We start from the raw sequence: 41,571 nt of genomic DNA on the forward strand, positions 1-41,571 counted from the left end.
CCCCAGACCCCCCACCCCGGCGGGCGCGGCCATCGCCGTCAACCCAGCCTCCTACAACGCCGCCAAAACAACCGGGGCGACCTGGACGGTCGGCTTCAACGGCACCTACACCGGCGGCGTCAACACCCCTCCCACCGTCTCGTGCGCCGGCAACGGCACCGGAGCCCCGCAGCAGACCCTGGTGGTCTCCCCCACCAGCGTGAGCGCGCCCGAGGGCGGGACCGCCGGCTACACGGTCCGCCTGCAGTCCCAGCCGTCCGGCACCGTGACGGTCCCCAGCACCGCGGGCACTGGGGACGGCGACATCACCGCGAGTGGCGGCGCCGGCCTGATCTTCACCACATCCAACTGGAGCACCCCGCAGACCGTGACGCTCCGTGCGGCAGAGGACGCCGACAACGCCAACGGTACCCGGCCGATTAGCGTCTCCTCCTCCGACCTGACCTCCGTCACCGTGAACGCCACCGAGGCCGTCAACGACGGCGGCACCGGTGACGCGGCACCCGCCCTGCGCGTCTCCGGGAACCGACCGGTCACCTCCAGCGGTACCGCCTACCGACTGCTGCGCGTCAACCGGGCCAGCGGCGAGTTCCCCTGCGTGCAGGGCAAGGGCATGTGGGACAGCGGCCCTGTGGATCAGGCCTCGGCCGATGCGATGAAGGCCTGGAACATCCACGCAGTCCGGATCCCGCTGAACGAGGAATGCTGGGTCGGTGTCAACGGCTCGCCCAGCGGCGCCACGTACCAGCGGAACGTCAAGGACTACGTGAACCTGCTGGTCGCCAACGGCATCACGCCGATCGTAGAGATGCACTGGAGCCACGGCCAGTACACCGCTGCTCCAGAGCCATGGTGGCGGCTATGGACACTCCGTCCACGACCGCCCGGTAGAACGTCAGGTCGCCAACGCGTTCGCTCTGCAGGCCGAGGGCGAGCCGCGCTGCCTGGGTTTTCGAGCGGAAGGATGGTGATCACGCGGCCAACTTCAACGGTCACGACGCCACCTACGTCGCGCTACCGAAGAGCTGGACTGCACCCTGGTCACCACGGACGAGAAGATCTACAAGGTGGCCCGCAAGTACATCGACGTCGATCTCTGCTGATCTCTCGACCGATCGTGAATCTCCGCCGTGAAGCTCATGCCCTCGGCCTCACCACTTTTGGTCCGGCTGCCTCGGACCCGCCTGCCGGGCGTGATCGAGCACGTCGAACGTCGTCCTGGACTCCCAGGGGCTGCTGGGCCTCGCCACTAACGCGTCTACGATAAGCGGTTATGCCCTCCACCCCGCTGGAATCCCGAGTCGCGAAGGCGGCCGAGGCCGCGCTGGACGAACAGGGGTTCGTGGACCCCATCGACGTGCTCGTCGGGATGGGCTGGCTCACCCGCGCAGGGATCGAGAACTGGCGGCGCGCCCGCGTGCCGTACCTGGAGAAGATCGTCGACGCCAACCTCGGCACGTTGTCCAGCGCCTTGCTCATCCTGCGCCGCTGGGCTCAGGCCCGTGAGCTGAGACCGAGCGAGAGCGAGACCGTCTACCTTTCACGCACCCGCGATCGCCGTCCGCTGCGCTTCTCCAAGACCGGAGATCGAGGTTTGGAGCGCGCTTACCGGACCCATTGGGTGCCGGCACGCCGGTGATGCTGTTCATCGCCCTTCTCGACCTGCTCGAACGGCAGTGGGCCGCGCAGCTGCGCCAGGTGTCGCTGGTGTCGGAAGCCGACGTTCCCGAGGAGATGTCGACGGCGGCGGCCGAAGCGCTCGGGCACGTCTACGGCCATGAGGAGGTCGCCGTCCGCTGGCCCGCCTGCGTGGCGATCTCGCTCACCCGCATGGCGGCGGCCGGCGAGGCGTTCTGGCCTCGCTGGAGAGTGGCCACAAAGCGCCGGGGCAACGCGGCTGGCTGGGGTAAGGCGTTCCTGGCCGCGCTGGACGTCTTCGGGCTGCCGCGTGAGCCCACCGCCACCCAGTCGATCATGTTGCATGCCGGACGACCGGTGCCGGAGCCGCCCCGGCGCCTCCTTGACCCGTTCGGCGGGGGTATCTCCGGGCCGGCGGGAGAGGACCTGCTCGTTTTCGCCGAGGACGGCCGAGAGCTGACCGGGGACCTGCCACCCGGTCCGGTCTGGGTCGCTCATCGCCGCGACGGCGCGCTGACCTCTGATGGCCCGCTGCGTACGATCGCCGAAGGCCTGCTGCCCTTTGGCTGGGAGCAATGGCGGCTGGCGCTGGTCTCGCTGGAAGGTGGAAGCTGGCTGGCTGCGGCCTCATCCGGGGCCGACGGCCGCAGGAGGCCGGTGCGGGGCAAGGCCGGGCCACGGCTGCTCCCGGGGGAGGCCATCGGCGGCGTCAGCACACCGGACGGCGCCGCCGTACTGGCTGGGCCGCCTGCCCTGTGGCTGCCGCGGGGAGACTGGCGGGTCACGGTGGAACGGGCGGGCGGTACGGCACACCGAGCCGACGCCGCCGACCCGTGGGCTCTACTGCCCAGGCCCTTGCTCGGGACCTTCACCGTGACGGTCTCGGGTGCGGATGGCCGGCCCAAACGGCACACTGTCACCATCGTCGAGGGGCTGCGGGTCCGCTACGACCCGCCGATCCGGCTGTTCGAGGGAGACGGCCTGGCTCCGGCGGACGTGTCCTTCCACACCGGTCCAGGGTTGACAGCGACGCCGCAGGCGCTCACCTTCACCGCCGCGCAGACAACGCGCCCGCTCACCTGCGTGGCGTCCGGGCGCCCGCTGGCACTCGCCGTGCGCCCACCGCACATGCGGGTGCGCGTGGATCAGCAGTGGCACACGGCGCCGCCCCGCCTGACGCCGGAGCATCGGTGGCTGCGGCTGGACGTGCCCGGCCTGACGAACCCGCCCATCGAGGTGATCGCGGGCCGCGGCGCCGTACAGGAGTTGACCGCGCACGCCCGCGGCGACTATCCGCTCGTGCGCCTGCGGGACACCGTGCTGGCGCACGGTGAGATCACTCTGCGGGTACGGAACACTACTGTGGCCACAATGTCTCCTCCGCAACGACCGGCACCAGATCCGTGGCTCTGCAACGATTAACCCATGGATCCCCTCGCCACCAGCGCGCTCATCGCCGGCACCTACCGGCGCTACCTGCGCTCGCTGCTGCCCGTGCGCGAGCCTGCGATCGCCGAGGCGCTCGCGGAGCAGATCGAGGCCAGTCCGCTGCTGACCAAGGGGCCCCTGCTTGAGGCCACCCCGCCCTACCGGACGGGCGCGACCTTGCGCGAGCTGATCGGCCAGCGGGTGCTCGATCCCGCCTTCGCCACGCTCGGCAGCAGGGCGCTCCCGCTGGACCGGCCGCTCTATCTGCATCAGGAGCAGGCGCTGCGCAAAGCGGCGACGGGCCGGAACCTGGTGGTGGCGACCGGCACCGGCTCAGGCAAGACGGAGAGCTTCCTGCTGCCGATCCTGTCCGCGCTGACCGCCGAGGGCGACCCGCCGCCCGGGGTACGGGCGCTGATGCTCTACCCGATGAACGCGCTCGCCAACGACCAGCTCAAACGGCTGCGGGACCTGCTCGCCGCCGCGCCGCAGATCACCTTCGGCCGCTACACGGGCGACACCCCAGAGCGGGCTCAGCAGGGTGCCGCTCTGTTCGAGGAGCTCAACCCCGGCCGGCCCCGGCTGCCCAACGAGTTGCTCAGCCGCGAGGAGATGCGGGCCGCTCCCCCGCATCTGCTACTCACCAACTACGCGATGCTGGAGTACCTGCTGCTCCGCCCCGACGACCTGGAGCTTTTCGAGCACGCCGAGCGGTGGCGGTTCGTGGTGCTGGACGAGGCTCATGTGTACGACGGCGCCAGGGCCGAGGAACTCGGGATGCTGCTGCGCCGGTTGCGTGACCGGGTGGCGCCCGGGCGCAGGCTGCAGGCCATCGCGACCAGCGCCACGGTCGGTGACGAGGGCGCGGCCGTCCTGGACTTCGCCGCGCGACTGTTCGACGCGCCGTTCGACGATGCCGACCTGGTGACCGCTACCCGGGTGGAGATGCCGTCCGGGCCGTTCTGGGGGCCGCTCACCGCGGCCGACTACCGCAAGCTGGCCGTGAGCGAGGATCCGGCGGCCGAGCTGGTCCGCCGCTCCGGGATGTCGCACGCGGGTACGGCTCTCGCCCACGAGCACGCGATGGCCACCCTTCGCGGCAGCCTCGCGGCTGGACCGAAGCCCATCGCCGAACTGGCCCGGCTGATCTTCGAAGGGCAGGAGGAGCCGGACGAGGCGCTGGCCGCGCTGGTGGCGGTGGGCGCGCGGATCGCCGACGGCGCGGGCAGCCCGGTGCTGTCGGCGCGCTATCACCTGTTCGCCCGCGCCACCGAGGGCGCCTTCACCTGCCTGACCGGCCCGCACGTCGCGCTCGGCCGTCATGAGAGCTGTCCCACCTGCTCCAGTGCCGTCTTCGAGTTCGGCGCGTGCAAGCGCTGCGGCGCGGTCCACCTGATGGGCGCGGTCGAGCCGGCCGACCGGCGGTTCACCCCCAGGGTAAGCGGGATGGAGTCCAGGGTCTGGCTGCTGCTCGGCGACACACCCGAACTGGCCGACGAGGACGACGAGACCCTGGAGGAGGGGCCGGAGACCGAGGCGCAGGACGCCTTCCTGTGCGGCAGGTGCGGCGCCCTCCACGCGACCGCGCTGAGCCCTTGCTGCGTCGGCTGCGCGCTGCGTCCGGTACGCCGGCTGAAGACCAAGGCCAGCTCGCCCAGCGGTTGCCTGGCCTGCGGGGCGCGCGGCGCCGGGATGATCCGCCTGTTCGAGAGCGGTAACGAGGCCGCGGCCGCGGTCCTGGCCACCACGCTCTACCAGGCGCTGCCGCCCATGCCGGAGCAGGAGGACCGGCCGGGCGGCGGGCGCAAGCTGCTGACCTTCAGCGACAGCCGCCAGGCCGCCGCCTACTTCGCTCCCTACCTGGAGTCGAGTTATGCCCAGATCCAGCAGCGCAAGCTGATCCTGGACGGACTGGGCCGCGCCGTACGCCGCGACGACGATGCCACCGTCGACGACCTGGTGGACGAGGTGGTCGGGGCGGCCGGGGACGCGGGCGTGTTCGAGCGCCGCGCCTCGCGCCAGCAGCGGCGGCGCACGGTGGCGTTGTGGGTGATGCGCGAACTGGTGGCCATGGACGAACGCCAGTCGCTGGAGGGGCTCGGGCTGCTGCGGGTCGAGCTCGGCAGGGAGCCGGGCTGGCGGCTGCCCGCACCCCTGCTGGAGCTGGGGCTGAGCCCGCAGGAATGCTGGTCGCTGCTGGGCGAGCTGGCCCGCTCGCTGCGCCAGCAGGGCGCGCTGACCATGCCGGAGGAGGTCGATCCGCGCGACGAGCTGTTCGATCCCCGCCGTGGTCCCATCTACGTGCGCGGCGACGGCGCCGAGGCCAGGCTCAAGGTGCTCAGCTGGCTGCCGACGCGAGGTGTCAACCGCCGGCTCGACTACCTGCGCAGGGTGCTGACCGCGCTCGGGTCCGGGGCGGACGCGCGCGAGATCCTCGACGGCTGCTGGAGGCTGCTCACCTCGCTGCGCGACGGCTGGCTGAGCTCGGCGGCTCTACCCAGGCTCGGCCAGGTCTTCCAGCTCGATCACACTTGGCTGAAGCTGTCGGCGGCCGGGGCGATCCACCGGTGCGGCCTGTGCCGCAGGATCAGCACCGTCTCCGTGCGCGGGGTCTGTCCAACGCTCGGCTGCGCGGGCACTCTGACGCCGGCGGAACCCGACCTCGGCGATCATCATCGGGTGCTGTACCGGTCCATGGCGCCGGTGCCGCTGGTGGCCAGGGAGCACACCGCCCAGTGGACCGGGCTGGAGGCCGCCGACATCCAGCAGCGGTTCCTGCGCGGCGAAGTCAACGTGCTGTCCTGCTCGACCACCTTCGAGCTGGGCGTCGACGTGGGCGAGCTGCAGGCGGTCATGCTGCGCAACATGCCGCCGGCCACCGCCAACTACATCCAGCGGGCCGGGCGGGCAGGGCGGCGCACTGACTCGGCCGCGCTGGTGCTGACCTACGCCCAGCGGCGCTCGCACGATCTGTCCCGCTACCAGGAGCCGGAGGCGATGATCGCCGGGCGGGTGCGCGCGCCGTACGTGCCGCTCGGCAACGACCGCATCGACCGGCGGCACGCGCACTCCGTGGCGCTGGCCGCCTTCTTCAAGCACGCCAAGGAGACCTCGGGCGTGGTGTGGAAGACGGCGGGCAACTTCTTCCTGTCCGGCGCGAGCGCGCAGGTCAAGGACTTTCTCACGCCGGTGCCCGACGGGGTGCTCCGCTCGCTGCGCCGAGTGCTGCCCGCGCCGGTGCAGGTGCAGATCGGCGTCGACTCGGGCGCGTGGGTGCACGACCTCGCAGACCTGCTCGAGCAGGTACGGCTGGAGCTCGCGGCAGACATCGAGGCCTTCGAGGAACGCAGGAAGGAAGCCTTCGACAAACGCCGCAGCGATCTGGCCGCCCGCTACGAGCGAACGGTCAACACGCTGACCCGCCGATCCCTGATCGGTTACCTCGCCAACAGGAACGTGCTGCCCAAATACGGCTTCCCCGTCGACAGCGTCGAGCTGCGTACCGCGCACTGCGACAGCCAGGTGGGCGCCAGGCTGGAGCTGAGCAGGGACCTGTCCACCGCGATCTACGAGTACGCCCCAGGTTCCCAGGTGGTGGCGGGCGGCGTGCTCTGGCGCTCCGCAGGTGTCTACCGGCTGCCGGGGCGGGAGCTGATCAGCCGCACCTACGTGGTCTGCCGTACCTGCCAGCACTACCGCGAGGGCGACGAGACGCTGGAGGCGGCCTGCCCGGCGTGCGGCAGCGCGGGCGAGGGCGCGCCGCGCCAGTACTACGTGCCCGAGTTCGGCTTCGTCGCCGATCATCGGACCGCGAAACCGGGGACGGCGCCGCCTAGGAGCGCCTGGCACGGCTCCACTCACATCGTCTCGCTCGGCGAGGAACTGGCCGAGAGCCGGTGGACCTCTACCAGCGGGGCGTCGGTGTGGTGCAGGTCGGGGTCGCGCGGACGGCTGGTCATGCTGTCGGAAGGACCGGCCGGAAGCGGCTTCCTGATCTGCGACTGGTGCGGCTGGGGCACGCCGAACCGGGGCAAGACGGCCAAGTCGCACGTCAATCCGCTGCGGCAGGGCGAGTGCACGGGACCGCTGCGCTGGCGGTCCCTGGCTCACAGCTTCGAGACCGACCTGGCCGAGCTGCGCTTCGACGCGCTGAGCTCAATGCCGCCGAGTCCGCGACCAGGCTCGATGTCGCCGAGTCCGCGACCAGGGCTGATCTCCGCCGCTCACTGGCGTTCCTCCCTGTACGCCCTACTCGAAGGGGCGGCCGACGGGATGGAGATCAGCAGGAACGACCTCGACGGTGCGGTCAACCCCGGCGCCGACGGGCGGACCGGGCTGGTCCTCTTCGACACGGTGCCCGGCGGGGCAGGCGCGGCGCTGCGCGTGGCCGGTGCGCTCGACGTGGTCGTCGAGGCGGCGCTGCGGCGGGTCGCCTCCTGCGACTGCGGCGCCGAGACCTCCTGCTACGGCTGCCTGCGTACGCGTCGCAACGAACGCCACCACGACGAGCTGAGCCGCGGCGCGGCCCTGCACGTGCTGGGCGGACTGCGCGACCTGCGGGGGCAGTCCCCCGCATCCTCCGAAGGCCGATGACGCTGTGCGGAGTTGTCGGTCGTGTACGCCATGCTGGATGAGATTTGAGACCTCCTGAGAGCCGGATGGGACCAGTGAACCTCGAAGACGCACCTGGCGCGTTCGGGATCGACGCGTTCACACTCGACGACCGGATGCGGCTGTTCCACTTCGCCGCGGCGGAGAAGCGCCTGGAATACCTGTGGGTGCTGCGTGCTTTCGACCGCGGGCGGGCCAACTACCAGGTGCTGCTGCACGCCTCCGGCGTACGCGATCTGCTTGACGAGCTCGGCGCCCCACAGGTGGGCGATGTGCAGTCGCTGCTCGACTCGCTGAACGACTGGCAGCTGCTTGACCGCAGCTATGACGGCACCAGGGCGGCCAACCTGGCCGAATACCGCAACAGGCACTACATCTACCAGTTCACCCAGGCGGGCTATCGCGCTTATCGCGCGGTGGAGGAGGTGCTCGGGGCCAGGCTGGAGGACGCCCAGCTGTCCAGGCTGATCTTCCCCGACATCCTGGCCGACCTGGAGGCGCTTGCCGAGGCCAACAAAAGTGGTGACGGCGACGAGGTCTACCGCAAGCTCAGCCGCTTGGACCAGGTCCTCGGCGACATGGCGCAGCGGGCCGCCCGCTTCTACCTGATGCTGGGCGACCTGGCCCGCACCAACGACACCAGGCCAGAGGTGTTCCTGTCGCACAAGGACTCGTTGCTCACCCATATGCGCGAGTTCACCGCCGAGCTGGCCAGGTTCACACCCCGGCTGGCGCGAGCCGTACACGAGGTGGCGGATACCGGAGTGGACCGGCTGATCGCGCACGCGGCCGCGGCCGACGACCGGCTCTTCCGCGCGCCCGGCGAGCGGGAGGACGACTGGCGGCAGCGCTGGGCGGGCCTGACCCACTGGTTCGGCGACGGCGCGCACAGCGAGGCCGAGCGGCTGCAGAGTGCGACCGTCACCGCGATCGCCAACGTGCTCGCGCTGCTGCGCCGGGTGACCGAGGCGCGCAGGGGCGGCGTGAGCAGGGAGAGTCAGCTGCGGCACCTGGCGCAGTGGTTCACCTCGTGTCCCGACGACGATGCGGCGCACGGCCTGTTCCAGGCCGTCTTCGGCCTGGGCGGCCCGCGGCACCTGTCGGTCACGCACGAGGATCCCGAGCTGATCCCGGCGCGGCGGTCCTGGTGGGACGCGGAGCCTGTGCGCCTGGCCAGAGGGCTGGTCGAGGCGGGCAGGGAGCCACGTATGTCCGGGGCCACCGCCAGGATCGAGCGCAACGACGCCCAACGGCAGTGGCTGCGCGCCGAGCAGCTCAAGCTGGCCAGGCAGCGGCGCGACGCGGCGGCCACCCTGGCCGGAGACGGCCTCTACGGGCGGGTGCTCGACGAGCCTGAGACCGTCACCCTGCTGAGCCTGCTCGATCATGCACTCAGCGCCCGGGTGGCGACCAGCCGCCGGGTCACCGCGGGCGGCTCCGCTCATGGCGTACGGCTGACGCTGCACCCCTGCGAGGGCTCCACCACCGTGCGAACCGTACGCGGGCGCCTGCACCTGAACGGCATGCGACTGGAGGTGTCGAGGTGAGTGTTGCCGAGCAGGTTAGCCCGCTTGAGCTGGCCGACTACCAGCGGGCGGTCCGGCTGCTGCTGGCCCATCCGCTGGTCACCGAGGTCCATCCGAACAGGGCGGCGCTGCCGCTGGTCCGCCGGTGGGCCGTCCAGCTGCGCACCGATCTGCACGAGTTGCTCGGCTACCGCCTGGTGACCACGGCCAACACCGCGCGGCTGCTGCGAGTGCAGGACGACCTCGATCTCACCCGTCCGGCCGTGACCAGGACCGACCGGCCCTTCGACCGGCGCAGATACGCCTACCTGGTGCTCACGCTGGCGGCTCTGGGCCGATCAGGCACCCAGATCGCGCTCAGCGAGCTGGCCGAGGCCGTCGCCGCCGACGCGACCAGGATCGACGGCCTGGGCCTCGACACCGAGCGCAAACCCGACAGAGACGCCTTCGTCGACGCGGTGACCTGGCTGACCGAGCGCGGCGCGCTGGCGCTGGCCGACGGCTCCGCCGCCGACTGGGCCAGCAGTCCGGACCGGGCCGAGGCGCTCTACGACATCGACCGCGAGGTCGTCTTCGCGATCTACCGGCCGAGCCGGGTGCTGCAGCATCTGGGCTCGGTGACCGGGCTGCTGGAGACCGATCGCGGCCTCGCGCAGGGCGTGCACCGTATCCGCGAGGCCGCCGCGCGGAGGGCCAGGCGGCTGGTGCTCGAGCGCCCCGTCGTCTACTACGCCGACGTGAGCGAGTCGCTGCGCGGCCAGTTGCGCCACCCCGGCCTGGCCGAGGACCTCGAGCGGCTGACCGGGCAGGCGGTGGAGCGTCGCGCAGAGGGTTTGGCCTTGATCGACGCCTCGGGCCGCCTGTCCGACATCCGCTTCCCCAGCGGCGGCACCCCTTCCCAGGCCGCGCTGCTGCTGTCCACGCGCATCGCCGCGCAGGTCGAGAAGAGAAAACTTCCGACGATGCCCGCGCCGACCGCGGCCGAGCGCACCGAGGCCAGTGCCGCGAGGATCGACGCGGGTCTGCCACTCCGAGGCGTGGTGGCCGAGCTCACCGTGGAGGAGCCTGGCACCGAGACCGAGACCGAGACCGAGACCGAGACCGCCGAGAGCGCGCTCTACCCGTTCCTCACCGACGCGTGGCTGAAGGGCGCGATGAAGGAGCTCATGAGCACCTATGGCTCCGCCTTCGCCCTCGTCTGGCGGGGCGACCCCGACCGGCTGCTGCGTGAGGCTCTACGCCTGCTGTCGGCGCTCGGGCTCGTCGCCCGCGTCGAGGGCGGCGTGCTCGCGCTCCCCTTGCTGGCCCGTTACCGGGCCACGACCGCCGAAATCAAGCCCGCACCTGCCAAGCGACCCGCCAAGGAAACATCGTGACGCGCTACGTGCCCACCCGGGCCGGGATCATCAACCTGTGGGACTACCGGGATGAGGAGTTCACCTTCGCGAACGGCTGGCTGATCCTGCGCGGCCCCAACGGCTCTGGCAAGACCAAGGCGCTGGAGGTGCTCTTCCCGTTCGTGCTCGACGGGCGGATCGACCCCAAACGGCTCAACCCGTTCGCCTCCGAGGACCGGACGATGAAGTCCAACCTGCTCTTCCGCGGACAGGACACCGCGCTCGGCTACGTCTGGCTCGAGCTGCGCCACCGCGACACCGGCCAGGCCGTCACCGTGGGCATCGGCCTGCACGCCCAGCGCCACCGCGACGCCCCGGTGCGCTGGCACTTCGTCGCCGAGGGCCGCGTCGGCGAGGACTTCTCGCTGCTCACGCCCGACGACCGGCCGATGACCAGGAAGCAGCTCGTAGAGGAGCTGGGCGAGCACGCGCTCACCGCCTCACCGACCGACTACCGGCACGCGATCGATCAGCGGCTGTTCGGCCTGGGCAGGGAGCGTTACGAGCAACTGATCACGCTGATCTTGACGCTGCGCCGCCCGCAGCTGGCCAAGAACCTCGACCCGGGCAAGCTGTCCGACACCCTCACCGACGGGTTGCGTCCCATCGACGACGAACTGATCGCCGAGGCGTCCCGCTCGTTCGACGACATGGAGAGCGTGGCGCGGACCCTGGAGGGGTTGATCGCCGCCGACGAGGCGACGCAGGCGTTCCTGTCCAGCTACACCACCTACCTGCGCACGCACTCGCGCTGGGCGGCCGACGCGCTGACCCGCCGCCGCGACGACGTCGCAACTCATCGGGGAGCGCTCGAGGCCGCCACGCGCACCCTGACCACAGCCGAACGGGAGCAGGTGGAGGCCGAGGCGGCCATGGTGGCGGCCGAGGAGGCGCTGGCCGGCCTGCGCGCCCGGCTGGAGCAGCTCAAGAGCAGCGCCGCCTACCAGGCCGTCGAGCAGCTCGCCGACCTCGAGCGGCTGGTCAGGACATGCGCCGAGACGGCCGCCACCGCCGTCACCCAATGGGAACGCCGGGCCGCCACCACGCGGAAGGCCCGAGTCCAGCTGTCCTCGGCCCAGCGCGAGCTGACCGAGCTGGCAGCGGCGGTCTCCCGTACCTCAGCCGACTTGGCGGCCGAGGCAGCCGCCGCCGGGATCGCCTGGCGTCCTGGCGACGCTGAGCGTGGCGGCTTCGCCGATCGGGTGGGCGGCCGGGTCGCCGCCAGGGCGGGCGATCTGCGGGCAGTCCGCGAGGCGCTCGCCACGGTGCAGAAGGCCGAGCAGGCACGCGACCTGTCCAAGGTGGCGCTCGATCAGGCCATGACCGCGCTCGCCAGGGCGGAGGCCGCCGAGGCCGAGGCGGCGCAGGCGGTGGCCGAAGCACGCGATCACGCCAGGGAGCAGCTCGCTTCCTGGGCCGGACACCACCGCTTCGACGTCGCACCCCTGGAGGCGGCGCTTGAGCAAGTGGGTGAGCCGGATGCGCCCGCCCTCGACACGGTGTTCGCGGGGCTGACGGCGGCTGCCGCACAGGATCTGCGCGACACCCTCGCGCGGCTGCGCGCGGAGCAGTCCGCTGCGGAGGCCGAGCGTGCACGGGTCGGTGCCGAGCGGGCGCGGATCGCGGCGGAGCACGATGACGCGCCGCCGCCCTTCGCAGCTCGTACGGCTCCGCGCGAGGCAAGGGCAGGTGCACCGCTGTGGCGGCTGGTCAGGTTCGCCGATCAGGTGTCACCCGAGCAGTCGGCGGCGGTCGAGGCGGCGCTGGAGGCGGCCAACCTGCTCGACGCGTGGGTGACGCCGACGCCCGTGAGCGTGGCGGCCGGGGATTCTGAGGGCTACCTGGAGCCTGGCGTCCCGGTCACGCCCAGCCTTGCCGAGTTGCTGGCTCCCGAGGAGGGCACGCCGGTCTCCCCTGAGCGGATCACCGCGATCCTGCGTTCCGTCTCGCTCGGCGGGCAGAGTCCGACGATCACTCCCGACGGGCGGTTCGCGCAGGGTATCCAGGTCGGCGCCCATCACAAGGAGCACGCCGAATATGTCGGAGCCACCGCTCGGGCGCGCCGCCGTGCCGTACGTCTTGCACAATGTGACGCCAAGCTGGCTGAGCTGGGCGACACCATCACCGGTCTTGACCGGCAGCGGGCAGGCGCCGAGTCGGCGCTGGACGCCATCGACGCGGCGCGCGCCGCGCTGCCCAGGACCGGGCCGATCGCGGCCGCCCTGCACAAACACCAGGGAGCAGCCGGTCGACTGCGAGCCACCAGGGAGAACGCCGACGAGGCGCAGAGCGGCTACGACGCGGCCGTGGCCGCGTGCGGCGCGACCGAGAGGGCCCTGCGCCGGGCCGGAGCCGAGCACGCGCTCGACCCCGAGCAGGTCGAGGAGGTGGCGCAGGCCCTGCGGCGCTTCGAAAGCACGGCGGCCGCGCTGTCCGGTCGGTGGCGCGAGGAGGCGCGGCAGCGCGAGGCCGTCGAGGATGCCACCGAGCGGCTGGAATCGGCGGCCGACGACGAGGCCGCCGCTGAGCAGAGCGCGGTGACGGCGCGGCTGCGGCACACCGAGGAGGCCGCCAAGCTGGAAGTCCTCCAGCAGACCATGGGCGCGGAGGCGAGCCAGGTGCTGGCCGAGATCGAGGCGGCGGAAGGCGGCATCGTCGCCGCGTCCAGGGCGGTCGAGTCGGCCAGGAACGCCGAGCGGACGGCGCTCACCGAGACCGCCACGGCCCGCGCCCGGCTGGCGGCCACACAGGAGTCCTTGCAGGTCGCGGTGGGTGAAGAACGCCAGACGGCCAGAGGGCTCGCGCCCTTCGCCCAGCGTGAGCTGCTCGATGTGCTCAAGTGCCCGCCAGGCCTGACCTGGCCCGCGCAGGAGGCCGACTGGCTCGGCGAGCAGCTGCCCGGAGCGGTGCGCGCCGTACACGAGGCGATCCTCTCCGTGACCCGCGACCTGACACCGACCGAGATCTCGCTCAAGCAGTCGACCACTCGCCTGGCCAAGGCTCTGGACGACCTGCAGGCGCAGCTCACCGCCGCCGGACAGGACTACCGCCCGGAGTGGGACGGCGCCGACGGGGTGATCGTGGTCAGAGTCGCCGACGAGGACGGCCTGCTGCCGGTGGGCGCCTTCGCCGCGAAGATGACTGAGGCCCGCCGCGACCAGCAACAGCTGCTCAGCGAGTCCGAGCAGCGCATCCTGGAGGACGCGCTGCTCACCCGTCTGGCTCAGCAGATTCACGACCGCACGGTCGATGCCCGAGACCTGATCAGGCTGATGAACACCGAGATGCGCTCGCGCAAGATGTCCTCCGGCACCACGGTCGGGGTGAGCTGGCAGCTCGCCGACAACCTGGAGGAGGAGCAGCGGGCGGTCTGCGGGCTGCTCGACGCCGACGCGGCCAGGCTCGGTCCCGATGAGCTGAGCCGGATGCGCGCCCATTTCGCCACCCAGATCAAGAACGCCAGGGCGCGCGAGCGCGAGCTGCCCTACCGCGAGCTGCTCACCAAGGTTCTCGACTACCGCCGCTGGCGGCACTTCACCTTCCAGCTCGTACGGCCCGGCGGCGCCGAAGAGCGGCTCACCCGCGCCAAGCACAGCCGTCTGTCCGGAGGCGAGCAGTCGGTCTCGCTGCACCTGCCCCTGTTCGCCGCCGCCCACGCCATGCTCAACTCGGCCAGACCTGACGCTCCCCGGCTGCTCGCGCTGGACGAGGCGTTCGCCGGGGTCGACGACACCGGGCGCAGCGAACTGATGGGCCTGGCCGCCCAGTTCGATCTCGACCTGTTCATGACGGGCTACGACTTGTGGGCCACGCACGCGGCCGTGCCCGCCGCGGCCCACTACGACCTGGCCCACTCGCCCGTCGAACATACGGTCAGCGCCCTGCTGCTGGTGTGGGACGGAGCAGAGCTGCTGGCCGACGACACAGGTGAGCTGACCGTGGCGCTCGGCTCCCCCGGGGTGCGGCGGGTGCCCATTGGCTGATCTCCCCGGCCGCCTCCTGGCCGCCGCTCGCCGTCGCCTGGAGCGTACCGGAGGAGCGCTGGAGGGCTCGATCGGGCTGAACGCGCCCACGGACGATGAGCGGCGCGCCATCATCGGCATCACTGGGATCTATCGCCCGGAAGGCGTCAAACGGCTCACCGTGTCGCTGGCCGACCTCGATGCCACGATCCCCGGCGGGCTGCTCCAGGCGCTGGGCGGCCAGGTCAGGGACAGAGCGGCGGAACGCGCTGCCGAGGAGGCAGCGAGGGAGGAGCTGCTGGCCGCGCCCTCCAAACACGCGGGAACCCTCTGGTTCGCCGACTGGCTGGCCGCGATGAGCGCCGACGGCACCCTCACCCGCCTGATCCGGCGCGGCGACGGCCACCTGATCTCCCAAGCGTGCGCCGTGCTCGATCTGCTGCCTGCGTCCTTCGTCCCGCTGCCGGTGCTGGCCGAGGCCGCTACGGGAGACACCAAGGCGCTCGGCCGTAGCAGCCCGCTGGCCACGCTGGTGCTGCGCGCGCTCGCCTTGCGCACGTCCGGGGAGCCGGAGCGCAGGAGCTCGCGCGAGCTGTGGGAGTCGGCCGGGGTGATCGTCGACGACCTGGCCAGCCAAGTGCTCGTGCTCAATGTCAGGACCCGCGGCGGCAGCGTGGTGTCGCGCTGGCTCGATGACGCCGCCGCGCACGGCATCCCGTTTCGGCTTACGCTCCAGCAGCAGGTCGAGTACGAGATTGTGCCGGACGTCGAGGAGATCTTCGTCTGCGAGAACCCCGCGGTCCTTCGCGCCGCCGCTGCCGAGCTCGGCACGGCGTCGGCCGCCCTGGTCTGCACCGAGGGGATCCCCTCGGCGGCCTGCCACAGGCTGCTCACCGGGTGCACCCGGCTGCGCTGGCGCGCCGACTTCGACTGGACCGGGCTGCGCATCCTCGCCTCTGCCCGACTGCGGCACGGCGCGATCCCCTGGCGAATGGGGGCGGCCGACTACTCCGCCGGGCTGGAGCTGGGCGAATCCACCCCACTCACCGGCAGCCCCTCGGCCAGCCTATGGGACCAGGCCCTCGCCGACGCGATGGCCGCCGCCGGCCGCGCTGTCATGGAGGAACGCCTCATCCCCGCACTCCTCGCCGACCTGACACGAACGAGGTGAACGGCTATACATTGCGGCCCCGTCATCCCAGGGTGACGGCGGTGCGACGGACCCGCAGCGCGAACTCCTGGCCGACGCCAGGCGTACACCCGAGGTCCTCAAACAACTTCGCGATGGAAGGGGCGGGGGCGGCGTACAGGGGAGCGCGCCGAGCCAGACACCAGTGTGCCTGGTCGCTGTCGCCGTGCTGGGCGGTGACCTCCACGACGCGCAGATCGTAGCGGGCGGCGTGAACGACCGTCGCACGAGCCTGTGAGCCCTCGCCGGTCGGTTCGCTATGGTGGCGCGGATCGAGCACGACGTGGCTGGGGATGGTGAAACCTTCGCCGCGAACCCCGTACTGCTCCGGGTCGTCCGGCTCGACGATCAGTACCCTACCGGCAGCTCGGTGTCCATGCCGAGCCGCCAGGCGCGATGGCGGGCGCTCGGTTGCAACGGAGGCGCCTTCCTGGAGTTCGAAGGTGATCGCTGCCGAACAGCTGAACCGGAAATGCCACCTACCACAATCGTGATCACATATATCGAGCAACCACGAACGATCCCAACAAGACCACAGATCAGACTGAAGATCAGAGGAGCGAGCGATCATGAAATCTCGAATCAAGATCACTGTGCAGTGCTAAGGTATCGTCACCCGATACTCGGTAACCCCGGCCCGCGCTGGGGTTTTTTCATGCCCACGACCAGTGTCCCTTCCGGATGAAGTTAGCGGCCGGAACAGGTTCTGACCTGTGGCACGACACCCTGGCTCGGACGGTTTCGGAGCGGACTTGTTCAGGTCGCTCTGTCGGTGAGAGGAACTCAAACGTCCGGCTAGTAGATGTCAGTGCCCTTGGACATAGGGGAAGACCTGGCTGAAGTCACGGGCAGCGAGCCGGTCCCGGCGGATGCCGAAGATCAGCATGGCTCCGTCTCCGAAGATCATCCCGTTGTCCTCGTCAAGCTGGAGAAGATTGACCCACTGGGAGGCCTCCGCCGCGAAGCCGGGATCATCCGGCCTCAGCCCGGCCGCGGACGCGGCCGCGGTTTCGACCAGCGACTGCAGGGCGTCAGAGTAGCCGCCGACCTGATGCTGCGGCCCAGGCCTCTTACGCCGTTGGTCGTATAGCTCAAGCTCCCAGGCGAAGGTCTCGCCACCGTCCCCGATGTCGGGATCCTCGTCGTCGAGGTCCTCGTCGTCGGGATACACCATGCGGTCCCACACCAGTTCCCTGGCCGCATCCAGACTCCCGAAGGCGTCCAGCACAGCAGGGTGGCCAAGATCTGGCCAGCTCGGCTCGGTGACTGCGGCGAGCGGCACCTCGGGGAACACCCGCGCCTCCCCGCGGACGGGCACCTCGCGCTCGGGGACGCGTACGGCCCCGGGAGGCAGCGGGATCACCTGCGCGGCCGTGCAGTCCCAGGTGGCGAAGAACAACAGCGTGCCCCCGGTGGACAGGTCGATGTCCGACTCGTAGGCCGCGAGTGCCACGCAGTCCAGTTCGGCGAGGAACTGCATCGCGGGACCACGGTCGCCGGCGCGCGGCCACGGCATCCCTTCAGGTAGCCGGGGCAGGCCGCCCAGTCGGCCGACCGTGGTCGCGCCCTTCTCGGCGATCGACAGCCGGATGGCCGGATGGGCCAGGGCGAGGAACGGCTCGGCGAGCTCCTCGGGTAACAGCTCCCGGACGTACTCCGCGAAATCCAGCATCCAGTCCTGCACGCCGCTCATACTGCCCGGACCTGATCTGGAACGGAACCAGTGGGCGAGCAGCGACACAGTCTGCCGCCCACGGCGACGTACCGGACCTTGAACTTTCCGTGTGTTGAGCGACAGGATTTCGACAGCGCCCGGCGACAGACTATGGCAGTAGCAGCGTGACAGCTTTTCGGTGTGCCTCCCGCCGTGGGCTGCGCGGCGATCGTCCGCGCCTACCTCGCGAGTCTGGCCGCCAGGCGCAGCACCGGCCCGCTGTTCGTCCGCATCGTCATGAGGAAATAGCCCCAGCGCCACGCTCGTCTTGCAAGGAGAGTCTCCAAGGTCAGCGGACTTCGCGCAGGAACCGCTCGGTCACGTGCCGGGTGATCTGGCTGCCGAAGCCGCCCCAGCTCAGGTCGAACTGGTGATCGGCGTACGGGATCTCCACCAACCTGTGCTCGACCCCGGCGGCGGCCAGACGGCCGGCGAAGGCGCGGGTGTCGGCGGCGGGCTGCAGGAAGTCGCGCCCGCCCTGGACGAGCAGGGTCGGCGGCAGCCCCCGGCGGAGGTAGGTAAGCGGGGAGACGCGCTCGGCCTCCTCTGGCGACAGCAGCGGGCCCTCCTCGGTGAGCTGCCGCCGCAACGGTTCGGCCAGCCGGAACGAGGGTGTCATGGGCTTGGTCATGTCGGCCGGGGGGTACCAGGCGACGACGGCGGCGATGTCCGGCTCCGGGGCGGGGCAGGTGGGGGGCAGTTCGGCGGCGGTGGTGTAGGCGGCCAGCAGAGCCAGGTAACCGCCCGCCGACTGGCCCATCATGACGATACGGTCCGGGTCGGCGCCGTAGCGTCCGGCGTTGCGGGCGACCCAGCCCAGCGCGCACTTCACGTCCCCTGGCGTCCTCCGCCAGTCGTGGGAGCGGAAGAAGCGGTAGGAGATGTCGAACACGACGTAGCCGGAGTCGGCCAGCCAGGCGTCCCAGCGCGGGAAGAGGCTCTGCCCGGCCTGCTGCGTGCCGCCGTGGATGTTGATCACCGCGGGTGCGGGAGCGCTGGCCGGTCGTGGGGGCCGCCAGACGTCGAGCATGAGGTCAGTGCCGCCGATCCGGGCGTACCGGACGGTGGCGTCGGGTCCGCGTGCGGCGGTGCTGGACAGCCCGTCGAAGTACGGCGACAGGCTCAGCGGGACGTCCAGTTCCCGCGTGGTCGCCCAGGCCGATACCGGCGGCAGCAGGCCCGCGACGAGCAGCATCGCGTTGACGAGCGCCACTACCCCCGCGCTCCACGCCGCGCCCCACTTCCTCGCCAGGACGGCCGCCCCCGCTCCCAGCACCGCGAGGGCCGCCAGGACCAGGCTGAACTCCGTGACCAGCATGCCGAGCGCCCACAGCTCCAGGTTCGGCATCGGCAGCAGCGCCAGCGCCGCGAGGACGAGTGCGATCACAGCGAAGAGCCAGGCCCCGATCAGCGCGATCCTGCGGCGTCCTGTGTGCCGGTGCGCTGCCATGGACGTCCCTTTCCGAATACGGTCGTATTTAATACGACTGTACCCGCATACCTCCGCATGCGGGAGACTGGAGGAATGCCGAAGTCGGTCGATCACCAGGCACGGCGCTGCCACATCGCCGCCGCGCTGCTGCGCGTCACCGCGCGGAAGGGAATGGAGGCGGTGAGCGTCCGTACGGTCGCGGCCGAGGCGGGCTGTTCGGTGGGCGCGGTGCAGCGTTACTTCCGTACCAAGGACGAGATGCTGCACTTCGCTCTGCGCAGTGTCGTCGAGTCGGCCAGGCGGCGCCTGGACGGGATCCGCCTAGGCGGCCCGGACGGGATGACGTTCGCCGGCGCGCTGCGCGCCGCGATCCTGCAGTCGCTGCCCCTGGACACGGCCAGGCTGGGTGAGGCCCGCGTCTGGGCCGCCTTCTACGCGAAAGCCGCCGTGCAGCCGGACTTCGCCGAGGTGATTGCGGAACTGCACCGGGAGGCGCTCGGCAACCTGGACCGCGCCCTGCGGTATGCGCGTTCCACCGGCGAGCTCGGCCCGGGCCAGGATCCGCAAGCGCTCGCCCGCCTCATCCTGGTGATCATCGACGGCCTGATGTGGGCCATCCTGATGGATCCCGGGCTGGATATCGCAGCCGCCGCCTCGGACGCGGATGCCGTACCGCAGCTCGCGGCGCTGGACGCGGCGCTCGGCCTGATCACACGCTGATCGGTGGCTACGGAGAGTGGGCGATTCTCCTGACATCGGTGTCGCGCCGACTGTCATCCGTTGTCGTTCGCCACTGACATTCCGTGTCGCTCACCACCCCGGGCCACCCCCCTCCAAGGGCTCCACCGGCCTGTGCTCGCCCGATGCGCCGGGCGTTCACGCCGGCGGCCGACGCGTTTCTTGGGGCCGTTGTCAGGTCCGCTGCATGGTTTCGGAGGAACCCAGCGTGACCTGCGGCTCGACAAGTTAGTTCGGACAGGGGGCTCATCGTCGTCCGGACTAACTTGTCGGTTTCGCCGCCGATCGGGCGGCCAGCGCCACCTGGGACGAGATCGGCTCAGTTCTGGATGTCAGCCCTGACACCGCGGTTGACGGCGGGCCGGCTACGCGGCTCAGTCGAGAATGAGCGGGCTGCCGAGAGCCACCTCGGGCTGAGAGCCGGTCCAGGGACAAGCTTCCCTGCCGGGTGGGACGATGGCACGGGGACGATCAGGCAGGGAGGACACCTGCGAGGCGATCTTGAACCATCTGCCAGCGTTCCGCTGGAATGCGGCGAGCATTCATCGCCGTGTGCAGGAGATCATGATCGAATCCGTGGGCGCCCATGTGATCGATAAGAGATTCATAGCGATCAGGTCGATCCCGGAGGATCTCCGTAGCCAACCGGAGTTCCAGGCGAACCGTTGATCTCGTACCTGGCGAAGTACTGCATAGCCTCCTGGATCCAGGATGCCGGGTAAAGGCAGGGATACGCTTCGAGGGCCGCGGCAAACGTGTCCACGTCCTCTCGTCCGGCCACTAAGAGGTCGATGTCCCCGACCGGGAGATGGACACCCTGCAGGAGAGCAGCGCTGGTGCCACCCACCCGATAATCGAAGTCGGCGTCAGCGGAGAGGCGCTCGAGCTGCCTGGTACCGGCGCAGGCGCGGGCCCTCCCCAAGCGCTCCTGGTTCGGCCGCCTCACTGGGACACGCTGCGTGACGCGGCAAGCCACGTCACGCAGCGTCATCCGGATGCGGTGACAACACTTGGGTAAGGTCGCGTCAACTTTTGACCGTGAAACTGTAGGTAGCAGCGGATATGCGCACCCCCGCCGCACTCAGCATGCTCACGGTGAGCTGCTGCGTACCCGCCTGGTTGGGCGTGATGGTCACTGCTGAGAACCCGTCCGGGCCGACGGGGACGTCCACGGCTTGTTCCATCAGCTGGTAGTGGAACGTGACCGCGTCCGTAACGCCGTTCGTCCCGAACACGAACTCTCCGGGCACGCCGACGCCACCACCTCCTGTGTCGCCGGGCGGATAGGTGGTGGAGGAGATGATGGGTGGAGCCGCGCTGCGCACCCGGAAGGAGTAGGTGGCGCTCGGACCTGGGTTACCCGCCCGGTCAACCGACCGGACCGTCAACTTCTGCGTGAGCAGATTGACGGGAGTGAAGGTTATCGTCGCCGCTCCATCGCTCCCGGCGGGGATGGTTCCCCAGGACGATATGGGGGTGATCATGTATTCGAAGGCAGTCACGTCCGTGACGCCATTCGAGGTGACTGTGAAGGTCCCCGGTAGTCCGACGCGGCCACCCACCTGGTTCTCGGGGAAGTCGGTCGAACTGATGACGGGAGGCTTGCCCGGCGGTGTTGTATCGAGTGTGAACTCCGGCTGCCAGGCGCTCCATTCGCCCAGATCCCATCGGTGCTGGTAACCGTCGGGGGTCAGGACGCGGTACCGGTTTTCCGCGCGGACCCGCCAGGTGTAGGAGCCGCCATCGGCCAATTGGCCGGCGGGGACGGTGACGCAGTGCTGATAGCCGGCGCGCTGCTCGCCGGAGGTAGCCTCGTCGATCTTGTTGCCGCCCGTGTCCGCCCACTCGAACCGGGCCCGCAGAACGTCCCCGCCATCAGTGTCGGGGTCCGTCAAGGTCGCAAGCAACGATGGGGTCGTCGTCCTGAGGTACGGCCCAGCAGGAAGGGGATGGTGACAGTCCTGGTTGGAGATGAGGAATTCGGAAGGTACATCCGGCCTGGTGTTGTACTTGAGCACCAGTCCGGGGCCGGTACTGCCCCGGAAGGGCGATGTACGGAACAGGTGACGGCCGGGAACGGTCTCGTCCGCTGATTTCAGGCCGAAAGTGATGAACTTGTCACCTCGGGCAGCCGCCTCCGTAACCGCCTCGATGGCATCCCATTCCAAGTACGTGCGCGGGCATGGCAGGACGGGAACGGTGTAGAGCTTTCGCAACCACCTGGGTTGGTGCTTCCATGTCGTCTCCGGCGAGATGGACTCGGTCTCCCACAGTTCGATGCCCGGCTCGCAGTCCGATCCTTCCCGGACCTGCAGGGCGAGATAGGCGGTGAGGATGCGCGTGTCCGCATACTTGGAGATGTCTATCTGGAAGAAGGAGCGGGTGATGTCCGGCGGCGGAGCTGTACGGCCGACGGGTGCATCGTCGTCTCCGTCCCAGGTCGGCTGGTACTCTACCCAGTGCGCTTGATTTTGATGCTTTGAAGTGACAGAGGCCCACGATGTGGGACTCACCGCCACCGAGCTCGTGGCCAACGCTGGCGTCCCAGCGGAGAAAAGCAGCACGGTTATGGTCACAGCCAGACTGCCGAGTAATCGGCTCATTATGGTTCCCCTGTTGTGTCGCTCAGGACTCGGATTTCTCATCCGTAAGACTGGCAAATGCGGCGCAAAAGTTCCCATTCGCCACCGTGTTCCCAGATTTGTTGATCCAATCAGTTCGTGGGCTTCTGGACCGCTGGAGACTGTCGCCGGTATCCATTCAGGCCTCCTGCTGAGCTGGGCGTCTGGTTTGAGGTAGACCCGCCGGTTTCCGCTGAATACGTGGATCTTGATGTGGTGCGTCGTACTTGATCTGGTGACCCGCGATCCCGCGAGCTGGAGCCGTGAGGAACTGCTGACCGCTCTGGCCGAGCGGGACGCCGTGATTGCCGCGTTGATGGCCGAGATTGAGCAGTTGAAGCGGCGGGTGGGGATGGATTCCTCGAACTCCTCGCTGCCGCCAGGCTCAGATGGGCTGGCGGCACGGGACAAACGCGCCAAGAAGCCGAAGAAGCGCTCGCCCCGGCCACGCGGTGGACAGTGCGCCTGCCGATAATGTCATCCGTCCAGGCCATGGGCTTGCAGGGCTTAGCGCGGTGTGACGCGATTTCCGGCCACCAGGAGAGGGACCAAGTGCGGCACGATGATCGGCCGTGCTTCTTCGCCTGGCCTATCTCACCGTCACGAACACCTTCGCCGCGCTGCGGTTGCTGCCCATGGGCGATCGGGACAAGGACGTGGAAATTCTCGCCCTGCGCCACCAGATCACCGTCCTTGAACGGCAACTCGGCGCCGACACCAGAGTCAGATTCGCCCCCGAGGACCGGGCCTTTCTCGCCGCGCTCCTGACCTCGCTGCCCCGCGAGGTCCTACGCCGGCTACGGCTTCTCGTCCGCCCGGACACCGTCCTGCGCTGGCACCGCGATCTGATGCAACGGCGCCATGCCCGTACCTGTCGGCCGAAGCGGCCTGGCCGCCCGCCCACGGTCCGCTCCATCCGCGCTCTCATCCTGCGTCTGGTCCGGGAGAACCCCGGCTGGGGATACCGGCGGGTGCACGGCGAGCTCACCACGCTGGGCATCAAGGTCGCGCCCTCCACCGTCTGGAGACCCTCAAGCGGGAAGGGCTCGATCCGGCGCCCGAACGGGCATCCAGCACGCGGGCCGACTTCCTGCGCTCCCAAGCCGACGCCCTGCTGGCCTGCGATTTCGTCGAGACCGTCACCGTGAACGGGCAAAGTCAGTACATCCTGGCCGTCATCGAGCACGCCGGTAGGTGCATTCGCGTGCTGGGCACCACCGCTCACCCGACCGCCGACGGGGTCGTCCAGGCGATCAGAAATCTCGTGATGGACCTGAACGATGCGAACTGCCGGGCACGCTTTCTGATCCGAGACCGGGATGGGAAGTTCCCCGCCCTCATGGACGAGGTCCTCGCCGAGGCTGGCATCCAGACCGTACTCACCGGCATCCGGATGCCGCGCATGAACTCCATCATGGAGCGATGGGTGCAGTCCTGCCGCCACGAACTCCTGGACCGCTCCCTGCTCTGGAACGAACGAGACCTACGGCACGCCCTACGCGAGTACGAACACTTCTATAACTAGCACCGAGCACACCAAGCCCTGGACCAAGCCGCCCCGCTACGCACCGTCCCCGATCCGATCACAAATCCTGAGCGAATGACCGACCTGAACATACGCCGACGAGACCGGCTCGGCGGCGTCCTCCACGAGTACTCACACGCCGCTTGACCTGCACGGATGGAGTTTTCGGCAGGCGCACTGTCGGTTCCCTGGAACTCCGGACAGGCCGAGGGGCAGTACACGCGAGTGAAGCTGGTCAAGCGGCAGGGCTATGGGAGAGCCAACTTCGATCTCCTGCGAAAGCGAATCCTGCTCCGAGCATGATCCTCAACCCATCCCGAGATCAGCGACAGAGCCCGTTCAGTCGTACTTACCTCTGCACGCCGAGGGGTACGCCGACAGCACTCCGTGATCTACGATGGCTGACCATGGTCGACTCGCGCCCGCTTCGCCCCGGCGAACCTGAGCAGGTCGGACCGTATCGGCTCCTCGCTTGTCTGGGGGAGGGCGGCCAGGGCGCGGTATACCGAGCCTGCAACGCGGCGGGCGATGAAGTCGCGATCAAGTTGCTTCACGCCCGCCTGGACGGCGACGAGCGTGCCTCGGCCCGCTTCCTGCGCGAGGCCAAGGCGGCGCGTCAGGTTGCCCAGTTCTGCACCGCGCGGGTGCTGGACGCCGGGATCCACGAGGGCATTTCCTACATCGTCACTGAGCTCGTCGACGGCGAGTCGCTGGACAAGGTGGTCAGACGCGAGGGGCCGCGCGACTTCGGCGCGCTGGAACGGCTGGCCGTGAGCACCGCCACCGCGCTGGCCGCCATTCACCGCGCAGGCATCGTGCACCGGGACTTCAAACCGCAGAACGTGCTGCTCGGGCCCGACGGCGTCCGCGTGATCGACTTCGGCATCGCCAAGATGGTGGGCTCGTCTGCCTCGACCACTCAGGGCCTGATCGGCACTCCCGCCTACATGTCGCCGGAACAGATCTCCGGTGGGGAGGTCGGTCCAGCCTCTGACATGTTCTGCTGGGCTGCCACCCTGCTGTTCGCCGCGACGGGTCGGAACGTGTTCAACGGTGAGAACGTGGCCGCGGCGATGCATCGCGTTCTGCACCACGAACCGGAGCTACCGCCGTTGCCCGAGCCGCTGCGCGAGCTCGTGACCAGGGCTCTGGCCAAGGACCCGCGCCGGCGCCCCGCCGCTCATGAGGTCATCCTGCGGATCGTCGGGCACGACCCCTTAGCTGGATCCGGGCGGCCCTCCGGGGAAGGCTCGCACGCTGGTAACCATCCGCTCGCCGAGGCCGGCCGACAGACAACGAATCCGCTCTTGGAACGGACGCGACCCAGGGCCAGGCTCCCGATTGTGGCCGGAACGCTGGCGATCACGCTCGCGGCGACCGCCGCGCTGCTGTGGCTGCTTCCCGGCAGCGGCGACCGACTCACCACCATCGACCTCGGGAACGGCCACGACGTCGTCGCGGTGGCATTGGCGGGGGAGCGCGCGCTGGTGGCCGAGGAGTCCGCGGTGACCTTCTGGGACCTCGCGGCGGACAAGCACCTGTCGCTTGCCCACCTTCCTTCCCAGACCGCAGACATCACCTCGATGGCGGCGTCCCGAGAGCTCGCCCTAACTGGGCACGCCGACGGCACGGTGAGCCTGTGGAACGTGGCCGGCGACGATTACGCCGACAACCTCGATGGGCACGTCAAACGCGTCAACGCCGTGGCACTCGCGCAACTGGAGGGCAAGACCGTGGGTCTCACCGGCGGCGCCGATCGGACCATCCGCGTCTGGGACCTGAACTCCAGGAGCCACATCCGGACCATCGACGCCGGACTGGGCGAGATCGCCGCGCTGGCCGCCATCGAGGTTGACGGCACGCCGGTGGCCGTCTCACTCGATGGGCCTGATGACACGCTGCGGCTGTGGGACCTGCGCAGCGGAAAGCAGCTCGGCGCGCCGCTGGCCGAGGAGACAGGAAACGGCATCGCGGTCGGGAACCTGGACGGAACGCCCATCGTGGTCTCCAGCGATCTGCGCGTATGGGATCTGCGGACCCGGCGGTTGATCAGGGAGATTGAGGCTCCGGGCGACACATTGGCCAATGCGGTGGGTGTCGGCACAGTGGATGGGGCTCCGGTAATCGTCTCCACCGTGCAGGGGGCGGACCTGGACTACGAGGCGATTCAGATGTGGAACCTTCGCACTGGGGCGCCTGTGGGGTCCTTGATCGAGATTGATTATGTGCCGGATTCGCTTGCGGTGGGGGCTGTGAAGGGCGCGCCTGTGGTCATGGTGGGCCAGTCAACGGACGCGGGCGTCTGGCGCCTTCGCCTGAACTGACTGGTTGTCTCACAAGGGGATCCGGTGTGCCGGGGTCTCCACCGCCTCCCGCGCCGCTGACGCCGCGGACGGCGCGCGAAATCGTCCTGTAGGGCGCCATAACTCGCGTGCCTGGTTTGAGCTGGGGTTTCTCCGACCCAGCTATGCGGCTCGGCGGTACTCGTTGATTACTCCTCCGAGTCTCGTGTGGCGTTCGATCCGGCCTTCCATCGGCACCACGACATGCTCATCGTGATCGGGTGGTCGCTGTCCACGGCCCTGATGCGGCCGATGAGCGTTGTAGTGATCGCGGTACTCGTTCAGAACCGAACGCAGGTGGCGTTCGCCGTAGATCAGCATTCGGTCGGTGCACTCGCCGCGTACCGTCCGGATCCAGCGCTCGGCATAGCAGTTCGCCCTCGGTGTCCGCGGCGGAGTCTTCAGCACCGTGATACCCACGGCGGCGAACACCTCATCGAAGACGGCAGTGAACTTGGCGTCCCGATCACGGATAAGAAAGCGAAACGACCCTGCCCGCTCGCCAAGGTCGATCAGGAGATTACGGGCCTGCTGAGCGGTCCATGCGCCGGTCGGGTGGCTGGTCACGCCCAAGACGTGCACGTGTCGCGTGCGGACCTCCATCACGAACAACACGTACAGGCGCTTCAGAAAGATCGTGCCAACATTGAAGAAGTCGCAGGCCAGGAGACCTTCGGCCTGCGACCGCAAGAAGATCCGCCAGGACGTGTCGAGATGTCGGGACGCCGGACAAAAGCGGCTCCAGCGCAGGATGCGCCGCACGGTCGCCTCGCTGACCTGGAAGCCGAGTCGCACCACCTCGCCGTGCACCCGTCGATGACCCCACCCGGGATTCTCGCTCGCCAATCGAATAACCAGGTCACAAATCTCCTGGCTCGTTCCTGGACGCCCGGACCGACGCGGGTAGGTCCAGGCCCGGCGCAACAGACGACGATGCCATGCCATCAACGTTGCCGGGGTGACCAGCCGATGGGCGCGCAGCACCGCCGGCAACCACCGGGCCAGCAGGAACAAACCCCGTCAAGCCACAGGTCAGAGCTATCGTGACTGCGTTTTGACGCGGTACACGTGCGGCTGACGCTGGAAAGCGGTCCCGCGTTCGATGTCGCCGTCCTCGACCAGGCGCTGACCGCCGATCACACGGAACTGTGGACCGGCGTCACAGTCGGCAGGGGGAGCCGTTCGACTCGATGCACCTCTGGATCGCGTGCGGCTACCTCTACGTCCGGTACCGCCCTCAGGAGGTTGAGGTGTCGTCGTACCCGTTTACGAGCTGCTGCGTTTTGAGCAGATGCAGGCCTTGGCCCACGAACTGCACTAGGCCGGGGCAGATGGGCGCCTACACGTGACCCGCTACATCCAGCAGGTCCTGGAGCTCACGCCCTTCTCTTTTGAGCGCGGCCAGCGCTGACGTGACCGCGAGTTATCCTGGCAACTGCAGCGGTGCCTGTTCGAGCCGGACCGCTACAGCGTCGAACTACTAGCCAGTCGTGTACGGGTGTGTCTAGAGAACGGGCCAGAGTTATCGATTTATAGGCCCGCGAAGAGCTTGAGTTGAGGAAGGGCTAATTCTCTACGAGCAGGGTCGGTTACGCCGAGTCCTTCTGCAGGAGCCAAGCAGAGCACTCCGATCTTTCCTACGTGTGCGTTCTGCTGAACCCGCTTGATCGCGAGGGGCGCGTTGTCCAACGGGAGGGTCGCGGACAGGGTCGGATGGATGACGCTGCGAGCGATAAGCCTGTTGGCAAGCCAGGCCTCGCGGTAGTTGGCGAAGTGCGTTCCGACGATGCGTTTAAGGTTCGTCCAGAGGTAGCGATTGTCGAAGGAGTGCTCATAGCCCGTGGTCGAGGCACAGGTCACGATTGTGCCGCCGCGGCGGGTGACGTAGACGCTGGCCCCGAAGGTTTCCCGTCCTGGATGCTCGAAGACGATGTCGGGGTCCTCGCCTCCTGTCAGCTCACGTATACAGGCACCCAGTCGTCGCCATTCTCTGGGATTGGGCCTCGCGTCTTCGTTCCAAAATGCGAATCCTTCCGCGGCCCTGTCGATGATGTGTTCCACCCCCATGTGGTGGCAGATCTCCGCCTTGGCTGTGGATGAGACCACACACACGGGAACGGCGCCGCCGTTGAGCACCAGTTGCGTCGCGTAGGAGCCTAGACCGCCGCAGGCGCCCCAGATCAGAACTATGTCTCCCTGCTTCATGTCTGCACCGTTGCGGGAAACTAGTTGGCGATAGGCGGTGGAGTGCACGAGTCCGGAGCAGGCCGCTTCTTCCCAGGTGAGGTGCTCAGGTTTGGGCATCAGTTGATTGGACCTGACGAGGGCGAGCTCGGCCAGCCCGCCGAAGTTCGTCTCGTATCCCCAAATGCGTTGTTCCGGGTCGAGCATCGCATCGTCATGTCCGTCCGGGCTCTCCAATTCAACCGAGAGACAGTGGCTCACCACCCGGTCGCCGGGCTTCCAGCGATGCACCCCTGCTCCTACGCGCAGCACGATCCCGGCCAGGTCGGAACCGAGCACGTGGTAGGGCCGGTCGTGGCGACTCGCTGCTCCGCCGCGGCGAGCGTATCGATCGAGGAACACGAACGTGGGTAGCGGGTGGAAGATCGCGGACCAGACGGTGTTGTAGTTGATGGAGCTGGCCATTACCGCGATGAGCGCCTCTCCGGGCGCGAGGGGTGGCACCGGAACCTCGTCGAGGTGAAGCGAGACCTGTGGGTCTCGCTGTCCAGATTCGATTCCTTGGAAGATCTCGGTCTCGTCCCGGTGGACCGTGAGCGCACGATAGGAATTGGGGAGGGGTACAGAACGCCATTCCACGGCCGTATCAGCGTCGGCAAGCGCCGCGTCGAGGATCTCGCGCATGTGGTGCTCCTCCAGTTGAAGTGGTTTTCGTCGGCCGCGTATGGCGGGCAGAAACGCAGCCGCCGATCGACGGGTCCAACTCGCTCAAAGCTTCCGGATGTCCCTTGAAGTCTTGGATGGAGAGTCGATGGGTGTTGAGTCTCCACAGATGGCCTGCTCGCCGCCTTCCGCGAGTGTTGTGTGGTGCTGATTGTGCGAGCGTGCCTGACTAGGTTTGGGATATTGATGCTGGTGGGCAAGGACAGAGCTGGCATGTTCAACAGGCATGACTGTGCCTATGCATTGGCGCAGCAAGCCGGTCAGAATGTCGCGGGCACCGCATTCGATGAAGCCTGTGATGCCGTCGGCGTAGAGGCGCCGCAAAGTGCTGAGAAAGCGTACTGGTTCCACCAGTGTGCGGCTGAGCAGGTGGGCGACGTTGTCGGTCGCCTGCAGGCTCCGCGCCAGGATGTCACTGTAGAAAGGGACTCGAGGCGGAGCGAAGTGCACTCCGCGCAGAGTCTGATAGAGGGCGTGTGCCGCATCCGCGAAGCCAGGGCTGTGAAACGGATGCGGCACTGGTAGATCTGTCGTCCATACGCCACAGGCGCGTGCGGCATCTGCGACGGTTGCACGTACCGGGTGTGGTCCGGACACCACGGTTTGTTCGGGGGCGTTCTCTGCAGCAAGGACGACTCGTGGATCGGCACACGCAGCGAGGAGATGTGCAGTACGCGGGGCATTCATTCCCATTGCGGTCATGCCGCCGGGGGGCGCGAACCGTGCGACCGCTTCCATCCGTGCGCATACCACGTGAGTAGCACTTTCCAGCATGAGCGCGCCGGCCGCTGTCAGGGCGGCGACGTCGCCGAAGCTGTGACTCAGTACGGCGTCCGGGGGGCGTTCGTACTTGCTGATGAGCATTGCGTGGACGGCCATGGAATCGGCGAAGACGGCTAACTGGATTAGATTGGGCGTTTCATTGAGCAGATCCTCGAGCGTGGCGCTGCGAGGGTCCACAACGAGCGGAGTGACGGGGTCGTAGCCGTATAATCCGGCCACGGTGTCGATGCGCTGCAGCACGTCGGCGACTTGTGGTGCGGCGGCGGCTTGGGCGGCGCATCCGGGCTGATGGGAGCCTTGTCCGGGGAATAGAAATGCGATCTCTGCCATGGCTCCGCCGACGATCATGTGATCAACGCACGGCTGAGATCGGTGTTCATAAGCCGGCAGGTCTTCAGTACTTCTTCGGGCCACGGCTCCGGAGTCATTGTCTCGCCGTCCGGGCGCATGTTGGCCCACTGCTGTTCGCCGCGGGCGACGAGCTCCTCTGCGCCGGTACGGCTGATGCGGTAATAGACAAATTCTCCTTTCATGAGGTGAAGTCGGAGCCACGGAATGGATAGGCGTATAGAGATGAGGTCGTTCGGGTAAATTTCTGTAAGGTACTCGCAGGAGGCAGTGCAGGTTGGCATAACCAGTTCGCCTCGGAGTCTGTTCATATAATCGGGGCAGTAGGCGTAGCCGAAGCGTTCGCGGCAGTGGCCCTGCCACTCGAGGAGGCGTAGGTAATAGACGAAGCCGGCGGCGCTGGTTTCGCCGAAGGTGACGTAGTGGTCGATCGCAAACCAGCGCCGTGCGGTTGGGTTGTCATCGGGGATCAGGCCGGCGGCTCGGCGAGCAGGACTCATGGCTTGCTTCCATGATGGTCGTCGTCGGGCAGGGGAATCGCGACGACGGAACCGAAGGGGTGATCGACGAGGCCGGTGATGCGGGTGATCACCTGACCATTCGATGTGGTAGCCGTGTAGATAGAGCGGCCGAACTCCCCGTGGAGTTGGATGCCCTCGGGGTATGCACGGGCCAGGTCGGCATCGCTGCCGTGGAAAAAGAAGTCGATGCTGTCGATGCCACTCACGGCCCCGATTTCCGCTTGGTCGGCTTCGGGCGCGGGAAAGCAGGTGGAGCGGCCCAGGGCGTCCAGCAGGAGGATCGGAACCGGTGAGCGTCCAAGTGATTCGCCGGGGGCGATGCAAGCCTGGAAGCGGCTTGTTCCATAGCCGTGACCTGCCCTGTTATCCGTGCAGCAGCGGAAGACGCCGGTGAGGTGAATGGGAGATCCGCTCTGACAACAGGGGTCGGCAATGCGTCGTGTGCCGAGCGATGCGATGGGCATCTGGTGTGGAGGGGGCAGGGGCGGGCCCGTGATCACATCGAGTGATGCGTGTTCCCGATTGGCGCGCAGGACACGGCCGGACTGGGTGGTGACATCGGACAGGACGCTAACGCGTACACGGCTGATCTTCCCACGTTCGATGAGGTCGGCGACGACGCGATACTTGGTCGGTCCAGACTGGCGCGGGTCGACCCAGACGAATTCCTTGAAGCGAATGTCGCGGAGACCGGTGACGGTGGTGTGAGGGAGAAGCCGCTGAGCGGCCTCGACGGCCATTGCCACTATGCATGCTCCGGGGAGCACGGGCCTGCCCAGGACAAGGTGTTCCAGCAGGTAGCGGTCAGCCTCGGGATCCGGGCCCCATTGCCAGCGGGCATGGTCTTGGCGTTGTTCGACGGGCTCGCCCAGCAGTCCTGAGCGCAAGGGCTGATTGGGGTTTGGGGAGAACATGCCCGGGTTGCGGTGCTGTGCCAGCGTTCGGTCGTCGCTGGTTGTGTACACAGGGGATGGTTCGGTGGGGTGGGGACGGGCGATTTCGGAGAGGAACAGTGCTGCGCCTTCGTCGTTGTCCACGCCGTGCTTTACGCCGGTGTCAGCAAGGCGATCGCGGTCTTGGGGGGCGGTGACGGATCCTGCTTCTTCCCATAGGCCCCATCCGATGGTGGTTGTGTCAACGCCGAGCAATCGGGCGTCATACCGCGCCGCGGCGGCGAGGAATTCGCTTCCTGCGGCGTAGTCGGTTTCGCCTGCCAGGCCGAACAGGACGATGGAGGAGCCGAAGTTGCACCACCGGCGGGGCGGCACGGACGCGAAAGCTGCTTTGAGGTTGCGGTATCCGTTGACCTTGGTGCCGAGTACCGCGCGGAAGGCTTTGAGCGTTTTGTGATCGTAGTGGGCTGAGTGCTGGTGGAAGGCTGCGTGGAGGAGCAGGTCGATGTGCGGGTGGGTCGAGGTGATCTCGGCAGCGACGCGGTTCAGCGTCTCGGTGTCGGTGACATCGCAGGTTCGGTAGTGCACGTGGTCGTCGCCGCACAAGGCGCGTAGTCGCTCCAAGTTTGCGTTCACCTCGCGGGCTCGCCAGTGCGCTTCGAATCGTTGGTTCAGATCGGCGACCGTAGCCGTGGGGTTATGTCGGCGGCCGGCTGTGATGAATTTGGCGCGCAGCGCTCCATTGTCTTCTTCGGCCGCGTGCAGGATGTCCAGGGGTGCGGCCGCTGGGTCAGTGCGGCCCAGCAGCCAGAGGTGAGCGTGCTCCTGGCGGGCCAGCGCCTTGAGTGCGACGGCCGTGATCCCTCGGGCGCCTCCAACGGCGACGACAACCATGGGGTCGTTCATGGTGCGGGCCGGCTGGGCGCTTCTCTTGTGGGGCTCAGGCAAGGGGACGTACTGCTCGATGTGCCGCAAACCATTGCGGTAGTAGACGATCTGGCAGTTTCTGAGTGCAGTTGCTTCGCGAGCCAGCTCTGCTAGGCCATGGGCGGGGGCGGCGTCAGTGACAACCGCGAAGACTTTCTCGGGTGGGATTTCCCAGCTCAGGCTGCGGAGGAATCCGTTGAACTGGGCAGTTTCCGGATGGACTTGGAAGTCGGTGAGGGGGTCGAACAGGAGAGCTGCCACGTCTCCGTGGGAAAGGCGGGCGCCGAAGCGCTTGAGGGTGAGCAGGGTGAGTTCCAGCAACCGGGTGAGCGTTGGTGTCTCTTGTGGCCAGCGGCCGACGTGTTCCCGTACTGAGCCAATCACGCGAACGCGTGGTTGTAGCTGGTCGAGGGGGGCCAGGACGGGCGCAAGCGACACCTCGTCGGGAATTTCAGGGACGATGGTGGCGTGCTGGGGTGCGGTGTCCGGATCCGTGCTGAACATGATGGCGTCGGCCGCGTGTACTGCAGAGGCGAGTTCCCGGGCCAGCGTCGCCGAGGAGACGAGCACCACCCCGCGGTGAGGTATGTGGTGCTGGGATTCTTGTCCGCGGCCAGGGGCGGGGTCTGCTCGCCGCAGGGTCAGCGCCCAACGGCTGGTTTCCTTCCTGCTCGGTTCGGAAGCGGGTGGCCCGGGGTCGGGGGGAGCGAGGGTGATGCGTATTCCGGGGTCCGGACAGGCCAGTTCATGGTGCCCGCCGCGGTGCACCGCGCGCAGGACGTCCACCGCGCCTTGGGCGCCTAAGTAGTCTCCAGCTTCGGAGTCAAGGTCTCCGAGTGTGTGGCAGTTTGGGCTGTCGGGGCACGTCGACGTTGTAATGCGGGCCAGGACAGGCCACCCCTCCGTGCGGGCCAGGGACTCGCGGGTCAGGGCAAGCAGAAAAGCGCCCTCCGCCAGCCGAGTGTGGTCGTGCCCGGTGAAGTCGGTGACATCAGGCGAGCTGCCCTCATTCATGCACACCACGAGGGCCAGATCGAGTACGCCGCGGGTGAGATAGCGGCAGGCCATGTGGAGTGCCGCGTAGGAGGATCCAGGACCTGCGTCGATGCCCATGCTCGCACCGTGGAGGTCCCAGCGGTTGGTGACCCGGTAGGCGGCCAGGGTCGGCACGCTTCCCGCCAGCATCTCATCAGTGATGCTCTGCCGGGCTCGAATCTCGCCAAGCACGGCGTGCAGGGCGGCGCGGTCCTTCCCCTCCAGGGGAAGGGCATGCTCCAAGTCGGGTGCGCAGGCGCGGATAGTGGCGTCAAGCCAAGTGCGGGTGGGGCCGGTCTGTGCCGTTATGACGCCGGTACGCTCGCGCAAGTTCTCCCATAGTTCGCCGTGTTCAGTGACGAAGCGGTAGGCGACGTCCAAGGCCATTCGGTGGGTACGATCAATGACCCGGGTCACGACGCCCGGCAGTCTGGTGGCGGCGATCGGCGATTCGGGGTAACGGCTTCCGAAGCTCCGGGCCGGGTGCTTCTCACCGGTGGCGAACCAGTGCCGTATCTGCTCTGTGCCGGCCGCGTCGGGCAGATGGGCGCTCCAAGCGACGAGAACGGGCGAGTCCGCGGTCTCGGCGGCCGTGCCGGTGTGCCGGTTGGCGCTCTGGCTTGCGGTCGGGCGATCCTGGACGAGTAAGTGGGCATTGGCCCCTCCGACGCCCAAGCTGCCGACATCGGCGATGCGCGGTCGCTCGGCGCCATCGGGCCAGGGTACGGGTGTAGTGGGGACCCGGACCGGTGATCCGTTCAGCGCGGGGTGCGGATGGGTGAACCGTTGTTGCGCGGGTATCTGCTTGTGGCGCAGTGCGAGGAGGGCGTGTATGACTGACAGACCGCCTGCCGACCAAGCGGCGTGCCCCAGCAGCGACTTGTTGGAAGTGCAGACCACTCCGGTCGCCGGGGCGACCTCGGAAAGAACCTCGATTTCGACCTGATCCCCGGCCAGGGTTCCCGTGCCATGTGCGACCATCCAGTCGATGTCGTCTCCGCTCACCCCTCCTGCTTCCCAGGCGCGTTGCAGTGCCCGACGTTGTCCCGTCGGGTTCGGTGCGGCCATGCTTTTGCCGCGCCCATCGGTGGCTAGGCCAGAGCCGGTCAAATAGCCCAGGACGGGATCGCCATCTACGCGGACCCGGTCCATCCGTTTGAGAGCCAGCATGGTGGCGCCCTCGCCGAAGAGGGTGCCATCCGCCGCAGCGTCAAAGGCGCGCAGGTCACCAGATTTCGACATGCCGTCGAACTTGGCCGCAGAGATCGCCATAAGCCGGCCCATGCCGCTCACCGCGCCGCAGAATGCGATGTCGCAGTCTCCGGTGAGCAGTGCGTGGATACCGAGGTCAATGCTGTACAAGGAGGAGGCGCAGGCGGCGCTCACTGTCAGCCAGTCCGTGCTCTCGGGGAGCAGTCCCGCAATCGCACGCCGTACCAGCATGTCGGGCAGCATCATCCGCGGGGTGGGTGCGGCGTAGGGATAGCGCTTACGCAGGATGTTCCGGAGCCGATGCTCGGCCATGGCACAGACGGTGGTGTCTGTGGCGAGGCGTGCTGCCATCTGGCGTGGAAGGGTAGCGGCGAGGACGGTGTCCTCGACTGCGGAAGAAGCGCCGAGCCAGGTGGCCACGTAGCAGCCGGTTCGGGCGTTGGCCGAGACTGTGGTGGTGTCCAGAGCCTGGAGCAGGGTATGGCGCAGCCACAGCGGTTCGCTGTCGCTCTGGTGCCACCAGCCGCGTTCGATCTCGGCGATCAGCAGGGGGTGAGGGCGGAAGGTAGTGATGTAGCCGCCATTCACGCCGAAGGTTCGGTCCTCTTCGTTTGGGTCGGGCGAGTATAGGGGGGTGGCGTCGAAACGGCAGGGTGGCCGGTGCTGAGGTTCGGGGTTGTTGAGCACCGTCCATAGTTCTTCCGCATTGTTGGCTCCGGGTGCCACTACGCCGCATCCCACGACTGCCACAGGTTCTTGCGCTATGAGTCCCGTGACGGACATAGCATGTCCTTCCTTTCACCCCTGTGTGCCTATCTGTTCGATAAGATCGGCGACTTGTCGGATGGTGCGATAGGTGACGATGCGAATCTCGGAGGTCGGTGTCGGGAGCCGGTAAGCATCCAGGAGTTTCACGAATGCTTGCGTCTGCTTGAGCGAAGAGACGCCCAGATCGCCTTCCAGGTCCACGTCGTCCTCGAAAACCTCCAGAGGGTAATCCAGCATGTCCGCATAGACCTGCTTGATCTGTGCGACGATTTCGTCGCGCGACGGCAGTCCGGCGGACGGCGTTCGCTCCCCTACGGGCGGCACGGTCGCTTCCTGAGACTGCTGGAGTGTGGCGGGCGCGGTCGGAACGGCATCGATTGGTGCGGCGATAGTGTCCGGCATTGTTGATCTCGGCGCAGGCGCGGCCGTTGAGGCAGGAGCGGAGGATGAGACGGCGTGGTCGGCCCCCGTGGAGCCAGGGCGATGGCCCGGTGGAGGATGCGGAGTCCAGGGGCTCGAGATGTCGTCATTCGTGCTGTCCGCAGCTAACGCCCGGAGTGTCTGCTTCAAGGTATGTGCCTGCACCCGTCCGGTAAGTGTGGGTATAGCCCGGGCGGATGCGGGAAGGATCTGGGGCACTAGATCGCTCAGGGTCGATTTGGCGCCGCACTCAATGAAGGTTTCGACCTCTTCGTCGTACAACGTGGTTAGCGCGTTGCGGAAGCCGACCGGCAGGACTAGCAGGCCGGCGAGGAGTTCCCTGATGGCAGCCACATCCGTGATATAGCGGCCGAGCTGTGGCGAGTACACTCTGCGCACGGGCGTCTGTACGGGGATGTGGGCCGTAGCCTGGGCGAAGCGTTGCGCCGCACCGGTGAGTATCGGGTTGTGGAAGGCGCCAGGTGCGGCGAGCCGTGTGGCCTGCACGTCCAACGCCTCGGCGAGGCGTTCCAGCCGCGTGATCGCGTGATCCCGCCCAGAGACCACGACTTGGCGCGGTCCGTTGTCGACTGCCACTGCGAGGGAGCCGTCACCGACTGCCTGGCACATGTGCTCCACCCGGCGCACTGGAGCCTTGACCGCGACCATGGCCCCCTCAGGGAGCGCCATCTCGTCGACCGCGCGGATGCGCTCGCACAAGAGCCGTGCGCCGTCCGCGGGAGTGATGGAGCCGGCGACGACAAGTGCGGTGACTTCGCCGCTGCTGTGGCCGAGAAGTACATCCGAGGGCACCCCTGCTTCCATGAACGCTTCGGCGACAACCAGCGAAGTGGAGTAGAAAGCCAGCCAGAAGCTCTCCGGTCCGCTTTCATCTGTCGCCTCGTCTTGAAGGAGCAGAGGGGCGACCGGATTCCAGCCATATTCCGCGGCGATCGTGTCGATCTGCTTGAGCGTGGTATGCAACTCGGAACCGCTGCTGACAAGGGGTGCGAGCGAACCCGATAGGTAGGCACCGGGATTGGGGAACATCCATGCGTACTTAGGCATGAGTCTTCCACCTCCGAATAGGGGTCATGGCTGCGAAGGCCATAGGTAACTAGGTGTGTCAGCGGGGATAGGGCCGCCGGTCAAATTCACGAGTCCGCTGAAGACCATGTAGGCGAGCAGGAGCACGTTGGCCAGACCGATGCCTGCGAGCAAGCGAAGGATGTTTCCCCACGCGGTGGCGAACATGTCGACGCCACGGAAGAGCCATGGTTCGGTCGCATGGATCTGCGAGACATGCCGCATCATCACCACTGGTGTGATCAGGATGGCGGCGCCCACGGGCTGGGTCAGCGGGAAGCCATACCAGTGACCTTCAAACACGGTCAACTTGGGGACAGGAGCGGCGTACGAGAACACCCCGGTGCTCAGCCAGATCGCTTCCAGGACAATGTCCACGCACACGCCAATCAGTACGCTGACAGCGACCAAACGCACCCATCGCCAATGCGGGCGCCTTCGCGCAATGCGCATAGTGAGTGCGGCCTGCGGCCAGACCCAGAACATCAGCATGAAGTACGCCACACAGCTGACGGTGAGGAGTGTCTCAGCTTGGAGCTCGGGATGCGGGCTGTGCCACCCAGGGATGTAAGGTCCCCAAGTCGTCACGTTCGCGCCGAAGTGAGTGACGGTAAGCGCGATCCGGTGGTAATTGAACAACGGGTCCTGCCAGAAACCGAGGAAGAACCCGAAGTACATAGCCGTGTCGAAGGTGACCCGGCCCACCGCACGACTACGCCGGATGAGCACGACAGCGGTAAGGAGAGCGACGGCGCCGATGACTACCTGCACCACCACCGTGATCACTGCACGGACTGTCGAGATCTCGTAACCGTAGTGGGGAACGGCGTGTGCTCCCCCGTCGGCGACCCACCTTGCGAAGATCCACAACTGGAAGGCGATTGCCATGGTTCCCACCAGGGCAAAGGCGCCGGCTGGTGTGGACCACAAGCGCCGCACAGCCCGGCCCCGGCTACCTGAGGTATCCTTCCTGACCACATGTGATGCCTCGAGATTCATATGGCGCCCTTTCCAGCGGCAACCAATCTCGTATCGATTGCTTACCTCTGACGCTCGGCTGCCAGGAATTGCGGCCAAAGCATGGCATCGGCCGCCGCGTATCCCACCGATCCACTGGGAACGGACACATCGTCGTACGGCCGGTCGGGCCTGCCGTCACAGACCTATTGGCGTATCCCGTCCCCGCGGAAAAGACCGCCGCTTCCGATGGCGACAGCGGTTGGGTTCGATGCCGACATGATCAACACATGCGAGCGCAAACGACTGATGCGTCATTGATATCAGCGCAAGCCGCTTCCATGCCGACAGAAGGAAAGCAAAGCAGCGAGGATCTCGCCGCTAGACGAGATGGCAAGTCCGCTCGGCCACGTGCGTGTCAGGTTTCGCACGGCCGATGTCGGACGGCACGGCCAGATACAGCGATTCGGCGGAGAAAGACCGACCAGCGAGTAGGACGATGATCCTACGCGAGCTCATTTGAGTAGCTCCCTAGTTGAACGGACCCTCCGCCCCGTAGCGGACGGAGGTGGCCCCTCGCCTTCGTCCCTCGCCTCGGATGTGACAGAAGTCTCTCGCCGCAGAAAAAGCTCGTCCAATGCCAAATCGGTCATGCCGCTTCGGCATAGGCTAGAACGACGTCCTGGCCCGCTTCCTCACGTGGGAAACAGTGTGGTCGCCAAGCGTGCCGTCACAGCGAGTGCCAGGCCGACGATGGCGTCCATTCACAGGGTTTCGTGATCGGGTGTCAAGGCGAATGCGATGAGTGGCGGTAGCCAGGGTTTGCCCTCGATGGCGTCGCGGATGGCGTCGAGTGCGCTGACGCCGTGGGACGGCGGCGGAGTCGAGGGGCCACTTGACCACGCGACGCGCTGGCCCGACAGCAGCCCGCCGCGTCCCCCCACCAGGCCTGCTGCCGTGCGCGCGTCACCGGCAGCCCATGGCGCCGGGCAGCACGCCGACGGCGCCCACATCGTGCGGCGATCACGCGGTGGCGCGTGTCCCCCTTCTCCGGCTTCGCAGCCTGCGGCACGGCGCCGGAAGGGGGAGGGCCCGCCGCCCAGGCCCGGGACCTCACTCGGACCTCCCTTCGGCAGCCCCGTCGACCAGCACAGGAGCTGCCATGATCACCCTCACCCCGTCGCGTCCCGACGCCTCCACCGCGGCCTCCGCCGACCCATCCACGACCCATGACAGCGACCAGCCCGCCATCGCCATCGTCGGCGCCTCCATCACCGGGCCCACCCTGGCCCTGTTACTCCACCAGGCCGGACTCACCAACGTCACCGTCCTGGACGCCTCCGAACACCTGCACACGCAGGCCGGTGGCGTCATCGGCCTGGAGCACACCTCGCTGGCCGCCCTGGACACCCTCGGCGTCCCCCAGCACGAGTTCGTCCCCTTCACCAGCGAGCGCGTGGTCGCGGTCAAGCTCGCCGGCCGCCAGGAAACCGGCCGCGTTCACACCATGTACCCGGGCCGGTCCACCGCATGGCACCTCATCAACAGCGCGCTGCTGAAGCGTCTCCCCCAGGGCTGGCTGCGGCTGGGCAGCCGGGTCCAGGACCTGACCGCCGGACCCGACGACCGCGCCCAGCTGCGGATCGCGCACACCGACCCCATCAACGCCGACCTGGTCGTCTTCGCTGACGGCCGCCGCTCGACCGGCCGCCGTCTCCTTGACCCCGGCCGCGACCTGCGCTACAGCGGCTACGTGGCGTGGCGCGGCCAGTCCCCGATCGTCCCGCCCCACCTGCGCGACTACACCCGGCTGGAACCGCCCGGCGCGGGCTTCCACTTGTTCCCCATCATGCAGCGCGACGGCAGCATCGCCACCGACTGGACCTTTTACCTCCATCACTCCGACGAGGAGGTACGCCACCTGCTCAACGCCGACCCCATCGGGCGTACCTACGTCCTGCCCCACCAGATCACTCCGCAGGCCCGGCAGCACGTCACCGATCACGCCCGGCAGGTATGGAGCGGTCTCCCATCATCGGCTCGCCGGTCGCCCAAGGATCGAGGCCACCAACACGACGACCCCGGCACCAGGGCAGGCGCCGGGGTCTTCACGGAGACCCGGCGTCCATTCATGGCGCGGCGCCGAGGTCTTCCTCGTGGAGCGGGGGAACAGGGTCCGCTTCCGGTTGCGGCACCGGCCAGCACAGCCACCACGGGCGGGGCACTGATCTACCCATCCCTGAGCATCCCCTATTTGGGAGTCCTGCCAGGACCATACAGCGGGCGGCCGATGCCTGGGGTGCATCCTTGCGCGGCCGGCCGCCGGCGTCGACCGTGTGTTGCGCGACGTTCGATTTGGCGATGACGGCGTCACTGCCGGTGGCGAGGAGCGTCATGACGTAGGCCCCGCCGGATGAGTTTCCAGCGGGGCCTGGTGGGCGTGTTGTCGCGGTGATGGTCACTCTGTCGTGACTTCGGCGACCGCGGCGCGGGCGGAGGATTCGTCGACGATGGTCTTGTTGTCGATGAACGCGGCCAGCAGGGCCTGGATGGCCAGGTTGTTGACGGCGCGGGGCAGACCACGGCTGGTGGTGTGGATCAGCGAGATGGCGTCGTCGGAGAACAGGGTGTCGGAGCGTCTCCGACGGTGCCCAGCCGGCCTGGGCGCGTCAGATCGGCGCCACCTGGGTGGCGGTGCGCGCCGGGTTCTCCCGCTTGAGCGCGGTCGCCAGTGACAACACCTCCGCCGGGGTGCGCGGCTCGACCCGGACCGGCGGCGGTACCAGCGCCTCGAAGCCACCCGCTCGCCAGGCCCGGATCCACCGGTCCAGGCTGGAGCGCGAGATGCGGACCGGCTGCCCGTCGATGCCGGGGTGCGTCTGTCCGGCCAGGCGGCGCACCAACGCCCCGCGCTGTTTGGCGGTCAGGCCCGCATCCAGCGCGTCTTGGATGATCCGGTAGCGAAACAGCCCGATCTGATGGGCGCGTTCGCGCCGCTTGCGCATCTCGGCCGCGTGATCGGCCATCACGGCTCACCTCCCGGTGATGATCGTTGCCCCGTCATTCGCGACGGGGCGTATCGGTCACCAGGCTCACCAGTCACATCCATCCCGCCCAGGGGTGGCTCGTTTTGATCCACATCGCCGGCCCGGACGGGTGGATCAAGCAGCCTGCCGTGGCCGCCGAGGCCACCAGCCACGGCGACACCGTGCCCATCTGCGGCCAGCGCCGCCCGGCCGCATCGGCCACCGCAGCGATCACCGCCACCACATCGGCCGACACATCGCCGCTCGCCTGCGGCAGCACCGGATCAGCGGCCAGCCCGACCAGCACCACGGCGAAATACGCCCTGATCGCCTCGGCCGCGCGAGCGAACGCCCGCAGCCAGCCCCGCACCGTCGCGCTCGGCCGATCCAGCCGCGCCGCGATCCGGCGATGCCCTGCACCCGCAGCCTTGGCCACCAGCGCAGCGCCGATCACCACCGCCGCGTCCGCCCGGCGCAGCAAGACGGTCACCGGCAACAGCACATGCGTCGCCCGGCATGCACCACACCGACCGCGACGCGGACGCATCACCACCCGCTGCCCGCC

At 68.0% G+C, this 41,571-nt stretch carries 27 protein-coding genes and 1 pseudogene; 14 read left to right on the plus strand and 14 right to left on the minus strand.

Annotated features, from left to right (window positions below; genetic code table 11):
- The 8 genes and pseudogenes from ETD86_RS57120 to ETD86_RS23075 all read left to right on the plus strand — a co-directional run.
- A pseudogene (locus ETD86_RS57120) lies at positions 1 to 1,267 on the plus strand (glycoside hydrolase family 5 protein); the annotation flags it as partial.
- Between the two features lie 6 nt (positions 1,268 to 1,273).
- Complete coding sequence (locus ETD86_RS23045) at positions 1,274 to 1,639, plus strand: hypothetical protein (protein ID WP_138668238.1); 366 nt, start codon at positions 1,274 to 1,276, stop codon at positions 1,637 to 1,639.
- The gene (locus ETD86_RS23050) at positions 1,639 to 3,060 is read left to right on the plus strand and encodes a hypothetical protein (RefSeq protein ID WP_138668239.1); all 1,422 of its coding nucleotides are present in this window, start codon (positions 1,639 to 1,641) and stop codon (positions 3,058 to 3,060) included. Before ETD86_RS23045 ends, ETD86_RS23050 begins: the two co-directional genes overlap by 1 nt.
- A 3-nt stretch (positions 3,061 to 3,063) precedes the next feature.
- Entirely contained in the window at positions 3,064 to 7,659 is a 4,596-nt protein-coding gene (locus tag ETD86_RS23055; RefSeq protein ID WP_138668240.1) for a DEAD/DEAH box helicase, read from the plus strand.
- A 74-nt stretch (positions 7,660 to 7,733) separates the two neighbouring features.
- Positions 7,734 to 9,224 carry a TIGR02677 family protein gene (locus ETD86_RS23060; RefSeq protein WP_211370246.1) on the plus strand — a complete coding sequence of 497 codons (1,491 nt, stop codon included), beginning with the start codon at positions 7,734 to 7,736 and terminating at the stop codon, positions 9,222 to 9,224.
- On the plus strand, positions 9,221 to 10,579 hold the full coding sequence (locus ETD86_RS23065) for a DUF2398 family protein (protein ID WP_138668241.1): 1,359 nt from the start codon (positions 9,221 to 9,223) through the stop codon (positions 10,577 to 10,579). The genes ETD86_RS23060 and ETD86_RS23065 overlap by 4 nt, the downstream gene beginning before the upstream one ends.
- Positions 10,576 to 14,583 (plus strand): TIGR02680 family protein, encoded by a 4,008-nt coding sequence (locus ETD86_RS23070; protein WP_211370247.1) that lies wholly within the window; start codon positions 10,576 to 10,578, stop codon positions 14,581 to 14,583. Before ETD86_RS23065 ends, ETD86_RS23070 begins: the two co-directional genes overlap by 4 nt.
- Entirely contained in the window at positions 14,576 to 15,733 is a 1,158-nt protein-coding gene (locus tag ETD86_RS23075; RefSeq protein ID WP_138668243.1) for a TIGR02679 family protein, read from the plus strand. The genes ETD86_RS23070 and ETD86_RS23075 overlap by 8 nt, the downstream gene beginning before the upstream one ends.
- Before the next feature lie 22 nt (positions 15,734 to 15,755).
- Here the strand turns inward: ETD86_RS23075 and ETD86_RS23080 are convergent, their stop codons facing one another.
- From ETD86_RS23080 to ETD86_RS23090, 3 genes are all read right to left on the minus strand, one after another.
- A complete protein-coding gene (locus tag ETD86_RS23080; RefSeq protein WP_138668244.1) occupies positions 15,756 to 16,343 on the minus strand; it encodes a hypothetical protein in 588 nt (195 codons plus the stop codon).
- A 213-nt stretch (positions 16,344 to 16,556) separates the two neighbouring features.
- Complete coding sequence (locus ETD86_RS23085; RefSeq protein WP_138668245.1) at positions 16,557 to 17,444, minus strand: DUF1963 domain-containing protein; 888 nt, start codon at positions 17,442 to 17,444, stop codon at positions 16,557 to 16,559.
- 310 nt (positions 17,445 to 17,754) lie between these two features.
- Complete coding sequence (locus ETD86_RS23090) at positions 17,755 to 18,915, minus strand: alpha/beta hydrolase (RefSeq protein ID WP_138668246.1); 1,161 nt, start codon at positions 18,913 to 18,915, stop codon at positions 17,755 to 17,757.
- A gap of 75 nt (positions 18,916 to 18,990) precedes the next feature.
- On the opposite strand from ETD86_RS23090, the gene ETD86_RS23095 reads away from it, so the two are divergent.
- Entirely contained in the window at positions 18,991 to 19,617 is a 627-nt protein-coding gene (locus ETD86_RS23095) for a TetR/AcrR family transcriptional regulator (protein WP_138668247.1), read from the plus strand.
- 631 nt (positions 19,618 to 20,248) lie between these two features.
- On the opposite strand, the gene ETD86_RS23100 is transcribed toward ETD86_RS23095, so the two are convergent.
- On the minus strand, positions 20,249 to 20,626 hold the full coding sequence (locus tag ETD86_RS23100; protein ID WP_138668248.1) for a hypothetical protein: 378 nt from the start codon (positions 20,624 to 20,626) through the stop codon (positions 20,249 to 20,251).
- A gap of 34 nt (positions 20,627 to 20,660) precedes the next feature.
- Entirely contained in the window at positions 20,661 to 22,238 is a 1,578-nt protein-coding gene (locus ETD86_RS23105; RefSeq protein WP_138668249.1) for an Ig-like domain-containing protein, read from the minus strand.
- 253 nt (positions 22,239 to 22,491) lie between these two features.
- Between ETD86_RS23105 and ETD86_RS23110 the strand changes: the two genes are divergently transcribed.
- The 4 genes from ETD86_RS23110 (at position 22,492) to ETD86_RS23125 (ending at position 26,105) form a co-directional block, all read left to right on the plus strand.
- Positions 22,492 to 22,731: a DUF6444 domain-containing protein gene (locus ETD86_RS23110; protein ID WP_138668250.1), complete on the plus strand. Its 240-nt coding sequence runs from the start codon at positions 22,492 to 22,494 to the stop codon at positions 22,729 to 22,731.
- Between the two features lie 97 nt (positions 22,732 to 22,828).
- A complete protein-coding gene (locus tag ETD86_RS57125; RefSeq protein WP_211370248.1) occupies positions 22,829 to 23,404 on the plus strand; it encodes a helix-turn-helix domain-containing protein in 576 nt (191 codons plus the stop codon).
- Positions 23,401 to 23,781: a hypothetical protein gene (locus tag ETD86_RS57130; RefSeq protein ID WP_211370249.1), complete on the plus strand. Its 381-nt coding sequence runs from the start codon at positions 23,401 to 23,403 to the stop codon at positions 23,779 to 23,781. The genes ETD86_RS57125 and ETD86_RS57130 overlap by 4 nt, the downstream gene beginning before the upstream one ends.
- Before the next feature lie 407 nt (positions 23,782 to 24,188).
- Positions 24,189 to 26,105, plus strand: coding sequence for a WD40 repeat domain-containing serine/threonine protein kinase (locus ETD86_RS23125; protein ID WP_170223225.1), 1,917 nt, complete (start codon positions 24,189 to 24,191; stop codon positions 26,103 to 26,105).
- A 141-nt stretch (positions 26,106 to 26,246) separates the two neighbouring features.
- Here the strand turns inward: ETD86_RS23125 and ETD86_RS23130 are convergent, their stop codons facing one another.
- The 7 genes from ETD86_RS23130 to ETD86_RS23160 all read right to left on the minus strand — a co-directional run bounded on the left by ETD86_RS23130 (position 26,247) and on the right by ETD86_RS23160 (position 37,911).
- Positions 26,247 to 27,137 (minus strand): integrase core domain-containing protein, encoded by an 891-nt coding sequence (locus ETD86_RS23130; protein ID WP_211370250.1) that lies wholly within the window; start codon positions 27,135 to 27,137, stop codon positions 26,247 to 26,249.
- A 516-nt stretch (positions 27,138 to 27,653) separates the two neighbouring features.
- On the minus strand, positions 27,654 to 28,991 hold the full coding sequence (gene ccrA, locus ETD86_RS23135) for a crotonyl-CoA carboxylase/reductase (protein ID WP_138668252.1): 1,338 nt from the start codon (positions 28,989 to 28,991) through the stop codon (positions 27,654 to 27,656).
- An 84-nt stretch (positions 28,992 to 29,075) separates the two neighbouring features.
- Positions 29,076 to 30,161 carry an ACP S-malonyltransferase gene (locus ETD86_RS23140; RefSeq protein ID WP_138668253.1) on the minus strand — a complete coding sequence of 362 codons (1,086 nt, stop codon included), beginning with the start codon at positions 30,159 to 30,161 and terminating at the stop codon, positions 29,076 to 29,078.
- Entirely contained in the window at positions 30,158 to 30,661 is a 504-nt protein-coding gene (locus ETD86_RS23145) for an acyl-CoA thioesterase (RefSeq protein ID WP_138668254.1), read from the minus strand. The genes ETD86_RS23140 and ETD86_RS23145 overlap by 4 nt, the downstream gene beginning before the upstream one ends.
- Positions 30,658 to 35,532: a beta-ketoacyl synthase N-terminal-like domain-containing protein gene (locus ETD86_RS23150; RefSeq protein ID WP_138668255.1), complete on the minus strand. Its 4,875-nt coding sequence runs from the start codon at positions 35,530 to 35,532 to the stop codon at positions 30,658 to 30,660. Before ETD86_RS23150 ends, ETD86_RS23145 begins: the two co-directional genes overlap by 4 nt.
- Positions 35,533 to 35,547: 15 nt before the next feature.
- Positions 35,548 to 37,005, minus strand: a complete 1,458-nt coding sequence (locus ETD86_RS23155) for an acyltransferase domain-containing protein (protein ID WP_138668256.1) — start codon at positions 37,003 to 37,005, stop codon at positions 35,548 to 35,550.
- A gap of 24 nt (positions 37,006 to 37,029) precedes the next feature.
- Positions 37,030 to 37,911 (minus strand): spirocyclase AveC family protein, encoded by an 882-nt coding sequence (locus tag ETD86_RS23160; protein WP_170223227.1) that lies wholly within the window; start codon positions 37,909 to 37,911, stop codon positions 37,030 to 37,032.
- Between the two features lie 1,231 nt (positions 37,912 to 39,142).
- On the opposite strand from ETD86_RS23160, the gene ETD86_RS23165 reads away from it, so the two are divergent.
- The gene (locus ETD86_RS23165; RefSeq protein ID WP_138668258.1) at positions 39,143 to 40,345 is read left to right on the plus strand and encodes an FAD-dependent monooxygenase; all 1,203 of its coding nucleotides are present in this window, start codon (positions 39,143 to 39,145) and stop codon (positions 40,343 to 40,345) included.
- Positions 40,346 to 40,649: 304 nt separating this feature from the next.
- Here the strand turns inward: ETD86_RS23165 and ETD86_RS23175 are convergent, their stop codons facing one another.
- Entirely contained in the window at positions 40,650 to 41,006 is a 357-nt protein-coding gene (locus tag ETD86_RS23175) for a helix-turn-helix domain-containing protein (RefSeq protein WP_138668259.1), read from the minus strand.
- Between the two features lie 73 nt (positions 41,007 to 41,079).
- On the minus strand, positions 41,080 to 41,571 hold a 492-nt coding region (locus ETD86_RS23180), incomplete at its 5' end, for a hypothetical protein (RefSeq protein ID WP_211370251.1).

It is taken from the genome of Nonomuraea turkmeniaca (assembly GCF_005889735.1).
In the GTDB taxonomy this organism is placed as follows: Bacteria; Actinomycetota; Actinomycetes; order Streptosporangiales; family Streptosporangiaceae; genus Nonomuraea; species Nonomuraea turkmeniaca.

Excerpts from the sequence above, each read along its gene's own strand:
- ETD86_RS23045 (WP_138668238.1), top strand. The coding sequence starts at position 1,274 with ATGCCCTCCACCCCGCTGGAATCCCGAGTCGCGAAGGCGGCCGAGGCC.
- ETD86_RS23050 (WP_138668239.1), top strand. The coding sequence starts at position 1,639 with ATGCTGTTCATCGCCCTTCTCGACCTGCTCGAACGGCAGTGGGCCGCG.
- ETD86_RS23055 (WP_138668240.1), top strand. The coding sequence starts at position 3,064 with ATGGATCCCCTCGCCACCAGCGCGCTCATCGCCGGCACCTACCGGCGC.
- ETD86_RS23085 (WP_138668245.1), bottom strand. The coding sequence starts at position 17,444 with ATGAGCGGCGTGCAGGACTGGATGCTGGATTTCGCGGAGTACGTCCGG.
- ETD86_RS23090 (WP_138668246.1), bottom strand. The coding sequence starts at position 18,915 with ATGGCAGCGCACCGGCACACAGGACGCCGCAGGATCGCGCTGATCGGG.
- ETD86_RS23095 (WP_138668247.1), top strand. The coding sequence starts at position 18,991 with ATGCCGAAGTCGGTCGATCACCAGGCACGGCGCTGCCACATCGCCGCC.
- ETD86_RS23100 (WP_138668248.1), bottom strand. The coding sequence starts at position 20,626 with ATGACGCTGCGTGACGTGGCTTGCCGCGTCACGCAGCGTGTCCCAGTG.
- ETD86_RS23105 (WP_138668249.1), bottom strand. The coding sequence starts at position 22,238 with ATGAGCCGATTACTCGGCAGTCTGGCTGTGACCATAACCGTGCTGCTT.
- ETD86_RS23125 (WP_170223225.1), top strand. The coding sequence starts at position 24,189 with ATGGTCGACTCGCGCCCGCTTCGCCCCGGCGAACCTGAGCAGGTCGGA.
- ccrA (WP_138668252.1), bottom strand. The coding sequence starts at position 28,991 with ATGCGCGAGATCCTCGACGCGGCGCTTGCCGACGCTGATACGGCCGTG.
- ETD86_RS23140 (WP_138668253.1), bottom strand. The coding sequence starts at position 30,161 with ATGATCGTCGGCGGAGCCATGGCAGAGATCGCATTTCTATTCCCCGGA.
- ETD86_RS23145 (WP_138668254.1), bottom strand. The coding sequence starts at position 30,661 with ATGAGTCCTGCTCGCCGAGCCGCCGGCCTGATCCCCGATGACAACCCA.
- ETD86_RS23150 (WP_138668255.1), bottom strand. The coding sequence starts at position 35,532 with ATGTCCGTCACGGGACTCATAGCGCAAGAACCTGTGGCAGTCGTGGGA.
- ETD86_RS23155 (WP_138668256.1), bottom strand. The coding sequence starts at position 37,005 with ATGCCTAAGTACGCATGGATGTTCCCCAATCCCGGTGCCTACCTATCG.
- ETD86_RS23160 (WP_170223227.1), bottom strand. The coding sequence starts at position 37,911 with ATGGCAATCGCCTTCCAGTTGTGGATCTTCGCAAGGTGGGTCGCCGAC.
- ETD86_RS23165 (WP_138668258.1), top strand. The coding sequence starts at position 39,143 with ATGATCACCCTCACCCCGTCGCGTCCCGACGCCTCCACCGCGGCCTCC.
- ETD86_RS23175 (WP_138668259.1), bottom strand. The coding sequence starts at position 41,006 with ATGGCCGATCACGCGGCCGAGATGCGCAAGCGGCGCGAACGCGCCCAT.